Raw genomic sequence first — 57,671 nt, 5'->3', positions numbered from 1 at the left:
CGCACGAGAAGCGGCTGCCGCGCGAGGTCTTCAGGCTCGCCAACGCGCAGATCGCGCTGCTCCTGCGCCACCTGTGGGCGACCGATGGTTCGATCGCGCTGCGCAAGCGCGACGCGCGCGGGGCGCCGCGCGTCTACTTCGCGACGTCCAGCCGCGGACTCGCGGACGACGTTGCGGCGCTGCTGCTTCGCTTCGGCATCGTCGCCCGGCTGCGCACCGTGGCGCACGCGACCGCACGCAGCGTGCACACGGTCGACGTGTCGGGCTCGAGGGACCAACGGCGCTTCCTCGAAGCCGTGGGTGCGTTCGGTCCGCGAGCGGCTCCGGCGTGCGAACTCGCGCGCCTGCTGGCGCACACCCGGGCGAATCCGAACGCCGACACGCTACCCCGCGAGGTGTTCGCATCGGTGCGAACCGCGATGGCGCGCGGCGCGGTGACGCAGCGGGCGATGGCGGCGATGCGCGGGACGGCGTACGGGGGAACGAGTCATTTCGGCTTCGCCCCGAGTCGTGCGACGGTCGATTCGTACGCGCGCCTGCTCGACGACGCGACGCTCGCGCGCTGGGCCGCTTCCGATCTGTACTGGGACCGCGTTGTCGCCGTGGAGGCCGCGGGCGTCGATGAGGTGTACGACCTCACCGTGCCCGGTCCTTCGAGCTGGCTCGCCGACGGCGTCGTCAGCCACAACTCCGGGGCGATCGAACAGGACGCGGACGTGATCCTGTTCATCTACCGCGACGAGGTCTACAACGAGGACACCTCCGACAAGGGCGTCGCGGAGATCATCATCGCGAAGCAGCGCAACGGCCCGATCGGGACCGTGCGGCTGACCTTCCTCGGCGAGTACACGCGCTTCGAGAATTTCGCGGCGCCCGGTTCGTATTGATGGGCCGCATGGCGACGACGACGCTGGTCCCGCCGTCCTCGCGCAACGCGCCCTGTCCCTGCGGCAGCGCGCGCCGGTACAAGGACTGCCACGGCCGCGCGGGCGCGCCGGCGGCCATGGCGGCGCCGCCGCCGGGCGACGAGATCGCGTCGCGCCTGCAGGCCGCGCTCGCCGCGCAGCAGGCGGGACAGATCGGCGAGGCGATCGGCGGCTACGACGCGGTTCTCGCGCTCCGGCCCGATCTGTTCGACGCCTGGCACATGCGCGGCGTCGCGTACTTCCAGCTCCAGGCATTCGACGACGCCGAACGCGACATCCGGCGCGCCCTCGCGCTCGCGCCCGGGCTCGAGGCGGCGCACGGCAATCTCGCGCTCGTGGTCCAGGGACGCCGCATCGCCGAGGACGAGGCCGCGCTGTGCCGCGAGGTGCTGCCCCGCTACGCGAAGCTCGTCGTCGATCCGCCGGTCGCGCCGCTCGACGGCGTCGGGGCCTCCGACCGGGTGTTCGTGCTCGACGCGGCGCAGGACCCCGACGTGGCGAACGCCCTGGCCCGCGATGCCGACGCGCGGGGCGCGGCCTGCGAACGTATCGTGGTCGAGCGGGGGCGCACGATCGCGGGCGACGCCGCCGCGCGGCTCGCCTCCTGCGGCGAGCGCGACGTCGTCGTGTGCGTCGGCACCGGCCGGCCGTTGGGCGACTGGACGCTCGCAACGCGCGCGCGGGCGGTCGCGCTGGTGGTGGTCGACAACACGCTGTCGAGCTTCATCGACCGGCTGCGCGAGATCTCCGGCCAGGGGCGCCGGCGCGTGCGGGTGGCCGTCGGTGCGGGCGCGGGCCTCGACCCGCGGGCGATTCCGCACGTCGGGACGGCGCCGTGACGCGCGACGACGCGCCGGTGCGCGCGCTCGCGTTCTACCTGCCGCAGTTCCACCGTGTTCCGGAGAACGACGCCTGGTGGGGCGAAGGCTTCACCGAGTGGACCAACGTGCGCCGCGCGGTGCCGCAGTTCGCGGGCCACGAGCAGCCGAAGCTTCCCGGCGAACTCGGCTGGTACGACCTCACCGATCCTGCGGTCGCGTTCGCGCAGGCGGGACTCGCGCGTGCGCACGGCATCTTCGGCTTCTGCTACTACTTCTACTGGTTCAACGGCCGGCGGCTGCTCGAGCGCCCGCTCGAGGCCATGCTCGCGCGAGGCACGCCGGACTTCCCGTTCTGCGTGTGCTGGGCGAACGAGAACTGGACGCGGCGCTGGGACGGTCTGGACCACGAAGTGCTGCTCGAGCAGCGCTACAGCAGGGACGACAGCGCGCGTGTCTTCGAGGCGTTCCTGCGCCTGTTCCGCGATCCGCGCTACGTACGCGTCGCCGGGCGGCCGGTCCTCCTCGTCTACAAGGCTCCGCTGATTCCGGAGATCGCCGCGACGACGGCGATGTGGCGGAAGCAGGCGCGCGCGGCGGGGGAGGCCGATCCGTATCTCGTCGCCTGCGAGACCGGGGATCTCACCGCCGCGATGCGCGATGCGTTCGACGCGGTCGTCGAGTTTCCTCCACACGGGCACCGCGCCGTCTGGATGAACGCCCAGGTCGCCGGCCTCGCGCCGGACTTCACCGGCATCGTGACGAGCTACCGTGCGCAGGTGATCCAGTCGGTGCGGCGCGACGTCGATGCGCACAAGACGCTGCGCTGCGTGTTCCCGTCCTGGGACAACACTGCGCGCCGAGGAGCGCGCGGCACCGTGTTCACGGGCTCGAGTCCCGAACTCTTCGGCTGGTGGGTCGAGCGGATGGTGATCGACACGCGCAGGCGGCTTTCCGGCGACGAGCGGCTCCTCTTCGTGAACGCGTGGAACGAATGGGCGGAAGGCTGCTGCCTCGAGCCGGACGCCCGCTACGGGCGGGCCTACCTCGAGGCGTTCCGCGACGGCCTCGCGGAAGGCTCGCGGGCGAACGCGCCTTCGCTCGAGCGTCCTGCCTGGAGCGCGGTCGAGCGCGACGCCTCCGAGGCGATCGCGACCGGCGCGCTGACCGTCCGACGCTTCGGATCGCCGCCTGCGCGCGGCGCGAGCGGCGTGAGCGTGGTGATGCCGGTGTACAACCACGAGCGGTTCGTCGCCCGCGCGCTCGCGTCGGTCGCCGCGCAGAGCGCGCTGCCGCGGGAACTCGTCGTCGTCGACGACGGGTCGAGCGACGGGAGCGCCGGAGTCGTCGAACGCTTCGCGCTCGATGCACCGTTCCCGGTGACGCTCGCCCGGCAGTCGAACCATGGCGCGCACGTCGCGATCAACCGCGGACTCGCGCTCGCCTCCTGCGAGACGCTCGCGCTCATCAACTCCGACGACGCTTACGAACGCGACCGGCTCGCGCGGCTTGCTCACGCGCTCGGCCCGAGTTCGATGCTCGCCTGGTCGGGCGTCTCCTTCGTCGACGAGGACGACCGGCCGGCCGCGAACCCGGCGACCGAGGCGCTGGCGGCATCGATCCGGACGGTGCGCACGCCCGACGAGCGCATCGAAGCGCTCACGCGCACGAACCTCGCGGTGTCGAGCGGCAACCTCGTGTTCCGCCGCTCGCTCCTCGACATGATCGGCGCGTTCGCCGCGCTGGAGGTGTGCCACGACTGGGATTTCGTGCTCGCGGCGAGCGCGGTGACCGGGATCGCGGTCGTCCCGGAGCCCCTGTATCGCTACCGGATCCACGGCGCGAACACGTTCGTGTCGCGCCATCTCGCCGGACAGGTCGAGGTCGAGCGGGTCCTGCGGCGCTTCCTCGCGCGGATCGGCGAGCATCCCGCACTCGACGAGCGGGGTCGTCAACGGCTGCGCGGCGCGCTCGCCGACCGCGGACTCGCCCACCTGTGGCCCGCGTGACCGGGCGGCGATGACCCCGGGACCGATCGGCGCGGTGGCGCGCAACGCCCGATGTCCCTGCGGCAGCGGGCGCCGCTTCAAGGAATGCCACGGTGCGCCCGGCGGACGGTCGTCCGATCCCGGGCGGCTCGACGCGCTGAAGCGCGGGGCGCTCGCGGCGCAGCACGCCGGGCGGCTCGACGAGGCGGCCGGACTCTACCAGCAGGCGCTCGAAGTCGACCCGGCGGATTTCGACGCGCTGCACATGCTCGGCGTGACGCGGCTCATGCAGTTCCGCTTCGACGAGGCGGCCGGCCTCATTGCCCGCGCCCTCGACGTGCGCCCGGGCGTGGCGGCGGCGATTCGCAATCTCGAACTCGCGCGCGATCCGCAGGGCAAAGCGTCCGCCGAGGGTTACCGGGCCTGGCGTGACACGCGCGAACGCGCGCGGGACGCCTCGCGCGAGGAGCGCCGCCGCGCGATCGCCGCACGCTCCGACGCGCCGTTCATCGCGATCGTGCTCCCGGTGTTCGATCCGCCCGAAGAGCACCTGCGCGCCTGCCTGGACAGCGTGTTCGCGCAGACCTACGGCCGCTGGGAGCTGTGCATCGCGGACGACGCATCGCGCGCGCCGCATGTCGCGGCGGTGCTGCGTGACTGCGCGGCGCGCGACGCGCGCGTCCGCGTGACCTTTCGCGAGCGCAACGGCCACATCTCGGCCGCGTCGAACTCGGCGCTCGCGCTCGCGACCGCACCGTTCGTCGCGCTCCTCGACCACGACGACCTGCTCGCGGCGGACGCGCTCGCGGAGATGGCTCTGGCGATCGACGCCCATCGCGACGCGGCGATCCTCTACAGCGACGAGGACAAGCTCGACGAGGCGGGCATGCGCATCGAGCCGTACTTCAAGCCCGCGTGGAACCCGGCGCTGCTGCGCTCGCAGAACGTGGTGAGCCACCTCGGGGTCTACCGGCGCGCGCTGGTGGAGGCGGCGGGGCGCTTTCGCGAGGGCTACGAGGGAGCCCAGGACTGGGACCTCGCGCTGCGCTGCTCCGAACGTGTCGACGCGCGATCGATCCGTCACGTGCCGCAGGTGCTCTACCACTGGCGGCGGAGCGCGGGGTCGACGGCGGCCGGGCATCGGCAGAAGACCTACGCCGCGTCCGCGCAGGAGCGCACGGTCGCCGACGCATGGGCGCGCCGCGGCGTCGACGTGACCATCGCGCGCGTCGGCGGCGGACACCACCTGCAGGCCGATCCGCGGGCGACCCCGACGGTGTCGCTCGTCGTGCTGGTCGAGGCCGGGAGAAACGCTGGACCGGGGTGGTGGGCCGCGCTGCCTGCGCAGGTCATCGACGTGCGCGAGGTCGAGCTCGCATCGGCCCGCAGGGAGGGCGTGAGCGCGGAACCGCTCACGCTCGGCGAAGGCGATGCGTCGCGGATCAACGACGCGGCGTCGCGCGGACGCGGCGAGGTGCTGCTGTTCCTGCGCGGCGACATCGACGCAACGCCCGTCGAAGCCATCCAGGTGCTCGCGGCACACGCGGCCCTGGCCGACGCGGGCCCGGCCGGCGGCGAGATCCGCGACGCGTTCGGCATGTCGGTCGGCGGCGCGTGGTTCCTCGACCGCGACGCCATCGTCGACCTGGCGTTCGCCGCGTCGTCGCGATTCGCGACATCGGCAGCCGTTCGCTTTGACGTCGTGCAGAACGTGTCGGCGGTCCGGGGCGATGCGATGGCGATCCGGCGGACGCTTTGGCAGGAACTCGGCGGCTACGACGCGGACGCCTTCGCGCGCCGTTACCACGACGTCGACCTGTGCCTGCGTGCGGCGGCGCGCGGCTGTCGCGCGATCTGGCATCCGTCGGCGGTGTTCCGCGTTCCGGGTGCGTTGCGCGCGACCGAGTCCGCGGCGGCGGCGGGCCAGGATGCCGATGCGATGCGCGAGCGGCACGCGGAGCGACTCTCGCGCGATCCCGCCTATCATCCGGAGCTGGATCGCCCGCCGCGGCGGTTCGCGTTTCGCCGGGACGACGTGCCCGCGGACGCGGACGCCCGCTGATCGGCGCCATCTCGCCCATGTTGCACACCGACGTCGCCCGCCGAGCGATCCTCCCCGACGAGATCGTCTTCGATCCTGCGGATGCGCCGCGCGCCCACGACCTGCGCTGCCCGGCCTGCGGTGGGCGCGGCCCGTCGTCCCGGGTGCTGACGGTCCCCTCGGTCGAGCCGCCGCATCCGGTCCTCGAGCTCTTTCGCTGCGAGGGCTGCGGCACGCTGGCATTCGATCCGCCGGGCATCACCGACATCGCGGACGTCGACCAGATCGCGGGCGACGCCTGGCGCCACTACGTCGAGGCCGGCGGCGACGTATGGGAGACGGTCTGGCCGGCGCTGATCGCGCGCGAACGCGGTTCGCTACTCGACGTGGGCTGCGGCTTCGGCTTCGGCGTCGACTTCTGGCGGCACAGCGGACGCGGCGAGGCGATCGGCGTCGAGAGCGCGCCCTACGGCCGCCTGGGCCGCGAGATGCTCGGCGCGCCGATCGTGGCCGAGCGCCTCGACAGCGGTCCGCTGGCCGGCCGGCGCTTCGACGTCGTGCTGGCCTCGGAGGTGATCGAGCACACCGATGATTCCCGCGCGTTCGCCGCGCTGCTCGCACGTCACGTCGCCGACGACGGCGTGCTCGTGCTCACGACCCCCGACGCGTCGTGCATCGATCCGTCGACCGAGCCGTCGACCACGCTCGCCGCGCTGTCGCCGGGATTTCACGGTTTCGTGCTGTCGCGCGGCGCATTCGAGGCCGCAGCGGCGGCGGCCGGGTTCGAGCACCGGCACTGGCGCTCGATGAACGGGCGCCAGTTCCTGTGGGCGTCGCGGCGTCCATTCTCGCTGCCGCCGGAACGCGAGGCGTACCGCGGCCCGGTACTCGACTACCTCGCCCGTCGCGGGCAGGAGGAAGCGCTGGAGCCGTCGGTGCGCATCGGCTACCTCTACCGCCTGCTCCGCGACCTCTCGCGCGCGCGCCGTTTCGCGGAGGCGGCTCCTGTTCTCCACCACCTCGACGCGCTGATCGCCGCGCGGCATGGGCCCGAGGCGCTCGATCCCGTCCGCGCGATCGAGAAGCTGCGCGCGTGCGCCACGCCGCAGGAGGCGGGCCGGGTCGGGTCCTATTGCCTGCCGATGCGCTTCTTTCTCGATGCGCAGATCGCGCAGAACGTCCGCGGGGACTACGCCGGCGCGCTCGCATCGTACCGCGCGGCGGTCGAGGCGACCGTGCGGTGCGCGGCGCTCGGTACGATCTGGTTCATGGAGGCGATAGGAACCCTGTGGACGATGCGCATCGACGGCGCGCTCCTCCGCCTCGCGCTCGGCGACGAGCGCGCGGCCGACGAGCTCGCGCTCGCCGTCGATGAAGGCGCGATGCCGCGGCGCGAACACGCGTTCGCGACGCTCGCTCCGGGATACCTGGACCGGCTCCTGCCCGCGGTCGCCGAGGATCTCGTGCAGCGCGGCGGCCACGGTGCCGCTCGCGTCGTCGCCGCGGCATACCGGCGGCATCTGGAACGCAACCACGAACGCGCTTTCGTCGAGATCGGGGCGATCGACGCGGCGCTGGCGGATCCCGCCGCGCGCGTGCCGCCCTCGCCGTTGTTCCTGCCCTGGTTCGAGGCATTGCTGCATCTCGTGCCGGGCGGCGACGCCGCACGGGGGACCGCGCTCGCGCGCGAGGTGCTGCGGGTGGCCGAGGCGCACGCGCACGACCGCCGCTGCGGAGACGAGCTGCGGACGCTCGCGCAACGCGTGCGCGCGCGGCTCGGTGCCGCCGGCTCCGGGCGGTGACTTGGTGCCCCGTGTGGGTACAGCGCGCCTCGGACGGCGCCGACGTCGATCGCGGTTCGTGCAGCCGTTGCGCGGTCAGCGAAACACCCACCAGCGCGACAGCGCGAAGGTCACCGGGGGCACGAAAAGCAGGCCGAGCGCCAGTCCGGCGTAGGGCGACCACTGCCGGTCGTGGACCGCGAAGGCCATGATCGCGGCGTTCAAGGCGAGCCCGGCGAGCTGCGCGGCGAGGTAGCGCGGCAACTGCGCGGCCGGGCGGCCGCGCGAGCGGAAGGTCCAGCCGCGATTGAGCGCGAACCCCACGGCGAACGCGATGCAGAACGCGAGCGCGGTCGCCGCGACCGGGTCGATGGGCGTGAACTCGATGGCGAGCGCGAACACCGTGGCATGCACCGCCGTCGCGATCGCCCCGACGAAGGCGAAGCGGACGAACGCGGCCGCGAGCGCCATCGCCGCGACCTCAGGGACGCGGGTCGTCGGGGGGAAAGCCCAGCCGGGCGCGCACCAGGTAGAGCGGACGGCCCTTGACCTCGTCGTACATGCGGCCCAGGTACTCGCCGATGACGCCGAGCGAGAGGAGCTGCACGCCGCCCAGGAACAGCACGACGACCATCAGCGACGCGTAGCCGGGGACATCGACGCCGTGCAGGATCGTGCGGACGACGAGCCAGCCGCCGTAGGCGATCGCGACGAGCGCGAACAGGGCGCCCAGCACGCTCGACGCGCGCAGCGGCAGCGCGGAGAACGAGACGACGCCGTCGAGCGCGAGGCGCAACAGCCGCACGAAGCCGAAGCGGGACTCGCCCGACGAGCGCTCCTCGACGTCGTACTCGACCGTCGTGGTCCGGAAGCCGACCCACGCGTACATGCCCTTCATGTAGCGGATGCGCTCGGGCATGCGGCGGAGCGCGTCGACGACCGGGCGCGACATCAGCCGGAAGTCGCCCGCGCCGCGCGGGGCGGGGACCGCCGCGAGACGGGCGAACAGGCGGTGGAAGAGGTCCGCCGCCGCACGGCGGGTCCACGGGTCGGTCGCCCGGTCGCGGCGCAGCGCGATCACCACGTCGTGCCCGTCGCGCCATCTCGCGACGAGTTCACGCAGCAGTTCGGGCGGATGCTGCAGGTCGGCGTCGATCGGCACGACCGCTTCGCCGCGCGCGTGGTCGAGGCCCGCCGCCAGCGCGACCTCCTTGCCGAAGTTGCGCGACAGGGCCACGACCCGCACGCGCGGGTCGCGCGAGGCGAGCGCACCCAGCACCGCGAAGGTCTCGTCGCGGCTGCCGTCGTCGATGAAGATCGCCTCGGAGGCGAGTCCGAGCGCATCGAGCGCGTCGGAGGCGCGGGCCCAGAACGACGCGAGGCCGGCCGCCTCGTTGTAGCAGGGCACGACGAGCGACAGGACCGGCTTCGCGTTCACGGGCGTCAGTTGTCAGTTGACAGTTGGCAGTTGACCGTGGCGCCGGTGATTCCGGTGGCGGCGCATGAAGCGCCGTTGAGACTTCCTTGCAGGTCCGGCTTCGGCCCGTCGCCATTCGCTGCGACCCTCCGATTCGGCTGATCGCTTCAGGCAAGCCTGACCCACGGAAACGTTGCATCGGCGCTCAACGCGCCGCCACCGGAGACTTCGCCGCGACTGTCAACTGCCAACTGACAACTGCATCAGAGAATCTCCGCCGCCCGGTCGGCGAGGCGCGAGCGCTCGCCGCGCGTGAGCGTGACGTGCCCCGAGTGCGGCCAGCCCTTGAAGCGGTCGACGACGTAGGTGAGGCCGGAACTGCCCTCGGTCAGGTAGGGCGTGTCGATCTGCGCGATGTTGCCGAGGCACACGACCTTGGTGCCCGGGCCGGCGCGCGTGATCAGCGTCTTCATCTGCTTCGGCGTCAGGTTCTGCGCCTCGTCGATGATCAGGAACTTGTTGATGAACGTGCGCCCGCGCATGAAGTTCAGGCTCTTGACCTTGATGCGCGAGCGGATCAGGTCGCGCGTCGCCGCGCGCCCCCATTCGCCCGCATCGTCATCGGTCTTGTTGAGCACGTCGAGGTTGTCCTCGAGCGCGCCCATCCACGGGTTCATCTTCTCTTCCTCGGTGCCGGGGAGGAAGCCGATGTCCTCGCCGACCGGGACCGTGACGCGCGTCATGATGATCTCGGTGTAGACCTTGAACTCCAGCGTCAGCATGAGTCCCGCGGCGAGCGTGAGCAGCGTCTTGCCGGTGCCCGCCTGACCCACGAGCGTCACGAAGTCGATGTCCGGGTTCATCAGCAGGTTGAGCGCGTAGTTCTGCTCGCGGTTGCGCGCCGTGATGCCCCAGACGTTGTTCTTCTGGTGCGTGTAGTCCTTGAGCGTCGACAGGAGCGCGGTCTTTCCGCTGACCTCCTTGACGATCGCGTGGAACGGCGCCTCGCCCGGCGGCTCCAGCCACACGAACTCGTTGGCGAGGAGCGTCGGCACCAGCGGGCCGGAGATGCGGTAGAGCGTGTGGCCCCCCTGCTGCCAGCTCTCCATGCCCTTGCCGTGCCGATCCCAGAAGTCGGCGGGCAGCTCCTCCATGCCGGAGTAGAGGAGCTCGGTGTCCTCGAGGACCTTGTCGTTGAAGTAGTCCTCGGCCGCGAGCCCGAGCGCGCGGGCCTTGATCCGCATGTTGATGTCCTTCGACACCAGCACGACGTCGCGCCGCGCGTGGGCGTGCGCGAGGTGCATCACCACCGCGAGGATCTGGTTGTCGGCCTTGCCGTTCGCGAGCGAGGGAGGCAGGGCGGTCGTGATCGTCTCGGTCTGCAGGTAGAGCCGTCCGGTCGCCGCGCCGTTGCTCTTCTGCTCGAGCGGGATGCCGCCCGAGATGCCGTCGCCGCCCTGCCCGGTGTGCGCTGTCACCAGTTCGTCGAGGAAGCGCGACGCCTGCCGCGCGTTTCGCGCGACCTCGGTGACGCCCTTCTTGTGGTTGTCGAGTTCCTCGAGGGTGAGGATCGGCAGGTAGATGTCGTGCTCCTCGAACCGGAACAGGCTCGTCGGGTCGTGCATCAGCACGTTCGTGTCGAGCACGAAGAGCCGGGTCGTCGTCGGAGACGGATGCCCGCCCGACTTGCTGGAGCGGGCGGCCTTGCGGGAAGCGAGCGAGATGAGCTGGGAGGGGGCGGGGCGCAGCTTGCGTTCGACCATGGCTCTCCTGGGAGGCGCCCGGGGCAAAGGGCGCCGCGCAAGCCCATCCTACGCTCCGGGCCGGCGAAAACACAAGAACTTGTGGCCCCAACCCCCGGAATGTCCACCCTTTGTGCCAAAGCCGCACCGCCGGGGCCTGTCACCCCCGGTGCGGCCTGACCCCGGTGAGCGTCATCGGGTCGGCTTTCCGAGCGCCTCGACGGCGGCCAGGACCTCGGCGGCATGGCCGGGGACCCTCACCCCGCGCCACTCGCGAGCGAGCTTGCCGTCGGCGCCGACGAGGAAGGTCGAGCGCTCGATGCCGCGCACCTTCTTGCCGTACATGTTCTTCATCCTGATGACGTCGAACGCCTGGCAGAGCTTCTCGTCGGCATCCGAGATCAGCGGGAACGGAAACCCCATCTTCGCGGCGAAGTTCTGGTGCGACTTGATCGAGTCGCGCGAGATGCCGGCGACCACCGCGCCGGCCTTGGCGAACTTGCCGTGGAGGTCGCGGAACTGGGCGCCTTCGGTGGTGCAGCCGGGCGTGTTGTCCTTCGGATAGAAGTACAGGACCACCGGGCTGCCCTTGTGGTCGGACAACGTGAACGGGCCTGCGGTCGCTTCCGCGGTGAAGTCGGGAACCTTCTTGCCGAGCATGGTGGCGATCCTTCGGTTCGATTCGGGCTTGAGGGGAATGTCCGCGCGCGCACATGCGATCGCGGCGACGCGTCGATGCCGCGCGCGGGGATGCAGGGTTCTTTCACAGCTTCTCAGGCGGCGCGCGGCACGGCCTCGCCCGGAAACGGGCCCTGCTGCACGAAGAGCGTACCGCTTCTCCCCGGGACCGTCCCGGTCCCGACGTACGCCCGGGGCAGCGCGAGCGGCTCGACCGCGTCGCGCATCTGCCGCAGGCTCCCCAACCGCCAGCCCTGCGCCTTCCACCCGCCCAGCAGTTGCTCCAGCACCGGGGAAAGGCGCATCCCTTCGAGTTCCGCGTGCAGCGTGAACACGTGGCCGGACGCGACCGGGGCCTCGGTCAGGTGGAGCAGGCGGTCGGCCGCGTTGGTGGCGGTGACGCCGTCGAGCCCGATCAGCTCGTCGAGCGTCGGCAGCGTCGTCGGGAACTGCGGGCAGCGGACCGGCTCGGCGTTCCAGAACGGCAGGTGCGGATGGGTGCCGCGGCCGTCGGAGGCGTACTCGAATCCGAGCCTCTGCGTGAGACGCAGCGCGTGGAGGTTCATCTGCCAGCCGGCCGCGCCGTGGACGCGGGGGGCCTCGCCGAACACGTCGGCGTAGCGTTCGCACATGCGCGTCATCTCGGAGCGCGTCCACGCGGCGTCGGCGGTCGCGACGCCGTCCTGCCAGCGGACGTGGTCGAAGCTGTGGACCCCGGTCTCGAAGCCCTCGTCGCGCGTCATGCGCATGACGTCGCCGGCGCGCCGGCCGATGTCGGGACCGGGCAGGAGCGTGCCGTACAGGAGCGTCTTCACGCCGTAGTGGTGGACGACGCCCGTCCGGCGCACCTTGCCGACGAAGCCCGGGCGGAACACGCGCCGGATCGCGCGACCGGTGTGGTCCGGGCCAACGGAAAACAGGAAGGTCGCGCCGACGCCGTGCCGCCGGAAGATCTCGACGAGCCGCGGCACGCCTTCGCGCGTGCCGCGCAGCGTGTCGACATCGACCTTGAGCGCGAGACGCATCGGCGCGACGCTACTCGACCAGCGCGCGTGCCGCGGCGACGTGGCCGCGGTAGGCGTCGAAGATGCGCACGAGCGAATCGCGCAGGCCGACGTTCGGCGCCCACCCGAGGTCGCGCATCGTGTTCTCGATCGCCGGAACGCGGTGCCGCACGTCCTGGTAGCCGCTGCCGTAGTAGCTGTCGGCCGAGGTGTCGACGAGCGCGACGCGCGACGCGCTGTCACGGTACTCCGGGTAGCGCTCCGCGAGTTCGAGCATCATCGTCGCGAGGTCGCGCACCGAGCAGTCGTTGGCGGGATTGCCGATGTTGTAGATCGCCCGGCTCGCGACGCCTCCCGGGTTGTCGATGATCCGCATGAGCGCGGCGATGCCGTCGTCCACGCAGGTGAAGGTGCGCCGCTGCGCGCCGCCGTCGACCAGCCGGATCGGCTCGCCGCGCACGATGTGGCCGAGGAACTGGGTGATGACGCGCGAGCTGCCTTCCTTCGGCGTGTTGATCGAGTCGAGTCCCGCGCCGATCCAGTTGAACGGACGGAACAGCGTGTAGTCGAGTCCCTGCTCGATGCCGTAGGCGTGGATCACCCGGTCCATCAGCTGCTTCGCGCACGAGTAGATCCAGCGCGGCTTGTTGATCGGTCCGAGCACGAGGTCCGAGCGTTCCGGGTCGAAGGCGTCGTCGGCGCACATGCCGTAGACCTCGGAGGTCGACGGGAACACGAGGCGCTTGCGGTGGCGCACCGCGGCGCGGACGATCGGCAGGTTCGCCTCGAAGTCGAGTTCGAACACCCGCAGCGGCTCGCGCACGTAGGAGGCGGGTGTCGCGATCGCGACGAGCGGCAGGAGCACGTCGCATTTCTTCACGTGGTACTCGATCCACTCGCGGTTGATCGTGATGTCGCCCTCGAAGAAGTGGAACCGCGGCTTCGGCAGCAGGTCGGCGATCCGGTCGGCCTCGATGTCCATGCCGTACACCTCCCAGTCGGTGGAGGCGAGGACCGCGTGGGAGAGGTGGTGGCCGATGAAGCCGTTGACGCCGAGGATCAGGATGCGTTTCATGAACCGGACCTGCGCAGGTGGGGGGCCATTCTACCGGCGCGCCGCTGCCCCTGACCCCGGCCCGCGGCGGCGCTGTCCGGACCGGCAGGACCGCCACGGTCCGGGGCGGTGCGAAGATGCGGATGCGGCGGACGCGCCGCGTCGGCCCGGTCAGGCCGCGTTCCACCATCCGTCGGGCGCGAACCCGAGGCCCGGGCCGTTGGGAAGCTCCATCGCGCCGTCGACGATCTCGGGCGGGGGGCCCACGTTCCGGGCGAAGAATCGCGCGGTGCCGATGCCCGCGGGCGCGATCGGCTCCGCGGTAAAGGCGGCGCAATGCAGTGCGACGTACAGTCCGACCGACGTCTCGAGGCTCGCGGTGATCGTGCAGGACAGTCCCGCCGACTCCGCGAGACGGACGATCTCCGCCACGCGATCCGGCCCCCCTACCCGGGGCGCCTTCAGCACGAGCGCATCCGCCGCCCCGAGTTCGATGATGCGCTCGACGTGGAAGCGCGAGCGCGCCGAGTCGTCGAGAGCGATCGGCACCCGCGTGTTCCTGCGCAGTTCGGCGTAGGCGGCGAGCGGCGTGCCGCGCGGCAGAGGCTCCTCGCAGTACTCGATCCGGAAGCGCGCCATCGCCTCGAGGTGCGAGGCGGCCCAGTCCGGCGACCAGCTCTCGTTCGGGTCGAGGCGGATCCTGGCCGCGGGCGCGGCATCGCGGATGGCGCGGACGCGCGCGAGGTCGAGCTCACGCTCCGGGGTGCACTTCACCTTGATCGTGTCCTGGCCGCGGGCGACGGTGGCGCGGGCGCGTTCGGCGCAGGCCTCCGGATCGGCATCCCCGACCAGTTCGTTGACGGGGACGCGCGCGGCAACGGCGCGATCGGGCGCGCAGAGCGAGGCCAGCGAGACTCCGTGCAGCCGTGCGCGCGCGTCGAGCACGGCCGTCGCGATGCCGCACCGAAGCCGGGCCGGGCACTCGCGAAGCTCGAGTTCGTCCAGGAACGCATCCGACATCGGGTCGAGGCCGGCGACGATCGCCTCGGCCGAAGCCACCTGGGCCGCGAGCGGCATCTCGACGTGGGGCGGCAGTGCCACCTCACCCCACCCGACCTCGCCGCCGATCGCAGCGCGCACGATCAGTCCGCCCCGAAAACGCTGGACGCCCTTCGCCCAGCGGTACGGGACGGCGAGCGGCAGATGGTAGGACTTGAACGCGATCGACACGGCGGGTGGAGCGGCGAGCGTCAGTTCGCGATGCAGCTCAGACGCTCGGGCGGGAACGCGACCGAGATCCGGTCGCCGACGCGGTACGCATCGAACGGCGCGCCGACGACGGCGATGGTCGGCCCGTCCTCGATCGCGACCAGGTAGTCGACCTGCGCGCCGGCGAACGTGGCCTTGACGATCCTGCCCTGGCGTCCGTTGATCACCGGCGCCGGTTCGCGCGACAGGGAGATCGCCTCGGGACGGATCATCAACGCGTCGATGCGCCCGGCGGCGGGGGGCGAACCGACGCAGATCGGGCCGACGTCGGTCATCAGGACGCCGTCCGATCCGATCGTCCGGCTGCCGACGGCTTCGAACACGACGGCCCGGCCGAGGAAAGTCGCGACGAAACGGGTGCGTGGACGCAGGTAGAGTTCCTGCGGGGATCCGAGCTCGACGATCCTGCCTTCGTTCATGACGGCGACGCGGTCCGACAGCGTCATCGCCTCGTCCTGGTCGTGCGTGACGTAGATCGCCGTCATGCCGACCCGCTTCATCAGGTCACGCAGTTCGAAGCGCATCTGCTGGCGCAACTTGGCGTCCAGGTTGGAGAGCGGCTCGTCGAGGAGCAGGGCGCCCGAGCGTCGCACGATGCCGCGCGCGATCGCCACGCGTTGCTGCTGGCCGCCCGAGAGCTGGGTCGCCGGCCGATCGGATATGGACTCGAGGCCCACGAGGCGGAGCGCATCGGCCACCCGGCCGGCGCGCTCCTCGCGCGCGATCCCGGCCACCTCGAGCGGGAAGGCGACGTTCTGCGCGACCGTCAAGTGCGGCCACACCGCGTAGGACTGGAAGACCATCGACACGTCGCGGCGGTGCGTGGGTACGTCGACCCCGCGCGCCTCGTCGAAGACGAGCGTCGATCCGATCCGGATCGAGCCGCGGCTCGGACGCTCGAGGCCCGCGACGCTGCGGAGCGCGGAGGTCTTGCCGCAGCCGCTCGGGCCGAGCAGCGTGAAGAACTCGCCGTGCACGACCTCGAGCGACACGCCGGCGACGGCCGTGTGAACCGAGTCGGCGAGCGGATAGTCGACCCACAGGTCGTCGAGGTGGATCATGGCCTACGCGACGCGCCCGCCGTGGGCGCGGCGGCCGGCGAGCTGCCAGGCGATCGTCGCGATCGTCATGAGGAAGATGAGCCACGCGCCCACCGCGGCGGCCTTGGTCGGCTCGCCGCCCGACCAGTAGCTCCACAGCAGCACGGCGAGCATCGGGTTGTCCTCGCCCTGCAGGAGCAGCGCGGTCGAAAGCTCGCGAACGACGTGCGCGACGACCCAGATCCAGACCGCCGCGAGCGCGGGCAGCATCAGCGGCACCACGATGCGGCGCAGCAGCCTGAGCGGGCCCGCGCCGCAGACGCGCGCCGCGTCCTCGAGGTCGCGGTGCAGCTGGACCAGCGCGCCGTTGGTCGTGCGCGAGGCGAACGACAGGTAGACGGTCGTGAACGCGATGACCAGGATCCACGGGGTGCCGTACACCGGCACGAACGTGAGCGTCAGGTACACGTAGACCAGCGCCATCCCGATCATCACGCCGGGGATCGCGATCGGCATGAACGCGAGCGCGTCGATCGCGCCCCGCCCTCGCGCACGCGTCCGGTGGACGACCCAGGACACCGAGAGCGCCAGCGCGCAGGTCAGCGTCGCGGCGAGCATGCTCACCCAGATCGAGTTCCAGGTCGCCTGCAGGACTCTCGCGCTCTCCAGCGCCGCACGATGGTTCGCGAGGGTGACGAGGCGGGCCGAATCGAGGCTGACGGGAGTGAGATACGGCATCAGGCTCGTCCAGCCCAGGACCGCGAGCGGCAGCAGCACCGCGAGCGCGAAGTAGACGGCCACGAACGCGATCGCCAGCGGCTTCGCGCGCCCGAGCTTGCGCTGCCGTGGCCGAAAGCCCTTTCCCGTGACCGTGACGAAGCGTCCCGCGGCGCGCGTCATCCGCCGGTAGAGCCACGCGAGCCCGAGCAGCAGGACGAGGAAGCTCATCGCGATCGCCGCGATCTGGCTGTACGCGGAGACGCCGCCCGCCTGGTCGGTCGCGAGGTAGAGGATCCGCGAGGACATGACGAAAATGCCCACGGGCATGCCGAGCGTCCCGGGCACGTCGAAGACGAGGAAGCCCACCATCAGCAGGTACGTCGCCGCGGCGAGGATGGCCGGGGTGAGCAGGGGGACGAAGATGCGGCGGATCGTCTGCGCGAGATTCGCGCCCGACGTCATCGCCGCTTCCTCGAGCGCCGGGTCCATGTTGCGGAACGCCGGCGACAGGATGAGGAACGTCGAGGGCACGAGCGCGAGCGTCTCGACGAACACCATGCCGCCGAGCGAATAGATGTTGAACGGCCCCTCCCGCAGGCCGAGCGCCGACTGCAGCAGGCCGGTCAGGAGCCCGGTCCTCGGACTCGCGAGCAACACCCAGCCCATCGCCAGCAGGAACGGCGGCAGCACCATCGGCACCACGATCATGATGCGGCACAGGCGCTTTGCCGGCAGGTCGGTCCGTTCGACGAGCCACGCCAGCGTGCCTCCGACGATCAGCGTCGCGACCATGCAGCCGAGGGCGAACTCGAGTGTCGTGAGCGCGAGCCGGTAGAAGCCGGGGTCGCGGTAGACACGCAGGTAGTTGTCGATCGACCAGCCGGGGTCGAGCGGAAGGCCGGTCGGCGAGAAGCTCGCGACGACCAGCAGCGCGAGCGGCACGACGACGAGGTAGCCCAGCACGGCGACCAGCGCGAGCGCGGGGAGCCGCTCCCGCCACCGGCCGCCGCGCGGACCGGCCGCGCCCGGAAGGCGGGTCGCGGCCGACGCCGTCGCGCCCATCGTGCGCTCCGCGCGGACGGCTAACGGGCGGCGCCGACCTTCTCGAGAACCGCGTTCATCCGCTGGTTGATGCGGCCGAGCTCGTCGGACTTGTCCGGCGGGAACTCGACGATGTCGCGGCCCGCGATCAGCTGCGCCGTCTTGGTCGAGGGAATCAGCGGATTCCCGCGGTGCGTCGCGCCCTCGTAGGCCGCCGCGCCGGCGTCGCTCGCGAGCCAGGCGAGCAGCACCTTCGCGCCCTCCGGATTGCGCGCGTTCTTCGTCAGCGTCGAATAGATGGTGTGCATCGGCACCACGTCGAGCACCTTGTACTTGATCGGCGCGCCCGCGAGCACGGGTGGCAGCGTCGAATGGTAGAAGCCGACGCCGATGTCGATCTCTCCCGCGCCGACCGCCTGCGCGAGCGGGAAGGTCGACTTGAACAGCATCGGCTTGATCTTGACGAAGCGCGCGAGCAGCGCGTCCGCCCTGGGCTCACCCCATTTCGACGCCAGTTGCGCGAAGACCGACGCCCGCACCCAGGAGCCCATGCGTCCGGTCCACTTCGGATCCGCGATGTCGTCCCAGGTCTTCGGCGTCTCGGCCTCGGTGACCTTGTTGGTGTTCCAGGACACGACGTACACCGACGCGGCCGTGGCGAGCGCGAAGGGCGTCGGCGTCAGTTTCTCGGGGACGCCGAGCGCCTTCCAGTCGACGTTCTCGAGGTAGCCGCGGCCCTGCAGCTGCCAGATGTGGTCGGCCCCTCCGGTCAGGACGTCCGCCGTGTAGTTGCGCGCCTGCATCTCCTGGACGCCGCGCACGGCGAGTTCGTTGCCTCCGACGAGGCGCACGTACTTGATCTGGATGTCCGGATAGGTCTTGTGGAAGGCCGCGACGACCTTGTCGATCTGCTCGACCGGGGAGCTCTCGTACCAGGTGACGGGGCCCTTTCCCGCGGCGACTTTCGCGAGGTCGTCCAGCGGGGCGGCGGCGAGGGCGGCCGCGAAGGCGAATGCGCCCGCGCCCAACAAGGCGCGCCCACCGAGAACGAATGAAGCCAGCGAACCCATGGGGATCCTCCTGTCTGTGCGGCGCGGCGCCGCGGGAACGGACCGGATCCGCGCGCGCATGCGCGGTCCGTGCGAACGTTGGAGAGCGCGCGGGGCCGCGTCGCCGGCGCCCGGACTGCGCGGCGGGGGGAGCGACACGAGCCCGCCCAGGCCGGAGCTTGGCCGATCATCCCGGGGCGGCGTGGGCGACATGCCATCTCCTGGCCGGAGCGTGGGGCAATGGTTGCATGCAATCCGCGCACCAAGTTCGCATTCGCACATTCGCGAACGTATGATGTGGCGGTGTCGCGGGGATAATTGCATACAATGACGTCAGGCGCAATCCCTCGTGGACGCCCTTGGAACGCGGGGAGAGGAGGCACGCCATGTCACGCGTACAGACCGTCGTCGCGTCGTTGCGGGATCTCGTGCTCTCGGGGCGCCTCGCGCCCGGAGAGCGCATCGTGGAACTCGTGTTCGCTCCCCGGCTCGGCGTGTCGCGCACGCCGCTGCGCTGGGCGCTCGCGGAACTCGAGCGCGAAGGTCTGGTCGAGCGGATGCCGCGCCGCGGCTATCGGGTGCGGGCATTCACGATGGAGGACGTCGCCGGCGCCATCGACGTTCGAGGCACGCTGGAGGGCATGGCCGCGCGACTGGTCGCCGAACGCGGTCCCACCGACGAGGAACTCGAGGTCCTCGAGTCGTGCCTCGAGGAGGGACGCCTGCTGCTGGCCGACGACGACCGGCGGCTCGACCCCGAGCGTTGGGCGAGGATGAACGGCCGCTTCCACGACGTGCTGGTGCGCGGATCGCGCAACGGGGCGCTGATCCGCGCGATGGAGTCCAACGCGAGGGTCCCGATGGCCTCGGCCGACGCCATCACCTTCAGCGTCGCGCTGCGTCGGACGGTGCTGCAATTGATGCGCGCCGCGCACGACGACCACGTCGCGATCGTCGGCGCGCTGCGCGATCGCCAGGGCGCGCGGGTCGAATTCCAGATGCGGGAGCACGCGCAGCGCAGCCGCGACAACAAGGCGCGCCTCATCGAACAGCTGAAGGCGAGCCGGTCCGGGCGGGCGATTCCCGAATTCCTGCGCATCGGTCCTCAGGCAAGCGCGAAGCGCACGGCCGCGGCCGATCGGCGCCGGTGACCCCGGGGCGGCCGGCGTCCTGCGCGCGAGGCTCGGGCGGATCGAGGAGGCTCGGATCGCCCCCGGACTCCCGGGCTCGATTTCGCATGCAATCGTCGGACACGGGGCGGCACGGACCCTTGCGAGATGGACAGTTTGCATGCAATATGCCTCGCCCCCGGCGAGCAGGAAGGGTCGACCATGGAGAAGATCTCGCGCTACGGGACGCCGGCCACGCGTCTCATATCGCTGCTGAAGTGCCTGCGGTATCCGATGCGTCACGTCCGCGAGGGAGACAAGTTCGTCATCCTCACCGACGATCAGATGGACCCGCTGATCTGGCAGGCGACGATGGCCGCGCTCCACGAGCGCGGAGCGGAGCCCCTGCTGTGCCTGTACCCGCAGCGTGCCTACCACTGCGCCGATCCTTCGCCACTCGCGATCCCGGCCGCCAAGGAGGCCGATGTCGTCATCGCGTTGACGACGACCGCGCTGAACAGCGGCACGCCCGGCCTGCGCCAGATCCGCTCCGAGGGCAGCGGACGGGGCAAGACGCCGGTCTGGCTGTGGGAGGAGATGAATCAGGAGATCCTGGTCGAAGGCGGCGGCGCGGTCACCGAGGCGGAAGTCGAGGAGATCTGCGACCTCCAGCGCCGCATCGCCACGGTCTTCGACCAGGGGACGCGCATCCGCGTGACGTCGGCAGCGGGCACGGACCTCGAAGCCGATATCTCCGGGTACCCGCCGGGGGCGCTCGCGAAGCGCTGGGGCGAAATTCCCTTCGGGCGCCATCCGGACACCGGACGCCTCGGTTCCGGCACCTGGCCGTTCGGCGAAGTGCACGTCGAACCGCTCCCCGGCACCGCCAACGGCATCGTCGTGTGGGACGCCACCGCGCACCATCCGCCCGGCAACTGGCGCGAGCCGGTGACGCTGCAGATCGAGAACGGACGCGTCGTCGACATCCGCGGCGGTCACGAAGCGCGGGAGGTCCGTCGCTACCTGGAGCGCTACGGCGACGAGAACTCGATGCTGGTCGGCGGCGAGATCGCCATCGGCACGAATCGCCGCTGCCTGCCCTACACCGGATGCATGCGCAGCGAGAAGAAGCGCTACGGCGCGACGCATTTCGGCATCGGTCACGGCGCGGACCGCGGAGTCGCCAACAGCCGGTTGCGGCTCGAGGGGATCGTCGATCGCGTGACGATCGTCGTCGACGGCAGGCACACGGTGGCGCGCGACGGCGACATCCTGGTGTAGTCCGACGGGCCGCGTGTTCGATGACGCCTTCGCTCGAACGCGATGACCTGATCGCGATACTGCATGCCTTCCGGCAATCGCGGTTCGGCCGCATTCGATTCGAACTCGGACCGGTTCGGATCGCCGTCGATCGCACCTTGCCAGCCCGCGCGTCGGCGCGCGCCCCCATGGCGGGGGCGAACGGCCCGGTGCCCGGCGGCGAAACCGGGCTCACGACGGTCGCGTCGCCGTCGCTCGGCTGGTTCGTCGGTCGCAGCGGACCGGAAGCCCCGCCGTTCGTCGAACCCGGCCGCGACATCCGGCCGGACACGACCGTCGGCGCGATCGACGTCCTCGGCAGGCGGACCGAGGTGAAGGCAGGCGTTTGCGGCAGCGTGGTGGAGGTGGCGGTCGAAGAGGGGTCGTTCGTCGAGTTCGGCCAACCGCTCTTCCGCGTGCGGGAGAAGGACACCGCGGATGCCGCATCGACGCCGGCGTGAGGGAGCGATGAGCCTGCGACGCGTGCTGGTCGCCAATCGCGGCGAGATCGCCGTCCGGATCCTGCGTGCGTGTCGAGGACTCGGGCTCGAGACCGTGCTGGCGGCGTCGGTCGCCGATCGCGAGAGCCTGCCCGCGCAGCTCGCCGATCGCACCGTGTGCATCGGCCCGGCCGCCGCGAGGCACAGCTACCTCGATGCGAAGCTCATCGTCGCCGCGGCGCTGGGCTCGGGGGCCGATGCGGTTCACCCCGGCTACGGCTTCCTCGCCGAATCCGCCGAGCTCGCGCAGCTGTGCGCCGACCACGGCATCGTTTTCGTCGGCCCCGATCCCTCGCAGATCCGGCGCATGGGCGACAAGCTCGAAGCGCGCTCGCTCGCCCGCGAGTGCGGATTGCCGCTCCTGCCGGGGACGGAGGCGGTCGCGTCGGTCGCGGACGCCGAGGACGTCGTCGCGCGGATGGGGCTGCCGGTGATGATCAAGGCGGCTGCGGGCGGAGGCGGCCGCGGCATGAAGATCGTCGACGACGTCGCCCAACTGCCGCGCATGCTGACGGCCGCCGCCGCGGAGGCGCGTTCCGCTTTCGGCAACGACGCGCTGTACCTCGAGAGATACGTGGCCAATGCGCGCCACGTCGAGGTTCAGGTGCTGGGCGACCGGCAGGGGCGGATCGTGCATCTGGGCGAGCGCGACTGCTCGCTCCAGCGACGCCATCAGAAGGTGGTGGAGGAGTCGCCCGCACCCTCGATCGACGGCGCGCTGCGGAACCGGATCCTCGACGCCGGCGTCGCGTTCGCGTCGAGGCTCGCCTACCTGAGCGCGGGCACGGTCGAGTTCATCGTCGACCAGGACAGCGGCGCGTTCTACTTTCTGGAGATGAACACGAGGATCCAGGTCGAGCATCCGGTCACCGAGATGGTGACCGGAATCGACCTCGTGCAGGAGCAGCTGCGCATCGCGGCCGGAGAGCCGCTCCGCTTTGCACAAGGGGACGTGCGGTTCGCCGGCCACGCGATCGAGTGCCGGATCACCGCCGAAGATCCGTGGCGGGCGTTTCGTCCCGATCCGGGCCGGATCGCCGCCTGGAACCCGCCGCAGGGCGAGAACCTGCGGCTCGACAGCCACTGCTACGCCGGATACACGGTGCCGCCGTACTACGATTCGCTGCTCGCCAAGCTCGTCGTCGTCGGCGAGGATCGCGATCGGGCGATCGCGCGCATGCGCGATGCGCTCGCCCGCTTCGAGATCGCGGGTGTCACCACGACGCTGCCGTTCCTGCGGGTCGTGATGGAGTCCTCCGAGTTCGCGAGCGGCCGCGTCAACACGCGCCTCGTCGGGGAACTCATCCACCGGCGGTTCTCCGGGGCGGATGCCGCGAAGGAGCGGGCGGCGTGAACCCGATCGCCCGTCGCGCACGCTGGCACCGGGAGGTCGCGCGATGAGCGATCTCACGTTCCGCGACGCGCTCGCGATCCTGCGTTTCATCGACGCTGCGCCACCGGGCGAGACCGAGGTCGAGTTCGACGGCTTCCGGCTTCGGGTCGTGCGCCGGCGCGAGGCCGCGCCGCTCGACCGCCCCGTGCCGCGCCCGGAGCGCGGTGGGCCGATCCCTGACCCGGATTCGCTCGGACACGTGGGGGATCCCGGACCGCGGACCCCCGGCCCGGGCCTCGCGTCACCGTCAGGTGCCGGGATCGCGCCCGAGATTCCGACGACGCGCGCCGGCTCCCGGCCGGTGCCGTCCGACACGGTCGTCGACGTCAAGCCGCCGATGGCCGGCGTGTTCTACGCGGCGCCGTCGCCGGGCGCGCCGCCGTTCGTGGAAGTCGGGCGGCGCGTGAGGACGGGCGAGCAGATCGGCATCGTCGAGGTGATGAAGCTGTTCACGTCGGTCCTCGCGCCGTGCGACGGCGTCGTCCGCACGATCGACGTCGCGAACGAGTCGATGGTGCAGGCCGACCAGACGTTGATGACCATCGAGAAGGCCGGTTCGCGGACGGCGTAGGCCGCGCACGATCCGCGCCACCGGAGGAGACGACGACTTGCGCAAGCTCCGCATCCTCGACGAGACGCTGCGCAACGCCCAGCAGTCGCTGTGGGCGACGCGCATGCGGACGAAGTCGATGCTCCCGATCGCGCCGGTGATGGACGTCGCGGGGTTCGATACCGTGTGCGTGCACGCAGGCGTGTCGTTCGAGACGGCGGCGCGCTATCTGTTCGAGGACCCCTGGGAGCGCGCGCGCCTGCTGCGCGGACTCATGCCGAAGACGCGGTTCGACGTGCTCGTGCGCGCGCGGAACCTGTGGGGCTGGCAGAGCCAGCCCTACGACGTCCAGACGCTCTTCCTCGAGACGTTGCTGCGCAACGGCGTCGACGGCTTCAAGGTGTTCGACGGCCTGAACGACCTGTGCAACATGGACTGGCTGATTCGCGAGGGCCGGAGGCTGGGCTTCAAGGTCAAGGGGCTCGTCGGCTACAACGACAGTCCGGCGCACAGCGACGCCTACCTCGCCGGCAAGGCGAAGGAGTTCGCGGACGCCGGAGTGGATGCGCTGATCCTGTCGGATTCCGCGGGCGTGATGTTCCCGGAGCGCGCGCACTCCGCCGTGACCGCGATTCGCGAGGCCATCGGCGATCGCGAACTGCATTTCCACACGCACACGAGCACGGGCCTGTCGCGCGAGAGCTGCCGCCAGGCCATCCGCGCCGGCGTCGACGTCGTCTGGACCGCCGCCCGTCCGCTCGCGTGGGGAACGTCGGTGCCCTGCACGATGGACGTCGTGCGCATGGCGCGCGAGGAGGGCAGGTCTACGGACGTCGATGACGCGGCGATCGACGAGATCGACGACTGGTTCGCATGGGTCGCGCACGAGGAGGGCAAGCCGGTGCCGGAGGAAGTCCGCTTCGACCCGGCCCACTACCAGAGCTACGTCGGCCACCAGATTCCCGGCGGCATGATCTCCAACCTCGAACGGCAACTGCAGGACCTCGGCCTGTCGCACCGCATGCCCGAGGTCCTCGAGGAGGCGGCGCGGGTGCGCGGGGAACTCGGGTATCCGCACATGTCGACGCCGTTCTCCCAGTTCGTCGGCGTGCAGGCGGTGCTCAACGTGACCGAAGGCGCCCGCTATGCGACCGTGCCCGAGTCGGTGCGCCGCTATGCGCGCGGAGCGTTCGGCCGTCCGATCCGGCCGATCGATCCCGACGTTCTCGATCGACTCGTCGGCGATGCGCCGATGATCGATCCGCTCGAAGGCCTGGACCGACCGTCGCTGCCGCAGGTGCGCGCCGAGCACGGACCGTTCGAGTCGGACGAGGACCTGCTGCTGTTCCTGTTCCTGCACCCGGCCGCCTATCGCGGCTTCAAGCAGAACCGGACGCCGATCACCTGGGAGAGCAGGCGTTCGCCGGCGTCGGCTTTGGCCCGTGAACTCCTGCGCCGCTCCGATATCGAGTCGTTCGAACTCGAGCGCGGATCGTTCCGACTCGCGCTGTCGGGGACGGTCGATGACTGAGAAGCTGTGAAAGAACCCTGCATCCCCGCGTTGCCCGCTGCCGCGCCACGCATTCGGGAGCGCGCTGCGTCGGCGGCGTGGGGCCGCGGGCAACTCTGCGAGCCGGGACACCCCGTCGCGGGGACGCCGGATGCATTCACAGCTTCGGAGTTCGTGATGGCGCCCGCTCCGGCGCGCCGCCGCGTCAACGGTGGTTTCAGGCGCCGGACGCGCTCCGGAGCGCCTGCAGGTCCCGTTCGGCGTCGCGGAGCCGGCCGACCGCGCGAGAGCGATCGCTCTCGAGGCTGCGGACCTGGCCGCGCAGGATGTCGCGTCGGATGTCCGAGGTGTTGGTGTCGGCGATGTCGCGCCGGTGGTTCGCGAGGTCGCGGTCGATCTCCGCGATCTTCGCGCGCGCGTCGTACACCTGCCGCGCCGCCGCGTGGAGTCGACCGAAGCGCGGATCCGGGCACACGCCCGCGTAGCCGCGCCCGGCGAGCCCCGCAGCGACCGCGCCAGGCAGCCGGCAGTACTCGGCGAGCCCGGCCCTGCGGCCCTCGAGCCACGCCCGTTCGTCGGGCTCGACCTTGACGCCCGCGCAAGCCTTGCGATGTTCGGCGAGGCGTGATGCCGGCTGTCCGGCGCGGCCGTCCTCGAGCCCGAGCGCGTACCAGTCCACCTTCGGACACTGCTCCTCGGGAATCGTCGCGCAGGAGGCGAGCGCGAGCGCGAACACCGCCGGCAACGCGCGCACCCTGGGGTCGAACCTGCGGAAGGTCCCCGTCATCGGCTCGTCAGGTAGCGGCCGCGGGCATCGAAGCGCGCCCACGGCTGCGGGATCCTGTAGTTGTCGTAGGTGACCTCGATCGTCAGCGGCCCGCAGTCGCGCGAACGATCGACGGTGAAGCGCGCGTGCGCCTCGTCCCCGTCGTCCAGGTTGGCGGCGAGCACGCCGTTGCGCGGCAGCGCGGCGAGCTTCGTCCAGTCGACCTCGTCCTCGAGCCAGCCCTCGGCGCACAGGAAGCTGCCGTCGTAGGGCCGGCCGGCGGTCAGCCGGAACGACGGATCGAAGGTCCAGGTCCTGCGGTCGGCGAGCGTGAACGCGATCTCGCGCTGCGAGATCCGCATCGAGCCCAGGCGCGCGGAGGGCTCGACCTTGCGCAGCGCGGCGAGCGCCGCCGACGCATCGCGCCGCAGGTCGTCGGTGCGCCTTTGCGCGGTCGCGATCGCCTTCGGCACCTGACGCGGTGCGGCGGCGATCGTCACCGAGCTTCCGGTCGACGGATCGAAGGCGTGCTGCGCGAGCCCGAACGTGGTCATGCTGCCGACGCGCGCGCGGACGACGAGGCGGGCCGCGGACGGCTCGTAGCCGGCCTCGTAGTCGGTGATGAAATCGGTCGCCTGACCCGGCGCCTTGCGCCAGGCGTCGAGCCAGGCGCGGATCGGCGCGCTCTTCACGCTCGACAGCCGGAACGCGTTCGCGGTCGCGACCGCCGGTGGCGCCCAGGGCACGAGCTTGCGGTTCGCCGTACTCACCCATGCATCTCCCTGCCGGATCACGTACTCGGTCGCGCCACCGGAGGTCTGCACGAGCGCCGAGCCTTCCGACTCGCTCCACCGCAGCATCGTGAGCGTGGGATCGGCGCCGAAGCGCGCGATGAGCGCATGGCGGAACGCCTCCAGCGCCGCGAGCGTGCGCGCGTCCGCCTTGCGCGCCTCGCTCGCCTGGATCGCCGCGACGTTCGCGCCCTGCGCGATGGCGTGCGCCGCGCACAGCATCGCGAGGCCACCGAGCGCGGCTCGTACGCGGAGGTCCATCGCGGGAGCCTACGTTGCGCGGGCGGCGTCCTCGAGTCCGGACGTCAGGACGCGAGCAGGCGCTCCACGGCCGCGGCGTCGGCCGTACGCCCGTCGATCGCCGCGTCGACGATGGCGACGCAGCCACCGTCGCCTCCTCGGCCCCAGATCGCCCCCGCGGCGACGAAAACCCCCGGCGCGACCGGAGCGGCGGGCGGCGCGGCGGACAGTCGCGTCCTCAGGATCGCGAGGCGTCCGCCCGGCAGGTCGCAGAACGCGCCCGGGTACGGCGGGGCGACGGCGCGCACGAGGTCGTGGATGCGCTTCGCCGGCCATGCCCAGTCGATGCGGCCGTCCTCGGGACGACGGGCGCCGAAGTACGACCCCGCGGCGAGGTCGTTCGGCCGCCGGGGCGCGGTGCCCGCGAGCACGCCGGGCAGCGCGCGGTCGAGCGCGATCGCGGCCGCGGTCGCAATCCGGTCGAAGACGTCCTTCGCGGTGTCGTCTGGTCCGATCGGCACGCGCTGCTGCTCGACGATGTCCCCCGCGTCGGGGCGGATCGCCATGTGGTGCAGCGTCACGCCGGTCTCGCGTTCGCCGTGGAGGATCGCCCAGTTGACCGGGGCGCGTCCGCGGTACTTCGGCAGGAGCGACCCGTGCAGGTTGAACGCTCCGCGGCGCGCGGTCGCGAGCATCGGCGCGCCCAGCATCCGCCGGTAGTAGAAGCTGAACAGGAAGTCGGGCGCGGTCGCGGCGACGCGCGCGACGACCTCGGGCGCGTTCGGGTCGGACGGCGCGATCCAGGGCAGGCGATGCGCCTGTGCGACCTCCGCGACGCGTTCGAACCACCGTGCCTCGTTCGGGTCGTCGTCGTGCGTCACCACGAGCGGGATCTCGACGCCGTGCGCGAGGAGCGTGCGCAGGCAGCGCGCGCCCACGTCGTGGTAGGCGAAGACCACCGCGCGCATCGCCGGTGCGTCGCTCATGCGATCTCGATCGGCGGGGCGGGGACGCGGTCGCCGCGCGGCCCGGCCTCGACCATCGCCTCGAACGCGCGCTCGAGGCGGCGCGCGAAAGCCTCCACGTCGCACAGCGGCGAGGCCGCGACCGCGGCAGCGCGTTGCGCCCGCGAGGCGGCGAGGCCGGGCGTTCGCGCGAATCGAATCGCGCGGCGCACGTATTCGTCAGGCGTCGCCGCGATCCATTCGGGATGCCCGGCGGCGGCGAGGAGCGACGCGCTCTGGCGCGCGATCGGGCGGTCGCCGCGCAGCGCGACCAGCGGCACGCCGTGCACCAGGGCATCGCAGGTCGTCACGCCGCCGTTGAACGGAAACGGATCGAGCGCGACGTCGACCGTCGCGTAGGCGGCGAGCGCTTCGGTGAGCGGCAGCCACGTCAGGAAGTCGATGCGATCGAGCGGCAGGCCGCGCGCGGCCCAGCGATCGCGAATCCACGCGACGGTTTCCGGCTGCGCGTACGCGGCCGCGCGCAACGCGAGCCGCGCATCCGGCACGGCCTCGAGGATCGAACGCCACGCATCGAGCGTGGCGTGGCCGAGTTTCGCGTGGCGGTTGAACGATCCGTACCTGATGCCTCGCTCCGGGCCGGTCTCGGGCGGCACCGGCGGCCCGAACGGAAGGTACGCGAACCGGCAAGGCAGCAGGACCAGACGTTCGCGGCAGGACGCCCATTCCTCGGGGGGCATCTGGATCGCATCGCTCACGAGAAAGTCGATCGCGCGCATGCCGGTGGTGTCGGCGTAGTCGAGCCAGGTCACCTGGATGGCGGCGGGCCGGCGGGCGAGGACGCCCAGGCGATGACCCGGGGCGTGCCCCGCGAGATCGACGAGGAGGTCGAGGCCGTCCGCGGCGATGAGCCGCGCGGCGGCATCGTCGTCGGGCGGCAGGTCGCGCCAGCGGTCGGCGCGCTCGCGCAGGCGCGAGGCGACCGCGCCTTCGTGCGCGTGCGCCGAATACAGCGTCACATGCACGCGCGAACGGTCGTGCCGCTCCAGGATCGGCAGGAACAGCGAGGCGAGCGGTCCGGCGCCGAAACGCGGAGACAGATAGCCGACGTGCAGGCGATCGTCGCGGGTGGCGCGGCGCGTGCGCGCGACCGGCGGCAGCGGATCGGCGAAGCGCGCCGCCCAGTCGCGGTGCGCGGCGGCGGTGGCATCCCGCGACGCCGGGGCGTCGTCGTACTGCGCCTCGAACAGGAGCGCACTCGCACCGCTCGCGTCGGACGGCGCGAGTGCGACGGCGCGCCGGAGCTCCGCGAGCGCTTCACGGTGTTCGCCCAGACTCGACCGGTGCGCGGCGAGGGCGAACCGCAGCGACGCCTTGTCCGGATCGAGGGCGATCGCGTCGCCGAGCAGCGCGATGGCGGAGGGCAGCGCGGCTCGGGTCGCAAGCACCGCCGCCGACCGCTCCAGCGGCTCGACCAGCGCGGGGTCGAGCGCGCGCGCGCGCGACCAGGCGGCGATCGCGCCGTCGGGGTCGCCGGCCAGCACTCGCGCCCGGCCGAGCGCGATCCAGCCGGCGGTCGACGCCGGGTCGACGCGCATCGCCTCGTCGAGCGCGGACACGGCGCCGGTCGCGTCGCCCGCCGCGAGGCGAGAGAGTCCCAGGTTCCTGAGCGCCCGCGCGTCGCCGGGATGCGATGCGAGATGGGCTTCGTACCACGACGCGGCAGCGCGATGGTCGCGTTCCTCCTGGAACGTCAGCGCGATCTGGTAGCGCGCGACCGGATCGGCGGGAGCGCGTTCGAGCACCGCCTGCCAGGCGCTCCGGGCGCCTTCGCGGTCGCCCCCTCGAACACGCGCCAGTGCCAGTGCGTGCCACGCCGCGACGAGACCCGGCGAGCGTTCGACCGCGCGCGAGAGGAGTTCGGGCGCGGCGGCGTCGCCGCGCCGCCGCGCGATCTCGCCCAGGAGCGCCAGCGCGGGGCCCGAGCCGGCCAGCGATCCGGAGAGCGCGCGCGCCTCCGCTTCGAGCCGGTCGGTGGCGGGATCGCGGATCAGCCGCGCGACGCGCGCCTCCAGCGCCGCCATCCTGTCGAGGTTCACGGGTCGTCGGGATCCCGGTCGCATTCGAGCACCGCGCGGATCGTGTAGCGCGGCCGTTCGCGCACCTGCTGGTAGATGCGCCCGACGTACTCGCCGACGATCCCGAGGCCGAACAGCACGAGGCCGATCAGGAAGAACTCGAGGATGTCGCGGTCCCAGAGGGAACGCAGCGAATCGACGAATTCCCCGGTCACGAGCCCGTGGATCATCACCGCGACGTAGAGCGCGAGCGAACCGATCGACACCAGCATGCCGGCGAGCGAGAAGAACTGCAAAGGGACGAGCGAGAACCCGGTCACGAGGTCGAAGTTGAGCCGCACGAGCTTGTAGAGCGAATACTTGGATTCGCCCGCCGCGCGCTCCGCGTGCGCGACCTCGACCTCGACCGGATGATGGGCGAAGGTGTAGGCGAGCGCGGGAATGAACGTCGACACTTCGCGGCTCGCCGCCACCGAGTCCACGATCTCGCGGCTGTACGCGCGCAGCATGCAGCCCTGGTCGGTCATGCGGATGTGGGTGATGCGCTCGCGCAACGCGTTCATGAGACGCGAGGCGGCGCGCCGCCACCAGGCGTCCTCGCGCACCTTCCGCACGCCGCCCACGTAGTCGGCGCCCGCGTCCATCGCCGCGAGGAGCTTGCCGATCTCCTCCGGCGGGTTCTGCAGGTCGGCGTCGAGCGTGACGATGCGTTCGCCGCGCACGCGTTCGAAGCCCGCGATGATGGCGGTGTGCTGGCCGACGTTCGCGTTGAACAGCACGACGCGCGTCACGTCCTGCCGCGCGCGGAACTGGTCGGCGAGGTGCGCGGCGGAGCGGTCCCGGCTGCCGTCGTCGACGAACAGGATCTCGTAGGCGAGGCCCAGCGCATCGAGCGCCGGGTAGAGACGCTCGAAGAGCGCAGGCAGCGTCCCTTCCTCGTTGTAGACCGGGATCACGACGGAGAGGGCGGGTGCGGCCATGGGGATCGTCAGCGGCGGTGCGCGCCCAGGATGCGCGCGACGGCCGCGCAGACGCGGTCGACGTCATCATCGGTCATGTCGACGAAGAGCGGCAGCGTCACGGTCTCGCGCGCGATGCGTTCGGCGTTGGGGAACTGGCCCTCGCCGCCGCCGTGCCGGCGGCCGAGCGTCGAGAGGTGCAGCGCCTCGTAGCTCACGCCGGTGCCGATGCCTTCGCGCTGCATCGCGGCGCGAAAACCGGCGCGGTCGATCGTCAGGCGCTTAAGCGGCAGCAGCACGCAGAACATGTTCCAGGTGGCGCCGTCGTCCGGGGCGGGCCGGGGCGGGAGGACGCAATCGGTGCCCGGGCGCCAGCACGCGAAGTAGCGCTCGGCCAATGCGCGCCGCCGCGCGAGCATCTCGTCGAGGCGGTCGAGCTGGCCCACGCCGATGCGCGCGTTGACGTCGGGCAGGTTGAACTTGCCGCCGGGGAACGCGACGTCGCGCGTGCCGTCCGCGAGCCGTTCGATGCCGTGGAAGCGCAGCACCTCGATGCGCTTCGCCTCGGCCTCGGTGTTCACGACGATCGCGCCGCCCTCGACCGTCGTCAGGTTCTTGTTGGGATGGAAGCTGAACGTGGTGATGTCGCCGAACGCGCCGCCGAACCGGGCGCCCCAGCGCGATCCGAAGGTGAGCGCGGCGTCCTCGATCAGGCGCAGGCTTCGGGCCCGCGCGATCGCGGCGAGCGCGTCCATGTCGGAGACGGAACCCGGCCAGTGCGTGGGCACGATCGCCCGGGTGCGCGGCGTGACCGCGGCGGCGACCGCCGCGACGTCGATGTTGCGCGTGACGAGGTCGCAGTCGACGAACACCGGGGTCGCCCCGGCCTTCTCGATCATGTTCGGCACGGCGAAGAAGCTCTGCGCCGAGCTGATCACCTCGTCTCCGGGCCCGATGCCGGCGAGCTGCAGCGCGATCTCGATCGCGGCGGTGGCGGAACTCACCGCACGCACCGGCCGTCCGCCGCACAACGTGGAAAGCCGGCCTTCGAACGCCTGCACCCACGGCCCGCTGGTGATCCACCCGGAGCGCAGCACGTCGGCGACGCCGGCGATCGTCGCCTCGTCGAGCGACGGTCGGGCGAACGGCAGCATCGGGCCTGGCGCGGTCATGCGCTCCTCGCGACCAGCCAGACGCCCAGCACGATGACGCCGATGCCGATCCAGCGTTGCAGCGTGACCGTTTCGCCGAAGAGCGAGTGCGCCGCGACCGCGTTGACCACGTAGCCCAGCGACAGCATCGGATAGGCGACCGACACCGGCACGCGCGACAGCCCGAGGATCCAGACGACGACCGACACCGCGTAGCAGGCGATGCCGGCCACGATCGGCGGGTTGGTCGCGAGGCGTCCGAAGGTCGCGAGCCAGGTGTCCGGGGTGAGCGTGATGACGCCGGTCGCGTTGGTGCCGGCCTTGAGGAAGAGTTGCGCGGCGGCGTTCAAGAGCACGCCGGCAACGAGGAAGGCGAAGGCCGCGAGGGTCATCGGATCACCGGCGGGAGACGAGTACCCGCCGCGGACTGCGGGCCAGCACCTTCATCGGCACGCCCTGCGCGACGAAGCGCTGGTAGTCCGGGAGCGGCATGAGCGCGTAACCGTCCTTCAGGGCGGTCCAGGTCGCGATCCACTCGGCGTCGGACCCAATCGCAAGTCCAGGCTCCATGTCGAGGCCCATCGCGAATTCATCGCGGAACGCGACGAGCGTCGTCGGGCGTCCGAGGTAGAACGGCACGGTCTGGTCGTAGCTGCCGATCTGAAAGAACGGAACCGAGGCGTCGAGCGGCGCGCCGCGCGCGTTCTTCGCCTCGCGCAGGATATCGTATCCGGAGCGCGTCGCGCGGAAGACGTCCAACCCGACGATCAGCACCTGGAACGCGAAGAGCGAGCCCAGCGCGATCGCCATGAGCCCGAGCGTCCGCGAACGGTCGTCGCCGCGGCTCATCCACCACCAGCCCGCGAGCGCCCCGGCGGCGAAGAGGGCCGCGCCGAGCTTCGCCCAAGGCACGTAGGCCGCCAGGTACTCCTGTGGCGTGCGTCCGTCCGCGAAATGCGGAACCATCGGCTCGAATCCGACGAGGACGAGCACGAGGAGCACGGCGGTGCCGATCGCGAACGGCCGCAGCAGCCAGGCGATCCGGTTCGCCGGCATCGAGGCGAGCGAGTGGCCCAGCACCATCATCAGCGCCGGGAACATCGGCAGGATGTACGAAGGCAGCTTCGAGCGGGAGATCGAGAAGAACACGAACACGACGCCGGCCCAGGCGAGGCAGAAGGCCTGCCAGCGGAAGCCGTTCCCGACGGCGCTCTGGCGCCAGGCGCCGCGCCAGGTCCACGGCGCGATCGAGACCCAGGGCACGAGGCCTGCGGCGAGGATCGGGACGAAGTACCACCAGGGCCCTGGCCGCTTCGCCTCGTCGGTGGCGAAGCGGCGGAAGTGTTCGTTCACGAAGAAGAAGTCGGCGAACCCGGGGTTCGCCGCGGACACCATCACGAACCACGGCGCCGCGATGGCGAGAAACAGCGCGAGCCCGATCACCGGATGCAGGCGCCGCCACGGCCCCCAGTCCCGCGTGAGGAGCGAATAGGCGACGAGCGCCATGCCGGGAATCGCGAGCGCGACCGGTCCCTTGGTGAGCGTGGCCAGCGCGATCTGGGCCCAGGCCGCGAGCATCCAGCCCCGCACCGCCGGGCGCGACAAGCCTTCGCGGTTCGCGAGCAGGAACGAGCAGAGCGCACAGGCGAGCAGGAACTCGAGCAGGGCGTCGAGCGTCACGATGTGGGCGAGCAGCAGATGCCAGATGCAGCCCGCGAGCGCGAGCGCCGCGTAGGCGCCGGCGGTCGGTCCGGCGAGCGCCGCGGTCGTGAAGCCGACGACGAAGATCGTCGTGAAACCCGCGACGGCGGGCGCGAGACGCGCGGTCCACTGGTCGGTCTCGAAGATCCGGAACGAGGCCGCCGTCACCCAGTACTGCAGCGGCGGCTTCTCGAAGTACTTGATGCCGTTCAACCGCGGCGTGAGCCAGTCGCCGGAGACGTTCATCTCGCGCGCGATCTCCGCGTAGCGGCCCTCGTCGGGGTGGTGCAGCTTGCGCAGGTCGAGACCGGAGAACCACGCCACCGATGCCAGCGCGACGACCAGCACCCAGGCGCTGCGGGGGAGGGAGGCGAGCAAGGAGGCGGGGGCGAAGGTGCGCGAAGGGGGAGTGCCCGGAGGCGCGATTGTACCGGGAGCGTGGTAGGCTCCCGGCCCGCATCCCGATCACGATGGTGCCGCCCCTCGCTCCGCAGGACATCGTCGCCGCGACCGTGGACGACATTCCCGTCGTCGCCGCGCTCGCGGAGGTGATCTGGCGCGAGCACTATCCGGCGATCATCTCGCACGCGCAGATCGACTACATGCTCGCGCGCGGCTATTCGGCCGAGGCGCTCGGTGCCTTCGTGCACGACGAGGGCGCGGGCCTCGCGATCCTCGTCGTCGGTGGGTCGCCTGCGGGGTTCGCCGCGTGGTGCCGGGCGGATGAGCCCGCCACCACGAAGCTCGACAAACTCTACGTGCTCGCGTCCGCGCGAGGCACGGGCGGCGGTCGCCGGCTGATCGAACACGTCGAGACGGCCGCGCGCGCCGACCGATCCGGCGCGCTGATCCTCAACGTGAACAAGCACAACGCCAAGGCCATCGCCGCCTACCGGGCCTGCGGCTTCGCCATCCGCGACGAGGTCGTCGCCGACATCGGCGGCGGTTTCGTCATGGACGACTTTGTGATGGCGAAGGCGCTGTGACGCCGCGGGCTTGCTTCGGCGCGCCCGATGACGCTACCATGCAGGCATGGTCCGCGCTCCCTGTCGCCCCGTCGCTCCCGCCTGATCGCCGGCGCGCCAGCCGTTCTTCGCCCACCCGAGGAAAGCCGCCGTCCCGACCGGACCGGCGGCTTTTTCGTTGATGCCCCGACCCCTCGCGCTCTACGACACCTGGGAACGCCGCGTCCGGCCGTTCGAGCCGCTCGCCGCGTCGGGCCCGGTCGGCCTCTACACCTGCGGCCCGACCGTCTACGACTACCAGCACATCGGCAACTACCGCACCTTCCTGTTCGAGGACGTGCTGAAGCGCGTCCTGACCTGGAACGGCCACGACGTGAACCACGTGATGAACGTGACCGACGTCGGCCACCTCGTCTCCGACGCGGACGAGGGCGAGGACAAGATCGAGAAGGGCGCGCGGCGCACCGGCAAGACCGCGTGGGAGGTCGCCGCGTACTACACCGAAGCGTTCCTCGCCGACACGAAACGCCTGAACCTGCTGCCGCCGACGGTGCTGTGCCGCGCGACCGACCACGTCGCCGAGCAGATCGCGTTCGTGGCCGAGATCGAGAAGAACGGATTCGCGTACGTGACCTCCGACGGCGTCTACTTCGATACCGCGAAGCTCGACGACTACGGCTATCTCGCCCGCCTCGACGTCGCCGGCCTCGAGGCCGGCCACCGTGTCGACCTGGGCGAGAAGCGCCATGCGACCGACTTCGCGCTGTGGAAGTTCTCTCCTCCGGGCGAGGCGCGCCAGATGGAGTGGGATTCCCCCTGGGGCCGCGGTTTTCCCGGCTGGCACATCGAGTGCTCGGCGATGGCGCAGAAGTATCTCGGCGACTACTTCGACATCCACTGCGGCGGCGAGGACCACATCCCGGTCCACCACACCAACGAGATCGCGCAGACCGAAGGCCGCCTCGCGAGCCGGCCGGAGGTTCCGCGCGATCGCCGGCGGCTCGCGAACTTCTGGATGCACGGCTACTTCCTGCTGGCGAACGACGCCAAGATGGCGAAGTCCGCCGGAGGCTTCCTGCGGCTCGCGACGCTCGACGAGCGCGGCGTCGACCCGCTCGCCTACCGCTATCTCTGCCTCACCGCGCACTACCGCAGCCAGCTCAATTTCTCCTGGGAGGCGCTCGACGCCGCGGCGACGGGCCTCGACCGGATGCGCCACGGATTCCACGCGCTGCCCTCGGCTGATGCGTCACCCGACGCGGCGTCGCTCGAACGCTTCGGCGACGAGATCAACGACGACCTGAACCTGCCGCGCGCGCTCGCGCTCGCCTGGGAGGTGCTGCGCGGCGACCTCGCGCCGGTGGTGAAGCGCGCCACGCTCGCGCGCTTCGACGACGTGTTCGGGCTCGGGCTCGCCGCGTGGACCCCGAAGAGCGTCGACGCACCCGCTGACGTGAAGATGCTGGCCGAGGCGCGCCTCGCGGCACGCCGGAACAAGGCGTGGGCGGAGGCCGATCGCCTGCGCGCGGCGCTGCACGCCTCCGGATGGGAGATGGAGGACCGCGCGGACGGCTATGCGCTGCGGCCGCGCGGGGACAAGGTGCCCCCGGAGCAGCCTGCGGCGGCCTCCCCTCGGGGGGCTGCGTCGTCGGAGCGATCCGGCGGAGGGGCGTCCGCATGAAGCTCGCGACGCTCGCCGACGGCACCCGCGACGGCAGGCTCGTCGTCGTGGCGCGCAACCTCTCGCGCTCCGTGGAGGTACCCGAGATCGCGCGCACGCTGCAGGCCGCGCTCGACGACTGGACGCGCGTTGCGCCAGCGTTGTCTGCGATCGCCGCGGAACTCGACGCCGGGCGGCTGCAAGACGCGCACCCGTTCGATCCTGCGCGCGCGATGGCGCCGCTGCCGCGCGCCTACCAGTGGGTGGACGGCTCGGCCTACGTGAACCACGTCGAACTCGTGCGCCGCGCGCGCGGCGCCGCGATGCCGCCGGAGTTCTGGACCGATCCGCTGATGTACCAGGGCGTGTCCGACCGCATGCTCGGCGCCTGCGAGGACGTCGTCGTGGCGGACGAGGCCTACGGCATCGACTTCGAGGCCGAGGTCGCCGTGGTGACCGGCGACGTGGCGATGGGCATCGCGGAGGCCGACGCGCTCGCGCACGTGCGTCTCGTGATGCTCGTCAACGACGTGAGCCTGCGCAACCTGATCCCGGCGGAACTCGCGAAGGGCTTCGGCTTCCTGCAGTCGAAGCCCGCGTCGTCGTTCTCGCCGGTCGCGGTCACGCCCGACGAACTCGGCGCCGCGTGGCGCGACGGCAAGGTCCACCGGCCGCTCGTCTCCACGCTCAACGGATCGCTGTTCGGCCGGCCGGAGGCAGGCGTCGACATGACGTTCTCGTTCCCGCGGCTCGTCGCGCACGCCGCGAAGACGCGCGAACTTCGCGCCGGCACGATCGTGGGTTCGGGCACGGTGTCGAACAAGGAGAACGGCGGTCCCGGACGTCCCGCGTCGGCCGGAGGCATCGGCTATTCGTGCATCGCCGAGCAGCGCACCGTCGAGACCATCGTCGCCGGTGCGCCGGCGACGCCGTTCATGCGCTTCGGCGATCGCATCCGCATCGAGATGTTGGACGATGCGGGGCGGTCGATCTTCGGGGCCATCGACCAGCGCATCCGCCGCCCGTGACGCGTCGTCGCTGACGACGACGCAGGGCGCAGTCCCCGCTGCCGGGTCGACCGGCGTTCCGGTCGGTCGCCCGCCGGCGGCGTTTCGTCCGGCGAACCGGGCGCTTCGTCGCGTTGGCCTTGGCGGGACCACGGCGGCTCCCTAGAGTCCGTTACGACGACGACGCGAGCCGCGGCGGCACCCGGTGAATCCGGAATGCGCACTCGCGGCATCTCATCGACGACACCCGCCGGGGCCGGAAGCCGGGCGGGACGCGAAACCAGGAGACTGCTGCCATGACGACCCGCAACCGCACCCAGGATCCGCAGCCGGCGTTCGTCCAGGCCGGCGCACTCGTCCTGTCGTTCGCGTTGACCGCGCTCACGTTGGGCGCCGCGATGCCGGGCGGCGCGTCGTGGGTGGCCGGACGTCTGCTGCCGGATGCCGGCAACGCGTTCGAGACGATCGCCGCGCGCGGCGCGACCGAAGTCGAGATCCGGCCCGGGCGCATCGAGGTCGTCGGCGAGCGCGCGCACGCGAACGCGTCCGACGCCGTGGCGGCGAAGCGCGGGTAACCCGAGGGTTCATCGCTCCTCTCCCCCAGAGAAGCGCGCAGGGCCGGCAGCCTTCGGGCTGCCGGCTCGTGCGATTTCCGGCGCCGGTACCGGGCGAGGTTCTCCCTGCGTTGCTCGCAGGTCCGGCTTCAGCCGAATGCCTTCGGCCTCGATGGGTCGAACCCCGTCGGCCTGAAGGCCGACCCACAAGGCCTTCGCATCGGCGCAAGACGCGCCGCCACCGCAGACACCGGCGCCACTGTCACCTGTCAACTGACTCCTGACTCCTGACGCCTGCCTCCTGCTCGATGGCATCGACGAGGTCGCGGGTCTGCTGTTCATGCGAGAAATCGCGATGCCGCAGCGCGAACGCGCGGGCAGCCTCGCGTGCGCGACCGTCGGCCGACAGTTCCGCGATGATCGCCCGGTAGTCGACCGGCGCGGGCCGCGCGCCCGCGTTGACGCAGGCGCCGGTGCGCTCGACGCAACGGGCGAGCAGGAACTGCTCGTTCTGGGTCGGCAACAGCAGGCACGGCACCCCGGCGAGGAGCGCCTGCACCATCGTCGCGCCGCCGGCGTGGCACACGCACAGCGCGGCGCCGTCGAACGCCTTCGCGAGGTTCACCGGACCGGTCGCGTACCGGATCGAAGGATGCGGCACCGGCGGCTTCTTGCCGGTCGCGACGTCGGGCAGGTAGCACAGGGTGCGGCACCCGGCCGCGGCGAGCGCCTGGAGCACGGCGGGGTGATCGGAGAACCCGCTCTTGACGTAGGCGAACGCCTTCGGACCCTCGCCCGGCGGAAAATCGGGTTCCACGCCCGAGCCGGGCAGGTAGTTCGGGCCGTACCAACGTTCGCCCTCCGGCAACTGTTTGCGCTGGTAGTGATCGAACTCGGGCCACGCGCACAGGAGTGCCCGGTCGCCGCGGAAGAGTTCGCTGCCGCGCGTGAACGGACGTCCCCGGTGCCGTGCCAGGACTTCGTTCGCCGTCCGGAGGATGGTGGCCTCGCTCTCCTGCAATCGCTTCGCCGGCGCAGGCGCCCAGTCGCGAATGTCCGGCAGCGGTCCTTCCGCCGGCGGAATCCAGAAGCCCGGCCCGACGGCGACGACGCGAATGTCCAGCATGCGCGCGGCGATGGTCGCCGTGGGCGCGTAATCGGTGACCACGAGGTCCGCGCGGGTCACCCGCATCAGGTCGCGCCAGCCCAGCACGAGGCCCTCGAGCGAGTTCACGTCCATGTACGCGTAGCCCATCAGGATCTCGGCGAGGCTCGCGGGAATCTGGGGCGCGCCGACCATCCGGTGCAGCCACGCCGGCGTCTGCAGCTTGGGACAGTCGAGGTCGGCGAGCAGGCGGCGCGGATGGACGAGGTCACGCAGCGCCATCGCCGGCTGGTGGCCCCGGCGCGCGAGTTCGACGGCGAGCGGCTTCAGGCGCCCGGCATGTCCGAGGCCCGCACCCATTTCCCAGCCCAGCAATACGTTCGCCATGCGGTCCACGGAGGTGAAAGTCGACGGCGAGGCTACCACGCCGCCTCCGCTCGCCGGAGGAATCAGGCGGACGGCGTGCCGCCGCGGGCGCGATCCTTCTGCCAGAGCACGTCGGCGCGGCCGGCGTTTGCATTCAACGCGCGCGCCATCACGAACAGCAGGTCGGAGAGCCGGTTCAGGTAGCGGCGCGAGGACTCCGATACCTCCTCGGCGTGGGCGAGGTGCACCACCGCGCGCTCGGCGCGCCGGCAGACGGTGCGCGCGGCGTGCGCGAGCGCGGCGGGGCGCGTGCCGCCGGGGAGCACGAACTCCTTCAGCGGCGCGAGCGGCGCGTTGAAGTGTTCGATGCGCTCCTCGAGGCGCTCGACATGGGCGTTCGCGACGGCGGAGTAACCGGGAATCGACAACTCGCCGCCGAGGTCGAAGAGGTCGTGCTGCACATCGACGAGGCAGGCGGTGATCGGCTGCGGCAGGGCTTCCGCGAGCAGCACGCCGATCGTCGAATTGAGTTCGTCGACGGTGCCGATCGCCTCGATGCGGGTGGCGTCCTTGGCGACGCGGCTGCCGTCGCCCAGGCCGGTCGTGCCGGCGTCGCCGGTGCGCGTGACGATCTTCGAGAGTCGGTGGCCCATGATGGTCGATGTCCGGTGGATTGGCGACGGTAGCGGAAGGCGGGGACACGCGGCAAGGGCCGCGCGCGGCCTCGCGCGAGGAGCCCCGCCGTCGCCGTCCCTGCTAGCATACGGGACAGCGCCTCGATCGGATGGATCGCATGCCGAACCCCTACGCCCGCGGCCTCGACCGCCAGGCGGCCAACTACGCGCCGCTCACCCCGCTCTCGCTGATCGCGCGTACCGCCGAGGTGTGGCCCGACCACCCGTCGATCATTCACGGCAAGCGGCGCTCCACCTGGGGCGAGACCTACGCGCGCTGCCGGCGACTCGCCTCCGCGCTGGCGAGGCGCGGCGTCGGTCACGGTGACACGGTCGCCGCGATGCTCGCGAACACGCCGGAGATGGTCGAGATGCATTTCGGCGTCCCGATGACCGGGGCGGTGCTGAACACGCTCAACACGCGGCTCGACGCGGAGGCGATCGCTTTCATGCTGGGGCACGGCGAGGCGAAGGTGCTCGTCACCGACACCGAGTTCGCTCCGCTGGTCGCGAAGGCGCTCGCGCTGGTGAAGGCGAAGCCGCTCGTGATCGACGTCGCCGATCCCGAAGGGCCGAACGCGAACGAACCCGCCGCGAGGCTCGGCGCGATCGAGTACGAAGCGCTCCTCGCGGAGGGCGACCCGGCGTTCGCGTGGCGTCCGCCGCAGGACGAGTGGGACGCTATTTCGCTCAACTACACCTCGGGCACCACCGGCAATCCGAAAGGCGTCGTCTACCACCACCGCGGCGCGCTCCTGAACGCGATCTCGAACATCGTCGACTGGGGCATGCCGAGGCACTCGGTGTACCTGTGGACGCTGCCGATGTTCCACTGCAACGGCTGGTGCTTCCCTTGGACGATGGCGGCGAACGCCGGCACCAACGTCTGCCTGCGGCGGGTCGAGGCGAAGGCGATGCTCGACGCCATCCGCGAGCACCGCGTGACCCACTATTGCGGCGCGCCGATCGTGCATTCGATGCTGGTCAACGCGCCCGACGAACTGCGCCGCGGGATCGATCACCGCGTGTCGGGGCTCGTCGCGGCGGCGGCGCCGCCGGCGTCGATGATCGAGGGCATGGAGCGCATCGGCTTCGACCTGACGCACGTCTACGGGCTGACCGAGACCTACGGCCCCGCGTCGGTGTGCGCGAAGCACGCCGCGTGGGCCGACCTCGACATCGGCGCGCGCACCGAGCGCAACGGCCGCCAGGGCGTGCGCTACACGCTCGAGGAGGGCATGACCGTGATGGACCCGGAGACGATGACCGAAGTCCCGCGCGACGGCGAGACCATGGGCGAGATCATGTTCCGCGGCAACATCACGATGAAGGGCTACCTCAAGAATCCGAACGCGACCGCCGAAGCGTTCGCCGGCGGGTGGTTCCACTCGGGCGACCTCGCGGTGCTCCAACCCGACGGCTACGTCAAGATCAAGGACCGCAGCAAGGACGTGATCATCTCGGGCGGCGAGAACATCAGCTCGCTCGAGGTCGAGGACGTCCTCTATCGGCACCCGGCGGTGATGGCGGCGGCGGTCGTGGCGCAGCCGGACCCGAAGTGGGGCGAGACGCCGCGCGCCTACGTCGAGCTGAAACCGGGCTCGAACGCGACGCCCGACGAGCTGAACGCCCACTGCCGCAAGCACCTGGCCGGGTTCAAGGTGCCCAAGGGCTACGAGTTCTGCGAACTGCCGAAGACCTCGACCGGCAAGATCCAGAAGTTCGTGCTGCGCGAACGCGCGAAGTCCACGCAGGCGATCGAGTGAAGGCTCGCCCGGGCTCGCCGCGAGTCTACCCCCGCAGGTTCCCGCAGCCGCGGCAAACCACGACAACATGGAGGTGCCTGTGAACGAACGCGCGCGTCCCGAGGCGGTGGCCGAGCCGCCGGTGCTCCTGTCCGTCGAGGCCGGCGTCGCCCGGCTCACGATGAACCGTCCGAAGCAGTACAACGCCATTTCGCGCGGCATGCTCGACGCCATGCATTCCGCGCTCGAAGACATCGCGCGCGACCGCAGGATCCGGGCGGTCGTCGTGGCCGGCAACGGCCCAGCGTTCTCCGGCGGCCACGACTTGAAAGAGATGATGGCCTGCCGCACCGAGGAGTTCATCGGCGGCCTGTTCGACGCCTGCAGCCGCGTCATGCTGGCGATGGCGGCGCTGCCGCAGCCGGTGGTCGCGCGCGTGCACGGCACGGCGACCGCGGCCGGTTGCCAGCTCGTCGCGGCCTGCGACCTCGCGGTCGCGGCGAGCGACGCGCGCTTCGCGACCTCGGGCATCAACTTCGGGCTGTTCTGCGCGACGCCCGGCGTGCCGCTGTCGCGCAACCTCTCGCGCAAGCGCGCGTTCGAGATGCTGTTCACCGGCGAGTTCATCGACGCGCCGACCGCGCTCGACTGGGGGCTCGTCAACCGTGTGGTCGCGCCCGCCGAGCTCGACGCGGAACTCGCGCGGCTCGTCGGCGCCATGACGGCGAAGCCGCGCGACGTGATCGCCGCCGGCAAGGCGCTGTTCTACGCGCAGCTCGAGGCGCGGCTCGCGGACGCCTACGGCCTCGCGAGCAAGGCGATCACGCGCAACATGCTCGGGCCCGATGCCGCGGAGGGCGTGGGCGCGTTTCTCGAGAAGCGCAAGCCGCGCTGGGACGACGACGCCGGGGGTTAACCCGGCGCGGCCCGCCGTATCGTCGGAAGGTTGGCGCGGATCTTCTGCGGGTAGTCCGGCCCGTCGCCCGCGGCCTTCGAGACCGCCGTGATGTCGGAGCGGCGGCGCAGTTCGGCGAACGGCAGGTCGGAGTCGAGGTAGCCCTCGTCGTAGAAGTAACGGTCGATCCAGCCGTTGAAGTAGTGCCGGATCGACCAGCCGCCCTGGCGCCCGGCGAGGTTCGCGTAGCGGACGATGTTGACCGTGCAACTGTTCGAGAGCAGGTTGTAGAACTCGGGCCGGTCGGCGAGTTCGTTGATGCGCCGGACGTATTCGCGAAACAATGCCTGCGCCGCCTGCGGCGACACGTTCAGGCGGTAGAGGAACACGTCCTCGTCGCGGAAGTTGGTGCGCAGGCGCACGAGGTCGCGCTCCTCGCCGACGACGTAGATCAGCTCGAACCTGCGGAACAGCGAGGCGAGCGGGTCGAAACCCTCGCCCTTTTCGGGTCGCGTCTCGATCGAGACCGCGAGCGGCGGCGCGTCGTCGAAGGTGAAGGAGAGGAACGTGTGCCCGATCGGGCCCTTCATCCAGAAGGAAATGTAGAAGTCGATGCCGGTGATGTGCGAGACCCGCACCTGGCGCGTCTCGTAGCGCGGCGTGAAGTCGTCGCGCGAGCGGTAGTCGAAGTCGCGCACACCGGTGATCGTCACGAGGTCGCCGTTGACCGTGGCGCGCGGCAGGACCGCGACCTCCTCGCGCCAGTCGCGGCGGTCGAGCGGCTGGACCAGGAGTATCCAGCCCGCCAGGATCGCGAAGAAGACGGCTGCGTAGGCCGCGCGCACCCGCCATCGATTCGACCGGAACAGCGCCCAGCCGCCGACGAGCGCGAACATGAGCGCGAGGCATCCGCGCAGCCAGGCCTCCGAAGGCTGCGGCGCGAACCAGATCGCGAGCGTCGCCCACGCGTGGGCGAGCACCAGCACCGGCAGCACGAAGAGCATCGCCAGTCCGCGCAGCACGTGCGCGACCCGACCCGGGGGCGCCGCGGCGTCAGAGCCGGCCATCGCGCGAGAGCAGGATGGCGATCGGGCGCGTCCCGCGAAACTCGGAGAGAACGATCACCGCCGCCGCCGTGATCGGCACCGCGAGGAACGCCCCCGCGATGCCCCAGAGCGCGGCCCAGACGGTGAGCGCCACGAGGATCGCGAACGGCGACAGGTTGAGCGAGTTGCCCATGATGTAGGGGTCGAGGACGTTGCCGATGACGAACTGGGCGATCGAGAGGACCAGCACGAGTCCGATCACCTCGTCCATCGTGGGAAACTGGACGATGGCCATCAGCGCCGGGGCGACGACGCCGAGAATGGACCCGAGATAGGGAATGAAGTTCAACAGGCCGATCAGGACCGCCCAGAGCGGCGCGAACTCCAGGCCGAAGAAGGCCATGATCGCCCAGCTCACCCCGCCGAGCAGCACCGACAGGAAGGTCTTGAGCGCGAGATAGGCCCCGATCCGGGTGTTGATGTCGGTGGCGACCTGCCGGATGCGCGTGGCGTCCTTCGGACTGGCGGCGAGCCGGTCGATCTTGGCGCTCAACGTCGCACGTTCGATCAGCAGGAACGACGCGCAGATGAACACGAAGACCATCGTCGCGGCGATCGAGGTGAGCGAGGCGACCGTCGCGCCGACCACGCGCTGGAGATTCACCTGGCCGAGGACCTCGCGGCGCAGCGTCGCCCAGGTCGGCTCGCCCTCGACCCCGAGGAGCGCAGACGCGCGCTGGATCTTCACGAGCAGCGACTCGAGGAACTGCGGTCCCTGCGCTCGCATGGCGTCCGCGTAGCGCGCGACCGCCGCGAAGGTCACGACGAGCGCGATCGTCATGGCGGCGATCGACAGCGCGAGCCGCAGCCAGGGCGGCATCGCGCGCCCGAGGCGCGGCACGCGCTCGAGCTGGCGCGTGAGCCCGAGGATCACGTACACGACGAGGACCGAGAAGACGACCGGCACGAAGACCGGCCGGCCGATGTAGAGCACCCAGCCGATGAGGACCGCGAGGAAGGCGCCCTGGACGAGCGTCGGGAATCGTTCGTGCATGAAGGTTCGTCAGGCGGCACGCGGATCATAGCGCCAGGTGCGCCTTTCGCCTACAATCGCGCTCCGTTTCCCGTGCGGTTCCCATGCTCCGGATTCTCTCCATCGTCAAGTGGCTGGTGGTCGTCGCCGTCGTCGCGCTCGCGGCCGTGCTCGCATTGCGCGCGTGGCAGGTCCAGCAGGGGCCGCCGCTCCGGCTCTGGCACACGTTCGCGCCGCAGGAACTCGATGCCGCGGCGATCGACCGCAGCGACTGGGCCGGTTACCTCGCGGCCGAAGCGGCGGCGTTCGACGAGGTGCAACGCGAAGTCACGCAGAAACTCGAGCCCGAGGACCGCGTTCCGGCGAACCGCTATTTCGACGGCGCGCCGATGTTTCCCGGGCGATTCGCGCAGGACTGGAACCGCTCGTTCGTGCTGGAGCCGGCGGGTCCGCCGGCAGGCGCGGTCGTGCTCCTGCATGGACTCACCGACTCGCCGTACAGCTCGCGTCACGTCGCGAAGCTCTACCGCGACGCGGGCTTCGTCGCCGTGGCGATCCGGCTGCCCGGCCATGGCACCGTGCCGGCCGGATTGGCGCGGGTGCACTGGGAGGACTGGACCGCCGCCGCGAGGCTCGCGGTGAGGGAGGCGGTCCGCCGGGCCGGTCCCGGCAAGCCGCTCCACCTCGTCGGCTACTCCAACGGCGGCGCGCTCGCGATGAAGTACGCGCTCGACGCGCTCGACGACGCGAAGCTCGCGCGCCCGACGCGCATCGTGCTGCTCTCGCCGATGATCGGCATCACCGAGATGGCGCGCTTCGCGGGCGTGCTCGGCTGGCCCGCGGCCCTGTCGAGGTACGCCAAGGCGGCGTGGCTCGACGTCGTGCCCGAGTTCAATCCGTTCAAGTTCAACTCGTTCCCGGTCAACGGCGCCCGCCAGTCGTCGCTCGTCGCGGCGGCGCTGCAGGAGAAGATCGCCCGCCGTGCGAAGGAGGGCGCGCTCGCCGCGCTGCCGCCGGTGCTCACGTTCCAATCGGTGGTCGATTTCACCGTCAGCACGAGCGCGATCGTCGATGCGCTCTATTCGGTGCTGCCGAGGAACGGCAGCGAACTCGTGCTGTTCGACCTGAACCGCAACGTCCGCTACGGGCCGCTCCTGCGTGCCGCGGAGGCCCGCTCGCCGGCCGCGCTGCTGCCGGCGCCGCCGCGCAGCTACGCCGTATCGGTCGTCAGCAACGCATCGCCGGACACCCGCGAGGTGGTCGAACGCCGAGTCGAGGGCGGCAGCGCCGACGAACGGTTGCGTGCGCTCGGCCTCGCGTTTCCGCCCGACGTGTTCTCGCTCTCGCACATCGCGCTGCCGTTCCCGGCCGACGATGGACTCTACGGGCTCGCGCCCGATCCGGGCGAGGACTTCGGCGTGCGGCTCGGCGCGATCGCGCCACGCGGAGAGCGCGGCGCGCTCGTCGTCAGCGTCGATGCGCTCACGCGCCTGCAGTCGAACCCGTTCATGCCCTACGTGCTCGAGCGCATTCGTTCGGACATCGGCGTGCCGGTGAATTAGGAAAGCCCTGCGCTACTCGCGGATGCGCGGCGCATCGAGCGCCGACGGACGGTTCTCGTGGGTCAGCCTTCAGGCTGACGGATTCGCGCCGAATCGAAGCGAAAGGCGTCAGGCTGAAGCCCGACCCACGGGCACCAAGGTTGCATCAGGGCATGCGGGTGGCGGCGACGCCGAGCGGGCGCGGTGTCTTCGCATCGGCGAGATCGACCCAGCCGCCGCCCATCGCCTGATAGACGCCGATCACCTGGACGAAGCGGTCCGCCCGCGTGCCGACGAGGGCGAGTTGCGCGGCGAACAGCTCGTTCTCGGCGATGAGCACCTCGACGTAGCTCGCGAGCCCGTTGTCGAAGCGCAGCCGCGACAGCCGCGCCGATTCGGCGAGCGAGGAGACGCGCACCGCCTGCCTGCCGGATTCCTCGAGGCGATTCTGCGTGCCGGCGAGCGCGTCGTTGGTCTCGCGGAACGCGTTCAGGATCGTGAGCTGGTAGGCGTTGAGCGCCGCCTCGCGCCCGCCTTCGGCCGCCTGGACCTGGCCCGCGATGCCGCCGGCGGTGAAGATCGGCCCGGTCAGTCCCGCGATCAGGCCCCAGGTCATCGCCGGACCGGTGAGGAAATTGCCGAACGCCGTGCTCGCGCTGCCGAGCGCGGCGGTGAGCGAGATGTCCGGGAAGTACAACGCCTTGGCCGCTCCGATGTTGGCGTTGGCCGCGACGAGGTTCTGCTCGGCCTGAAGGATGTCGGGGCGCCGGAGCAGCAGCGTCGACGGCAGGTCGGCCGGAATGCCCGGCGCGACGAGCTCACCGATCGTCTTCCCGCGGGGAATGGCGCCCGACGGACGTCCGAGCAGGATCGAGATCAGGTTCTCCTGCGCCGCGATGCGTTGCCCGAGCGCCGGGATCGCGGCGAGCGCCTGCTGGTACTGCGAGTCGATCTGCGACACCTCGGTCTGGGACACGAGGCCGTGATCGAAGCGCAGCTTGAAGATGCGCGCGGTCTCGGCGAAGTTGGCCGACGTCGTGCGCGCGATCTCGAGTTGGCGGTCGAGCGCGCGCAACCCGATGTAGCTCGCGGCGACATTGGACACGACGGTGAGCACGACGCCGCGCTTCGCCTGCTCGCTCGCGTATACCTGCGCCTGCGCGGCCTCCGAAAGGCGGCGCACGCGGCCGAAGAGGTCGAGCTGCCACGCGGCGCCGAGCTGCGCCTGGTAGAGCGTGAAGTGGTTGTCGGCCGGCTGCGGAATCGGCGGGAATCCCTCGCGGCTCGCGCGTGCGCGGTTGACGTTGGCGCCGTATCCGACCTGGGGGAAGAGTTGCGAGCGCGTCGCGGCCGAGGCGCCGGCGAACTGCTCGATGCGGGCCGCCGCGATGCGCACGTCGCGGTTCTCGCGCAGCGCCGACTCGACGAGGTCGTTCAGCACCGGGTCGCCGAACTGCTCCCACCACGCCGTATCGGCAACCTCGGCGGCCTTCGGGTAGTCGATGCGCCACCGGTCGGGGGCCTCGGTGACCGGGCGCACGTAGTCCGGCCCGACCGTGCATCCGGCGAGCATCGCGCCCATCAGGACCAGCAAGGGAAGTTTCATCGGGATGTCCGGCAATGGGGTCCGGGTTCCGCGGGACGGTGGTCGAGCGGGAGATCGTCCGGCATTTTACCCCGCGGCCGGGTCGTCTCGCCGGCACGAAATCCTTCAGACCTCAACCGACTCGTCCGTGTCGTCGTCTCGACGACCGGAGGGAACGAAGGTAGGCTCGCCCTGTCGCGCCGCCCCGGGCGCCTGTCATCGTCGACCGACCCTGGACCTTCTCGTTCTCGTCGCAGGATTCACCAAGGCACTGCTCCTGGTGCCGATGACGCTCCTGCCGATCATCAATCCGCTGGGCACGGCGCCGATCTTCGTCGCGTCGGTCGGGCGCAGTCCGGTGCTCGCGTCCCGGCTCGCGCGCCAGATCGCGATCAACAGCTGGATCGTGCTGGTGACCTGCATGCTGATCGGCACCTACGTGCTGGCGCTCTTCGGCATCTCGCTGCCGGTGGTGCGGGTCGCGGGGGGGTTGCTGCTCGCGGCCGCGGCGTGGCGGATGCTGCACAGCGACGCGGACGACGATGTCCGCAACGCGGCTGCCGAAGAGGCGTCGTCGATGTCGAACTACGAGCTCGTCCGGCGAAGCTTCTACCCGATGACCTTCCCGTTGACGACCGGGCCGGGCACCATCGCGGCGTCGATCGCCCTCGGAGCGCAGTTGGACAAGACCGCGCCGGTGCTCTACCTCGCCGGCGCCCTCGTGGCCGCGGCGGGCGCGGCGCTCGTGTCGGTCATCCTGTACCTGATCTTCAAGAATTCCGCGTGGGTGCTCGAGCGGCTGGGCAGCATCGGGACGATGGTGATGACGCGGTTGATGGCGTTCATCCTGCTGTGCATCGGCGTGCAGATCATGTGGACCGGATGGGCCGAACTGAACGGGCTGAAGCCCTGACGCACGCGATGGACGCCGCATGACCGGGAAGCGGTGGTCGGACCGGGTCCGTGGGCTCGGGCGTCTCGCCACGGTGCTCGTCCTCGCATCGGTCGCCGGATGCGCGGTCCTGCCGCGCAACGCCGTGCCACCGGAGTTGATGGCGCAGGCGGCCATTCCGGGCATGCCCGACGTTCGGGCGACGGCGGGCCGACGCAACGCCGCGTTCGAAGCGGACTTCGAGCGCTCGTTCGCGCAGGAGTCTCCGAAGGACTTCCCGGCGGACCGGGACGGCGTGGTCCGGTACGCGCATCTCGCGCTGTCGGGCGGCGGGCCGAACGGCGCGTTCGGCGCGGGACTCGTCAATGGCTGGACCGCGTCGGGCACGAGGCCCGTGTTCAAGGTGGTGACCGGCGTGTCGACCGGCGCGCTGATGGCGCCGTTCGTGTTCCTCGGACCGAAGCACGACGACGAATTGCGCACGTTCTACACGACGACGTCGTCGAGCCACATCTTCCGGATGCTGTCGATCCTGCCGCAGCTCTTCGGCGGCGAGTCGTTCGCCGACACCGCTCCGCTGCAGATCATGATCGCGCAGTTCGTCGACGAGGCATTCCTGGCGGCGGTCGCGCGCGCGCACGCCTCGGGGCGCCGGCTCTACATCGGTTCGGTCGACCTCGATGCGCAGCGCTTCGTCGTCTGGAACATGGGGCTCATCGCGTCGAGCCGGCGGCCCGAGGCGGTGAACCTGTTCCGCCGGATCATGCTCGCGTCCGCGTCGGTGCCGGTCGCCTTTCCGCCGGTGTTCTTCGACGTCGAGGCAGGCGGACGGGTGTACGACGAGATGCACGTGGACGGCGCGGTCGCGGCCAACCTGTTCTGGAATGCGGGCGTGCTGAGTTTCGCCGACGCGCGGGTGCGCGCGGGGAGGGTCAGCGCGCGCGATGAGCTCTACATCGTGCACAACGGCCAGCTCATGCCCAGCGCCGACGTCACGCGGCGCTCGCTCCGCTCGATCGCGCTCCGTTCGTTCGACGCGGCGGCGCGTTCGGCGGTCGTGGGCGATCTCTTCCGGGTCTTCGCGGCCGCCGGGCGCGACGGCGCGGGCTTCCACTGGATCACCATTCCCGAGACCGTCGAGATCGACGGCGAGGAGGTATTCGATCCGGTCGCGATGGGTCGGCTCTACGAGTCGGGCTACGACATGGCGCAGCAATCGGGTCCGCCGTGGACGACACGGCCGCCGGGCGCGGGACGTGCCGGCCGCGGGGGTGTCCCGGAAACGCCCTAGCGAAAGGTGGCGCAACCGCACGGATGCGCGACGCGCCCATCGCGCCGCGGCATCAGATCGGCAGGCGGTCACGCAACCGGTAGTAACGCACCGCCGGGGCGAGGAACCACGGGTTGCCGGAATACAACGGCCGGGTGGCGAACGGCAGGCCGTCGAAAGCGGTCCGGCCGTCGGGCAGCCCCAGCGCCTGCTGGCCCAGGCGCATGCCGAGGTAGCTCGCCATGCCCACGCCCGAACCGCAGTAGCCCGCCGCGTAGCGGATGCCCTCGTGGATGCCGAGGTGCGCCAGTTCGTCGAAGGTGTAGGCGACGAAGCCGCACCACGAGTGCGAGATGCGAACCTCGGCGAGCGCCGGAAAGATCTTCACCAGGTCCGCGCGCAGCAGCGGGCCGCTCACCGCGGGATCGGTCTCCCGCACCGAGACGCGCCCGCCGAAGAGGATGCGGCGGCGGTCCGGGGAGAGCCGGTAGTAGAACACGACCTTGCGCGAGTCGCTGACGATGCGGTTGCGCGGTATCAGCGTCGAGGTGAGCGTCGCGGGCAATTCCTCGGTCGCGATCATGTAGCTGCCGATCGGAATCAGGCGGCGGCGCAGCCACGGCAGCAGCGCGCCCGAGTACCCGTTCGTCGCGACGACCACCTCGCGCGCAAGCGTGCTGCCACGCTCCGACCGCACGCGGAACCGGTCGCCGTCCCGCTCGATCGCGATCACCGGCGAGCGCGCCGTGATCTGCGCCTGCGCCGCCGTCACCCGCTCGAGCAGGCCCTGGTGGTAGCGCGCCGGGTCGATCGACGCGTGCGCTTCGTAGACGACGCCGCCGTGGTAGGCGTCGGTGTCGATCTCGGAGCGCTGTTCGGCGCGCGGCACGATGTGCGCCGGAACCTCCAGCCCCCTCGGTTGCGCGGACACGCTCTTCGCGAGCGCCTCGTACTGCGCGGGATTGTGGGCGGCGTGGAAGCGGCCCACCACGCCGAAGTCGCAGTCGATCGCCTCGTTGCGCACGAAGTCGCCGACGAACGCGAGCGAGCGCTGGCCTTCCTTCATGATCTCGAACGCCCGCTTCTCTCCGTGCCGTTTCGCCAGCGCGGCGAACGACGGCTTGACGCTGGTCGAGATCTGCCCGCCGTTGCGCGTGCTGCAGCCGAATCCGGCGTCCTCGGCGTCGAAGACCAGCGTGTGGCGTCCGGCGCGCGCGGTCACGAGCGCGGCGTGCAGTCCGGTGTACCCGGAGCCGACGATCGCGACGTCGCACTCGCGCGGGATCGGCGCGGCGGGCAGGACGGGACGAGGCACGCGCTCCCACCACCACGGAGCGAAGGTCGGGGTCGGTGCGGCGGTCATGGCGTTCCTGCGGCAGCCTCGAGCACGAAGTCGGCGGCGCGCTCGGCCACCATCAGCACCGGGGCATGGGTGTTGCCCGAGGTGATCGAAGGAAAGACCGACGCGTCGACGACGCGCAGGCCGGTGACGCCGTGCACCCGCAGCCGTGCGTCGACGACCGCCGTGCGGGGTTCCGGACCCATGCGGCAGGTGCCTACCGGGTGGAACACGGTCGAGGCGCGCTCGCGGATGTCCTCGCGCAACGCCTGATCGTCGTCGCGCACGCCCGGACCGGGCGCCATTTCCCGCTCGACGACCGCGGCGAGCGAGGGCGCTGCGGCGAGGCGCCGCAACAGCCGCGCGCCGGCGACCAGATCATCGAGATCCTGCGGCGCCTCGAGCGAATGGGGCTCGATGCGCGGCGGCGCGAACGGATCGTTCGACGCGAGGGCGATGCGGCCACGGCTCGCCGGCCGGCAGGGTTGCGCGGACAGCAGGAATCCGGGGAACGGGTCGGGACGCAGCAACGCGCGCTTGCCGGGCGTCGGGCGCGTGTAGGACAGCGGCGAGAAGTAGAGCTGGAGATCGGGCGCATCGAGGCCATCGCGCGACCGCACGAAGCCGCCCGCCTGGTTCACCGACATCGCGAGCGGCCCGTCGCGGTGGACGAGGTAGCGCCATCCCGCGCGCAGCCGGCCCGACCACGGCCGCAGGACTTCGTTGAGCGACGGGACGTTCGCGCGGTACACGTAGTCGATGCACAGGTGATCGTGCAGGTGCTCGCCCACCGCGGGCAGGTCCCGCACCACCGGGACGGCGAATTCGCGCAGCAACGCTGCCGGGCCCACCCCCGAGAGCTGCAGGAGCTGCGGCGAGTTGATGGAGCCCGCGCACAGCAGGATCTCGCGCGCCGCGCGCACCGTGCGGCGCTCTCCGCCCAGCCGGTAGTCGACCGTTCGCGCCCGCATGCCGTCGAATCCGATCGAGACGGCTTGCGCGCCGGTGACGACGGCGAGGTTCGCGCGCGAGCGCGCCGGGGCGAGATAGGCCGTCGCCGACGACACGCGGCGGCCGTCACGCACCGCGATCTCGTAGTGGCCGACGCCTTCCTGCGTTTCTCCGTTGAAGCCGTCGTTCGCGGGAAAGCCGAGTTCGGCGCCGGCGCGCAGGAACGCGGCGCACAGCGGGTGCGCCTGCGACCGGATGTCGCTCACCGCGAACGGCCCGCCCGACCCGCGCCACGCGGAGGCGCCGTGCGGTGCGTCCTCCAGCGCGCGGAACACCGGCAGCACGTCGCGCCAGGCCCAGCCCTCGTTCCCCTCCGCGGCCCAGCGGTCGTAGTCGGCGGGATGGCCGCGCACGTGGACCATCGCATTGATCGATCCCGAGCCGCCGAGGATGCGCCCGCGCGGCCAGTAGCCGCTCCGGCCGGCGAGATTCGCCTCCGGCTCGGTGCGGTAGCGCCAGTTCACGCGCGCGTCGTGGAAGCACTTGCCGTAACCGATCGGCATGCGCACGAAGAAGCGGTCGTCGCTGCCGCCCGCCTCGAGCAGCAGCACGCGATACCGGCCGTTCGCGGTCAGCCGGGCAGCCAGCACGCAGCCCGCCGTGCCGCCGCCGACGATCACGTAGTCGAACGGCGTCATCGGCGCCCGGGATCGCACTCCATCATGGGGCGCGAGCGTGCCACGGGGGAGGGGCGTTCCGGCAGGTCCATTCTCGTCCGGGTCGCGGGCCACTTCAGCCGCGCGCGAGCCCGTCCAGCACCTCGGCGAGCGTGTCGACGCCGGCCTCGATCTCGGGCGGACGCACGCCGCCGAAGCCGAGGACGAGCCCGCGCGCGGACACGCGGGCGAGCGCGAAGCGGTCGATCGTCGACACGGTGACACCCCGCTCGTGCGCGGCCTCCCTCGCCGCACGCTCGGGGATGCGCTCGCGCAGGTGGCCGATGGTGTGCAGGCCGGACTGGCCGCGCACGACGTCGAGCAGTCCGCGGAGCCGTCGATCCGCCGCGTCGCACAGCGCGTCGTGGCGCTCCGCGTAGATGCGGCGCATGCGACGCAGGTGCGAGGCGAAATGCCCTTCGTCGATGAAGTCGGCGACCACGGCCTGCACGACCGTCGGCACGCCGTGCATCAGCTTGCTCATCAGCGAGCGCAGCGTGTCGACGAGCGAGGGCGGCGCGAGCAGGTAGCCCAGCCGCAGCGACGGGAACAGCGACTTGCTGAAGGTGCCGACGTAGATCACCAGTCCGGTCGTGTCCACGCTCTTCAGCGTCGGCAGCGGCGTCCCGCCGAACGAGAACTCGCCGTCGTAGTCGTCCTCGATGATCCAGGCGCCGGCGCGCGCGGCGGCCTGCAGCAGCGCGAAGCGTCGTTCGAGGCTCATCACCACGCCGAGCGGCTGCTGGTGCGAGGGCGTGACGAACGCGAGGCGGAAGCGCGGGCTGCGGCGCAGGCCCTCGTCGACCCGGAGACCTTGCGCGTCCACCGGCACCGGCACGAGTTCGGCGCCTGCGGCGATCAGGCTGTTGCGCGCACCGATGGCACCGGGATTCTCGAACCATACGCGGTCGCCGGGATCGAGCAGCACCGACCCGATGAGCGAGAACGCCTGCTGCGCGCCCGCGACGACGAAGATCTGTTCGGCGTCGCAGCCGATGCCGCGGTTGGCGCGCAGGTGCGCGGCGATCGCCCGGCGCAGCGGCGCGTGGCCGAAGGGCTCGCCGTAGCCCATCACGTCGTTGCGGGCGCGCCGCCAGTGCTTCGCCGACAGGCGGGACCATTGCGCCATCGGAAACGCGTCGAAGGCGGGCAACGCCGTCGTGAACGCGCGCGGCGCCGAAGGCAGCCGCTGGCGCTCGCCGAAACGCTCCACCGAGCGGGTCATGGAGCGGGACAGTCGCGGAGGCTTCGTGGCGGCGGCGTTGGCGTCGACCGACGGCATGGGCCGAGCGGCCCCGAGCGCCTTCGAGACGAACGTGCCGGCACCCACGCGCGACGCGACGAGCCCTTCGGCGGTCAGGCGATCGAACGCCTCGATCACCGTGGTGCGCGAGACGCCGAGGTCGCGCGCGAGCATGCGGCTCGCAGGCAGGCGCTCGCCCGACGCGAAGCCGCCCGACAGGATCAGGTCGCGAAGGTGGACGTAGAGCTGCGTGCTGACCGGGCGCTTCGACGCATGGTCGAGGTGAACCGAGAGCAGCAGTGCGCCGCCGGCGCGCTTGACCATGCCGATGATCGCCGTGGAGGAGGCCGAAACGGTATCACGGAATGTCCAGAATGGACCTGTCGGGCAGTCCATTGCGCCGCGCATCATCGCCACTCCCGCACGACCGAGCCTGCCGCGCGCATGAAGATCGCCCGCATCGAGACCTTCGCCACCGAGTTCGTGGGCATCGTGCGCGTCACCGCCGACGACGGCACCGCCGGCTTCGGGCAGGTCGCGCCCTACTGCGCCGACCTGAGCTGCGCGGTCCTCCACCGCCAGGTCGCGCCGTGGGCGCTCGGGCGCGACGCGTTCGATCCCGAGGGCCTCGTCGACCACGTCTTCGAGAAGGAGCTCAAGTTTCCCGGTTCGCACCTGTACCGCGCCATCGGCGGCGTGGAGACCGCGCTGTGGGACCTGCGCGGCAAGGCCGAAGGCAGGAGCGTAAGCGAACTCCTCGGGGGCACCCGGCGCGAACTGCGCGCGTACGCGTCGTCGATGCGCCGCGACATCCGTCCGGAGGACGAGGCGGCGCGCTTCGTCGCGCTGCGCGACCGCCATGGTTTCGACGCGTTCAAGTTCCGGGTGGGCGCGGAGGCGGGGCACGACGTCGACGAGTGGCCGGGGCGCACCGAAGCGATCGTCCCGGCGGTACGCCGGGCGCTCGGCGACGATGCCGCATTGCTGGTCGACGCCAACAGCGGATTCTCGGTGCCGCGCGCGATCGAGGTGGGGCGCCTCCTCGAGGATCACGGCGTCGAACACTACGAGGAACCGGTCCCGTACTGGGAGCTCGAACAGACGAAGGCGGTGCGCGATGCGCTCGACCTCGACGTCACCGGCGGCGAGCAGGACTGCTGGCTGCCGACCTGGAAGCAGATGATCGCGATGCGCGCGGTCGACGTCGTCCAGCCGGACGTCTGCTACATGGGCGGCATCGTGCGCACGCTGCGCGTCGCGCGCCTCGCGGCGGAGGCGGGATTGCCGTGCACGCCGCACAGCGCCAACCTCACGATGGTCACGCTGTTCACGATGCACCTGCTCTCCGCGATTCCCAACCCCGGCAGGTACCTCGAGCTGTCGATCGAAGGCGCCGACTTCAATCCGTGGCAGGAGGGCCTGTTCGTGCGCTCGCCGTTTCGCGTCGTCGACGGCAAGGTGACGCTGCCGGGCGAGCCGGGCTGGGGCGTGGAGATCCGTCCGGACTGGCTCGCCGCCGCGCACCGGCAGGTGAGCGAGCTCGGCTGATGGCGCGAGGGCGTCCCCGGCCATGGCCGGACCGAGGCCGTGGCGGCCCGGACAGGACGCGCAAAGCGGACTGGGCGAGCGTTCATAATGGCCCTTTCCAGCGGTCCATGTACCCGCAAGACTGGGCGCGGCGCGGCGACCGATCCGCGGCGCATCCCCATCCCACAGGAGGAATCGTCATGTCGATCCAGCGTATCGCCGCGTCGTGCGTCGCCCTCGCTCTCGCCGCGGGGCTCGGCGTGGCGCACGCGCAGGAGATCACCGTCGTCTCGTTCGGCGGCTCCTACCAGGACGGCCAGTCGAAGGCCCTGTTCCAGCCGGCCGCGAAGGCGCTCGGGATGAAGGTGAAGGAGGAGACCTACACCGGGATCGGCGACCTGCGCCTCAAGATGAAGGCCGGCGCCAATACCTGGGACGTCGTCGCGAGCGGTTCGGGCAGCGCGGCCCGGGCCGGCGCCGAGGGGCTGCTCGAGAAGCTCGACTACAAGGTCATCGACGCGTCGAGTTTCCTGCCCGGGTTCGCCGGCGAGTACTGCGTCGGCGGCGACGTGTTCTCGACCGTCCTCGCGTGGAACACGAAGACCTACGGCGACAAGGGCCCGCGGTCGTGGGCCGATTTCTGGGACGTGAAGAAGTTCCCGGGCAAGCGCGCCTACCGGAAGAGCGTCGCCGGCGCGCTGGAGCCCGCGCTGATGGCCGACGGTGTTCCGCCGGCGAAGGTCTACGAGGTGCTGTCGCAGCCCGGCGGCATCGAGCGCGCGATCCGCAAGATCAAGGAACTGAAGCCGCACGTCGCGATCTGGTGGTCGTCGGGCGCGCAGCACGCGCAGATCATGAAGGACGGCGAGGTCGACATGACCACCGGGTGGAACGGGCGCTTCGACGTGGTCGCCAAGGACGGCGGGAAGGTCGCCTACACCTACAACCAGGGACTCCTCGACTACGACTGCTTCGCGATTCCGAAGGACGCTCCGAACAAGGCCGCCGCGATGAAGTTCCTCGCCGAGATCGTGAAGCCGGCCTACCAGGCGGAGTTCACCAAGTACATCACCTACGGGCCGACCAACAAGAAGGCCTACGAACTCGGGACGATCGACGCCGCCTACGCGAAGCGCCTGCCGTCGTCGCCGGAGAACGCCGCGAAGCAGATTCCGGTCAACCTGGACTGGTACATCAAGAACGAGGCGCGGGCCGCCGAGCTCTACCAGAACATGCTGACGGAGTGAGCGGCGGACACGCGCCGGCGGCGATGAAGGCTCGCGACGGCGCAGGCCCGCCGGCCGGCGGGCCGGCCATTCCGATCACGGTCCGGGGCCTGCGGAAGACCTACGGGCCGCAGGTTGCGCTCGACCACGTCGACCTCGACGTCGCGAGCGGGGAGTTCCTGACGCTGCTCGGGCCGTCCGGCTCGGGCAAGACCACGCTGCTGATGGCGCTCGCCGGGTTCATCCGCCCGGACGCCGGCAGCCTGAAGTTCGGCACGACCGAGGTCGTGCGCATGCCGCCGCACAAGCGCGACGTCGGAATGGTGTTCCAGAACTACGCGCTCTTCCCCCATCTCGACGTCGCGGCCAACGTCGCCTATCCGCTGAAGCTCCGCCGCGTGGCGGCGGCGGACATCGCCCGCCGCGTCGACGCCGCGCTCGCGCTGGTACAGCTCTCCGGCTACGGCCCGCGCCGCGTGCACGAACTCTCGGGCGGGCAGCGGCAGCGCGTGGCGCTCGCGCGCGCGATCGTGTTCGAGCCGCGCATCGTGCTGATGGACGAGCCGCTCTCAGCGCTCGACCGGCAGTTGCGCGAACGCATGCAGATCGAACTGCGCGAACTGCACGACCAGCTCGGCATGACGACGATCTACGTCACCCACGACCAGCGCGAGGCGCTGACGATGTCGGACCGCATCGCGGTGATCGCGGGCGGGCGGGTGATGCAGGTCGACACGCCGCGGCGCCTCTA

Annotated in this window: 48 protein-coding genes and 2 pseudogenes (1 of these 50 running past the window's edge); 24 read left to right on the top strand and 26 right to left on the bottom strand. The window is 71.1% G+C overall.

The features are described 5' to 3' along the window. From HS109_13540 to HS109_13515, 6 genes and pseudogenes are all read left to right on the top strand, one after another. A protein-coding gene (locus HS109_13540) for a replicative DNA helicase (protein MBE7523392.1) crosses the window boundary here: on the top strand, positions 1-887 show its end. 1,744 nt of this gene lie to the left of the window's left edge; 887 of the gene's 2,631 nt are visible here — the last part of the coding sequence; its start codon lies beyond the left edge, outside the window; its stop codon occupies positions 885-887. Further along, positions 862-1,003, top strand: a pseudogene (locus HS109_13535) (SEC-C domain-containing protein). Before HS109_13540 ends, HS109_13535 begins: the two are co-directional and overlap by 26 nt. Further along, on the top strand, positions 1,004-1,765 hold the full coding sequence (locus HS109_13530) for a tetratricopeptide repeat protein (protein ID MBE7523391.1): 762 nt from the start codon (positions 1,004-1,006) through the stop codon (positions 1,763-1,765). After that, positions 1,762-3,753 (top strand): glycoside hydrolase family 99-like domain-containing protein, encoded by a 1,992-nt coding sequence (locus HS109_13525; protein MBE7523390.1) that lies wholly within the window; start codon positions 1,762-1,764, stop codon positions 3,751-3,753. Before HS109_13530 ends, HS109_13525 begins: the two co-directional genes overlap by 4 nt. Positions 3,754-3,763: 10 nt before the next feature. Then, positions 3,764-3,868: pseudogene (locus HS109_13520) on the top strand (SEC-C domain-containing protein). A gap of 1,943 nt (positions 3,869-5,811) precedes the next feature. Further along, on the top strand, positions 5,812-7,575 hold the full coding sequence (locus tag HS109_13515; GenBank protein MBE7523389.1) for a methyltransferase domain-containing protein: 1,764 nt from the start codon (positions 5,812-5,814) through the stop codon (positions 7,573-7,575). 75 nt (positions 7,576-7,650) lie between these two features. Here the strand turns inward: HS109_13515 and HS109_13510 are convergent, their stop codons facing one another. From HS109_13510 to HS109_13465, 10 genes are all read right to left on the bottom strand, one after another. After that, on the bottom strand, positions 7,651-8,025 hold the full coding sequence (locus HS109_13510; protein MBE7523388.1) for a GtrA family protein: 375 nt from the start codon (positions 8,023-8,025) through the stop codon (positions 7,651-7,653). A gap of 10 nt (positions 8,026-8,035) precedes the next feature. Continuing rightward, positions 8,036-9,001 (bottom strand): glycosyltransferase family 2 protein, encoded by a 966-nt coding sequence (locus HS109_13505; protein ID MBE7523387.1) that lies wholly within the window; start codon positions 8,999-9,001, stop codon positions 8,036-8,038. 233 nt (positions 9,002-9,234) lie between these two features. Beyond that, on the bottom strand, positions 9,235-10,734 hold the full coding sequence (locus tag HS109_13500; GenBank protein MBE7523386.1) for a PhoH family protein: 1,500 nt from the start codon (positions 10,732-10,734) through the stop codon (positions 9,235-9,237). Positions 10,735-10,905: 171 nt separating this feature from the next. Continuing rightward, positions 10,906-11,382: a peroxiredoxin gene (locus HS109_13495; GenBank protein ID MBE7523385.1), complete on the bottom strand. Its 477-nt coding sequence runs from the start codon at positions 11,380-11,382 to the stop codon at positions 10,906-10,908. Between the two features lie 104 nt (positions 11,383-11,486). Further along, complete coding sequence (locus HS109_13490; GenBank protein ID MBE7523384.1) at positions 11,487-12,416, bottom strand: polysaccharide deacetylase family protein; 930 nt, start codon at positions 12,414-12,416, stop codon at positions 11,487-11,489. A gap of 10 nt (positions 12,417-12,426) precedes the next feature. Then, entirely contained in the window at positions 12,427-13,470 is a 1,044-nt protein-coding gene (locus HS109_13485) for a bifunctional UDP-4-keto-pentose/UDP-xylose synthase (GenBank protein MBE7523383.1), read from the bottom strand. A gap of 150 nt (positions 13,471-13,620) precedes the next feature. Then, complete coding sequence (locus tag HS109_13480) at positions 13,621-14,679, bottom strand: mandelate racemase/muconate lactonizing enzyme family protein (protein MBE7523382.1); 1,059 nt, start codon at positions 14,677-14,679, stop codon at positions 13,621-13,623. Between the two features lie 20 nt (positions 14,680-14,699). Continuing rightward, a complete protein-coding gene (locus HS109_13475) occupies positions 14,700-15,779 on the bottom strand; it encodes an ABC transporter ATP-binding protein (GenBank protein ID MBE7523381.1) in 1,080 nt (359 codons plus the stop codon). A gap of 3 nt (positions 15,780-15,782) precedes the next feature. Next, positions 15,783-17,540 carry an iron ABC transporter permease gene (locus HS109_13470; GenBank protein ID MBE7523380.1) on the bottom strand — a complete coding sequence of 586 codons (1,758 nt, stop codon included), beginning with the start codon at positions 17,538-17,540 and terminating at the stop codon, positions 15,783-15,785. Between the two features lie 20 nt (positions 17,541-17,560). Next, complete coding sequence (locus HS109_13465; GenBank protein ID MBE7523379.1) at positions 17,561-18,589, bottom strand: extracellular solute-binding protein; 1,029 nt, start codon at positions 18,587-18,589, stop codon at positions 17,561-17,563. A 365-nt stretch (positions 18,590-18,954) separates the two neighbouring features. Between HS109_13465 and HS109_13460 the strand changes: the two genes are divergently transcribed. From HS109_13460 to HS109_13435, 6 genes are all read left to right on the top strand, one after another. Further along, a complete protein-coding gene (locus tag HS109_13460; GenBank protein MBE7523378.1) occupies positions 18,955-19,719 on the top strand; it encodes a GntR family transcriptional regulator in 765 nt (254 codons plus the stop codon). 180 nt (positions 19,720-19,899) lie between these two features. After that, positions 19,900-20,958, top strand: a complete 1,059-nt coding sequence (locus tag HS109_13455) for a hypothetical protein (GenBank protein MBE7523377.1) — start codon at positions 19,900-19,902, stop codon at positions 20,956-20,958. Between the two features lie 167 nt (positions 20,959-21,125). Beyond that, on the top strand, positions 21,126-21,437 hold the full coding sequence (locus tag HS109_13450; protein ID MBE7523376.1) for a biotin/lipoyl-binding protein: 312 nt from the start codon (positions 21,126-21,128) through the stop codon (positions 21,435-21,437). Between the two features lie 7 nt (positions 21,438-21,444). After that, positions 21,445-22,830 carry an acetyl-CoA carboxylase biotin carboxylase subunit gene (locus tag HS109_13445; protein ID MBE7523375.1) on the top strand — a complete coding sequence of 462 codons (1,386 nt, stop codon included), beginning with the start codon at positions 21,445-21,447 and terminating at the stop codon, positions 22,828-22,830. A gap of 43 nt (positions 22,831-22,873) precedes the next feature. Continuing rightward, positions 22,874-23,440, top strand: coding sequence for a hypothetical protein (locus HS109_13440; GenBank protein MBE7523374.1), 567 nt, complete (start codon positions 22,874-22,876; stop codon positions 23,438-23,440). A gap of 37 nt (positions 23,441-23,477) precedes the next feature. Then, positions 23,478-24,950: a carboxylase gene (locus tag HS109_13435; protein ID MBE7523373.1), complete on the top strand. Its 1,473-nt coding sequence runs from the start codon at positions 23,478-23,480 to the stop codon at positions 24,948-24,950. 196 nt (positions 24,951-25,146) lie between these two features. Here the strand turns inward: HS109_13435 and HS109_13430 are convergent, their stop codons facing one another. The 8 genes from HS109_13430 to HS109_13395 are packed head-to-tail and all read right to left on the bottom strand — an operon-like array spanning position 25,147 to position 33,958. Next, positions 25,147-25,716: a DUF2799 domain-containing protein gene (locus HS109_13430; protein MBE7523372.1), complete on the bottom strand. Its 570-nt coding sequence runs from the start codon at positions 25,714-25,716 to the stop codon at positions 25,147-25,149. After that, entirely contained in the window at positions 25,713-26,747 is a 1,035-nt protein-coding gene (locus HS109_13425) for a hypothetical protein (protein ID MBE7523371.1), read from the bottom strand. Before HS109_13425 ends, HS109_13430 begins: the two co-directional genes overlap by 4 nt. Positions 26,748-26,791: 44 nt before the next feature. Continuing rightward, positions 26,792-27,712 (bottom strand): formyltransferase, encoded by a 921-nt coding sequence (locus HS109_13420; protein ID MBE7523370.1) that lies wholly within the window; start codon positions 27,710-27,712, stop codon positions 26,792-26,794. Further along, positions 27,709-29,790 carry a hypothetical protein gene (locus tag HS109_13415; protein ID MBE7523369.1) on the bottom strand — a complete coding sequence of 694 codons (2,082 nt, stop codon included), beginning with the start codon at positions 29,788-29,790 and terminating at the stop codon, positions 27,709-27,711. Before HS109_13415 ends, HS109_13420 begins: the two co-directional genes overlap by 4 nt. Continuing rightward, complete coding sequence (locus HS109_13410) at positions 29,787-30,749, bottom strand: glycosyltransferase (GenBank protein ID MBE7523368.1); 963 nt, start codon at positions 30,747-30,749, stop codon at positions 29,787-29,789. Before HS109_13410 ends, HS109_13415 begins: the two co-directional genes overlap by 4 nt. An 8-nt stretch (positions 30,750-30,757) precedes the next feature. Then, positions 30,758-31,882: a DegT/DnrJ/EryC1/StrS aminotransferase family protein gene (locus tag HS109_13405; GenBank protein MBE7523367.1), complete on the bottom strand. Its 1,125-nt coding sequence runs from the start codon at positions 31,880-31,882 to the stop codon at positions 30,758-30,760. Between the two features lie 14 nt (positions 31,883-31,896). Next, a complete protein-coding gene (locus HS109_13400; protein ID MBE7523366.1) occupies positions 31,897-32,271 on the bottom strand; it encodes an EamA family transporter in 375 nt (124 codons plus the stop codon). Positions 32,272-32,275: 4 nt separating this feature from the next. Further along, positions 32,276-33,958 (bottom strand): glycosyltransferase family 39 protein, encoded by a 1,683-nt coding sequence (locus HS109_13395; GenBank protein MBE7523365.1) that lies wholly within the window; start codon positions 33,956-33,958, stop codon positions 32,276-32,278. A 92-nt stretch (positions 33,959-34,050) separates the two neighbouring features. On the opposite strand from HS109_13395, the gene HS109_13390 reads away from it, so the two are divergent. From HS109_13390 to HS109_13375, 4 genes are all read left to right on the top strand, one after another. Continuing rightward, complete coding sequence (locus HS109_13390; protein MBE7523364.1) at positions 34,051-34,566, top strand: GNAT family N-acetyltransferase; 516 nt, start codon at positions 34,051-34,053, stop codon at positions 34,564-34,566. 160 nt (positions 34,567-34,726) lie between these two features. Beyond that, positions 34,727-36,226, top strand: coding sequence for a cysteine--tRNA ligase (locus tag HS109_13385; protein MBE7523363.1), 1,500 nt, complete (start codon positions 34,727-34,729; stop codon positions 36,224-36,226). Further along, positions 36,223-37,233 (top strand): fumarylacetoacetate hydrolase family protein, encoded by a 1,011-nt coding sequence (locus HS109_13380; protein MBE7523362.1) that lies wholly within the window; start codon positions 36,223-36,225, stop codon positions 37,231-37,233. Before HS109_13385 ends, HS109_13380 begins: the two co-directional genes overlap by 4 nt. Before the next feature lie 275 nt (positions 37,234-37,508). After that, positions 37,509-37,787: a hypothetical protein gene (locus HS109_13375; protein ID MBE7523361.1), complete on the top strand. Its 279-nt coding sequence runs from the start codon at positions 37,509-37,511 to the stop codon at positions 37,785-37,787. Positions 37,788-38,028: 241 nt separating this feature from the next. Here the strand turns inward: HS109_13375 and HS109_13370 are convergent, their stop codons facing one another. Beyond that, entirely contained in the window at positions 38,029-39,258 is a 1,230-nt protein-coding gene (locus tag HS109_13370) for a hypothetical protein (GenBank protein ID MBE7523360.1), read from the bottom strand. Positions 39,259-39,320: 62 nt separating this feature from the next. Further along, positions 39,321-39,890, bottom strand: a complete 570-nt coding sequence (locus HS109_13365; protein ID MBE7523359.1) for a cob(I)yrinic acid a,c-diamide adenosyltransferase — start codon at positions 39,888-39,890, stop codon at positions 39,321-39,323. Between the two features lie 140 nt (positions 39,891-40,030). Here HS109_13365 and HS109_13360 point away from each other — a divergent pair, with 140 nt between their 5' ends. Beyond that, entirely contained in the window at positions 40,031-41,677 is a 1,647-nt protein-coding gene (locus HS109_13360; protein ID MBE7523358.1) for an acyl-CoA synthetase, read from the top strand. A 67-nt stretch (positions 41,678-41,744) separates the two neighbouring features. Beyond that, on the top strand, positions 41,745-42,572 hold the full coding sequence (locus HS109_13355; protein MBE7523357.1) for an enoyl-CoA hydratase: 828 nt from the start codon (positions 41,745-41,747) through the stop codon (positions 42,570-42,572). On the opposite strand, the gene HS109_13350 is transcribed toward HS109_13355, so the two are convergent. Both HS109_13350 and HS109_13345 read right to left on the bottom strand, forming a co-directional pair. Continuing rightward, positions 42,569-43,618, bottom strand: coding sequence for a DUF4105 domain-containing protein (locus tag HS109_13350; GenBank protein MBE7523356.1), 1,050 nt, complete (start codon positions 43,616-43,618; stop codon positions 42,569-42,571). The genes HS109_13355 and HS109_13350 overlap by 4 nt on opposite strands. Beyond that, on the bottom strand, positions 43,605-44,651 hold the full coding sequence (locus HS109_13345; protein MBE7523355.1) for an AI-2E family transporter: 1,047 nt from the start codon (positions 44,649-44,651) through the stop codon (positions 43,605-43,607). The genes HS109_13350 and HS109_13345 overlap by 14 nt, the downstream gene beginning before the upstream one ends. A gap of 83 nt (positions 44,652-44,734) precedes the next feature. Between HS109_13345 and HS109_13340 the strand changes: the two genes are divergently transcribed. Then, complete coding sequence (locus HS109_13340) at positions 44,735-46,192, top strand: alpha/beta hydrolase (GenBank protein MBE7523354.1); 1,458 nt, start codon at positions 44,735-44,737, stop codon at positions 46,190-46,192. A gap of 145 nt (positions 46,193-46,337) precedes the next feature. On the opposite strand, the gene HS109_13335 is transcribed toward HS109_13340, so the two are convergent. Beyond that, a complete protein-coding gene (locus HS109_13335; protein ID MBE7523353.1) occupies positions 46,338-47,777 on the bottom strand; it encodes an efflux transporter outer membrane subunit in 1,440 nt (479 codons plus the stop codon). 265 nt (positions 47,778-48,042) lie between these two features. On the opposite strand from HS109_13335, the gene HS109_13330 reads away from it, so the two are divergent. Beyond that, positions 48,043-48,669, top strand: coding sequence for an NAAT family transporter (locus tag HS109_13330; protein ID MBE7523352.1), 627 nt, complete (start codon positions 48,043-48,045; stop codon positions 48,667-48,669). 139 nt (positions 48,670-48,808) lie between these two features. Next, entirely contained in the window at positions 48,809-49,939 is a 1,131-nt protein-coding gene (locus tag HS109_13325) for a patatin-like phospholipase family protein (GenBank protein ID MBE7523351.1), read from the top strand. A 52-nt stretch (positions 49,940-49,991) separates the two neighbouring features. Here the strand turns inward: HS109_13325 and HS109_13320 are convergent, their stop codons facing one another. The 3 genes from HS109_13320 to HS109_13310 form a co-directional block, all read right to left on the bottom strand. Further along, entirely contained in the window at positions 49,992-51,281 is a 1,290-nt protein-coding gene (locus tag HS109_13320) for an FAD-binding oxidoreductase (GenBank protein ID MBE7523350.1), read from the bottom strand. After that, on the bottom strand, positions 51,278-52,906 hold the full coding sequence (locus tag HS109_13315; protein MBE7523349.1) for a GMC family oxidoreductase N-terminal domain-containing protein: 1,629 nt from the start codon (positions 52,904-52,906) through the stop codon (positions 51,278-51,280). The genes HS109_13320 and HS109_13315 overlap by 4 nt, the downstream gene beginning before the upstream one ends. A gap of 94 nt (positions 52,907-53,000) precedes the next feature. Further along, on the bottom strand, positions 53,001-54,491 hold the full coding sequence (locus HS109_13310; protein MBE7523348.1) for a PLP-dependent aminotransferase family protein: 1,491 nt from the start codon (positions 54,489-54,491) through the stop codon (positions 53,001-53,003). A gap of 120 nt (positions 54,492-54,611) precedes the next feature. On the opposite strand from HS109_13310, the gene HS109_13305 reads away from it, so the two are divergent. From HS109_13305 to HS109_13295, 3 genes are all read left to right on the top strand, one after another. Then, on the top strand, positions 54,612-55,715 hold the full coding sequence (locus tag HS109_13305; GenBank protein ID MBE7523347.1) for a mandelate racemase/muconate lactonizing enzyme family protein: 1,104 nt from the start codon (positions 54,612-54,614) through the stop codon (positions 55,713-55,715). Positions 55,716-55,894: 179 nt separating this feature from the next. Then, positions 55,895-56,941 (top strand): ABC transporter substrate-binding protein, encoded by a 1,047-nt coding sequence (locus tag HS109_13300; GenBank protein MBE7523346.1) that lies wholly within the window; start codon positions 55,895-55,897, stop codon positions 56,939-56,941. A gap of 23 nt (positions 56,942-56,964) precedes the next feature. Then, positions 56,965-57,671 (top strand): ATP-binding cassette domain-containing protein (locus tag HS109_13295; GenBank protein MBE7523345.1); only part of this gene is annotated, 707 nt, incomplete at its 3' end.

This window comes from Burkholderiales bacterium (genome assembly GCA_015075645.1).
In the GTDB taxonomy this organism is placed as follows: domain Bacteria; phylum Pseudomonadota; class Gammaproteobacteria; order Burkholderiales; family Casimicrobiaceae; genus VBCG01.
This window is presented reverse-complemented; position numbering and strand designations above follow the sequence as displayed.

What these genes read in the sequence shown, in the direction of transcription:
- HS109_13530 (MBE7523391.1), top strand. Translation starts at nt 1,004, where the DNA reads ATGGCGGCGCCGCCGCCGGGCGACGAGATCGCGTCGCGCCTGCAGGCC.
- HS109_13515 (MBE7523389.1), top strand. Translation starts at nt 5,812, where the DNA reads ATGTTGCACACCGACGTCGCCCGCCGAGCGATCCTCCCCGACGAGATC.
- HS109_13510 (MBE7523388.1), bottom strand. Translation starts at nt 8,025, where the DNA reads ATGGCGCTCGCGGCCGCGTTCGTCCGCTTCGCCTTCGTCGGGGCGATC.
- HS109_13500 (MBE7523386.1), bottom strand. Translation starts at nt 10,734, where the DNA reads ATGGTCGAACGCAAGCTGCGCCCCGCCCCCTCCCAGCTCATCTCGCTC.
- HS109_13490 (MBE7523384.1), bottom strand. Translation starts at nt 12,416, where the DNA reads ATGCGTCTCGCGCTCAAGGTCGATGTCGACACGCTGCGCGGCACGCGC.
- HS109_13485 (MBE7523383.1), bottom strand. Translation starts at nt 13,470, where the DNA reads ATGAAACGCATCCTGATCCTCGGCGTCAACGGCTTCATCGGCCACCAC.
- HS109_13475 (MBE7523381.1), bottom strand. Translation starts at nt 15,779, where the DNA reads ATGATCCACCTCGACGACCTGTGGGTCGACTATCCGCTCGCCGACTCG.
- HS109_13470 (MBE7523380.1), bottom strand. Translation starts at nt 17,540, where the DNA reads ATGGGCGCGACGGCGTCGGCCGCGACCCGCCTTCCGGGCGCGGCCGGT.
- HS109_13465 (MBE7523379.1), bottom strand. Translation starts at nt 18,589, where the DNA reads ATGGGTTCGCTGGCTTCATTCGTTCTCGGTGGGCGCGCCTTGTTGGGC.
- HS109_13460 (MBE7523378.1), top strand. Translation starts at nt 18,955, where the DNA reads ATGTCACGCGTACAGACCGTCGTCGCGTCGTTGCGGGATCTCGTGCTC.
- HS109_13455 (MBE7523377.1), top strand. Translation starts at nt 19,900, where the DNA reads ATGGAGAAGATCTCGCGCTACGGGACGCCGGCCACGCGTCTCATATCG.
- HS109_13450 (MBE7523376.1), top strand. Translation starts at nt 21,126, where the DNA reads ATGGCGGGGGCGAACGGCCCGGTGCCCGGCGGCGAAACCGGGCTCACG.
- HS109_13445 (MBE7523375.1), top strand. Translation starts at nt 21,445, where the DNA reads ATGAGCCTGCGACGCGTGCTGGTCGCCAATCGCGGCGAGATCGCCGTC.
- HS109_13440 (MBE7523374.1), top strand. Translation starts at nt 22,874, where the DNA reads ATGAGCGATCTCACGTTCCGCGACGCGCTCGCGATCCTGCGTTTCATC.
- HS109_13430 (MBE7523372.1), bottom strand. Translation starts at nt 25,716, where the DNA reads ATGACGGGGACCTTCCGCAGGTTCGACCCCAGGGTGCGCGCGTTGCCG.
- HS109_13425 (MBE7523371.1), bottom strand. Translation starts at nt 26,747, where the DNA reads ATGGACCTCCGCGTACGAGCCGCGCTCGGTGGCCTCGCGATGCTGTGC.
- HS109_13420 (MBE7523370.1), bottom strand. Translation starts at nt 27,712, where the DNA reads ATGAGCGACGCACCGGCGATGCGCGCGGTGGTCTTCGCCTACCACGAC.
- HS109_13410 (MBE7523368.1), bottom strand. Translation starts at nt 30,749, where the DNA reads ATGGCCGCACCCGCCCTCTCCGTCGTGATCCCGGTCTACAACGAGGAA.
- HS109_13405 (MBE7523367.1), bottom strand. Translation starts at nt 31,882, where the DNA reads ATGCTGCCGTTCGCCCGACCGTCGCTCGACGAGGCGACGATCGCCGGC.
- HS109_13400 (MBE7523366.1), bottom strand. Translation starts at nt 32,271, where the DNA reads ATGACCCTCGCGGCCTTCGCCTTCCTCGTTGCCGGCGTGCTCTTGAAC.
- HS109_13390 (MBE7523364.1), top strand. Translation starts at nt 34,051, where the DNA reads ATGGTGCCGCCCCTCGCTCCGCAGGACATCGTCGCCGCGACCGTGGAC.
- HS109_13385 (MBE7523363.1), top strand. Translation starts at nt 34,727, where the DNA reads ATGCCCCGACCCCTCGCGCTCTACGACACCTGGGAACGCCGCGTCCGG.
- HS109_13380 (MBE7523362.1), top strand. Translation starts at nt 36,223, where the DNA reads ATGAAGCTCGCGACGCTCGCCGACGGCACCCGCGACGGCAGGCTCGTC.
- HS109_13375 (MBE7523361.1), top strand. Translation starts at nt 37,509, where the DNA reads ATGACGACCCGCAACCGCACCCAGGATCCGCAGCCGGCGTTCGTCCAG.
- HS109_13370 (MBE7523360.1), bottom strand. Translation starts at nt 39,258, where the DNA reads ATGGCGAACGTATTGCTGGGCTGGGAAATGGGTGCGGGCCTCGGACAT.
- HS109_13365 (MBE7523359.1), bottom strand. Translation starts at nt 39,890, where the DNA reads ATGGGCCACCGACTCTCGAAGATCGTCACGCGCACCGGCGACGCCGGC.
- HS109_13360 (MBE7523358.1), top strand. Translation starts at nt 40,031, where the DNA reads ATGCCGAACCCCTACGCCCGCGGCCTCGACCGCCAGGCGGCCAACTAC.
- HS109_13355 (MBE7523357.1), top strand. Translation starts at nt 41,745, where the DNA reads ATGGAGGTGCCTGTGAACGAACGCGCGCGTCCCGAGGCGGTGGCCGAG.
- HS109_13350 (MBE7523356.1), bottom strand. Translation starts at nt 43,618, where the DNA reads ATGGCCGGCTCTGACGCCGCGGCGCCCCCGGGTCGGGTCGCGCACGTG.
- HS109_13345 (MBE7523355.1), bottom strand. Translation starts at nt 44,651, where the DNA reads ATGCACGAACGATTCCCGACGCTCGTCCAGGGCGCCTTCCTCGCGGTC.
- HS109_13340 (MBE7523354.1), top strand. Translation starts at nt 44,735, where the DNA reads ATGCTCCGGATTCTCTCCATCGTCAAGTGGCTGGTGGTCGTCGCCGTC.
- HS109_13335 (MBE7523353.1), bottom strand. Translation starts at nt 47,777, where the DNA reads ATGAAACTTCCCTTGCTGGTCCTGATGGGCGCGATGCTCGCCGGATGC.
- HS109_13330 (MBE7523352.1), top strand. Translation starts at nt 48,043, where the DNA reads ATGACGCTCCTGCCGATCATCAATCCGCTGGGCACGGCGCCGATCTTC.
- HS109_13325 (MBE7523351.1), top strand. Translation starts at nt 48,809, where the DNA reads ATGGCGCAGGCGGCCATTCCGGGCATGCCCGACGTTCGGGCGACGGCG.
- HS109_13320 (MBE7523350.1), bottom strand. Translation starts at nt 51,281, where the DNA reads ATGACCGCCGCACCGACCCCGACCTTCGCTCCGTGGTGGTGGGAGCGC.
- HS109_13315 (MBE7523349.1), bottom strand. Translation starts at nt 52,906, where the DNA reads ATGACGCCGTTCGACTACGTGATCGTCGGCGGCGGCACGGCGGGCTGC.
- HS109_13310 (MBE7523348.1), bottom strand. Translation starts at nt 54,491, where the DNA reads ATGGTCAAGCGCGCCGGCGGCGCACTGCTGCTCTCGGTTCACCTCGAC.
- HS109_13305 (MBE7523347.1), top strand. Translation starts at nt 54,612, where the DNA reads ATGAAGATCGCCCGCATCGAGACCTTCGCCACCGAGTTCGTGGGCATC.
- HS109_13300 (MBE7523346.1), top strand. Translation starts at nt 55,895, where the DNA reads ATGTCGATCCAGCGTATCGCCGCGTCGTGCGTCGCCCTCGCTCTCGCC.